The sequence below is a fragment of the Burkholderia sp. SRS-25 genome, from assembly GCF_004343765.1.
Classification (GTDB): domain Bacteria; phylum Pseudomonadota; class Gammaproteobacteria; order Burkholderiales; family Burkholderiaceae; genus Burkholderia; species Burkholderia contaminans.
This window is the reverse complement of the sequence record NZ_PTXM01000015.1, coordinates 1-56,225: the sequence shown is the minus strand read 5'-3', so window position 1 is coordinate 56,225 and position 56,225 is coordinate 1. Positions and strand designations below refer to the sequence as shown.

General features: G+C 68.7%; 51 protein-coding genes (1 of these 51 running past the window's edge). 25 read left to right on the top strand and 26 right to left on the bottom strand.

All coding sequences use genetic code 11. The features are described from left to right. Positions 1-1,010 carry the 3' portion of an ATP-binding protein gene (locus C5O79_RS20980; RefSeq protein WP_131931641.1) on the top strand. 556 nt of this gene lie to the left of the window's left edge, so 1,010 of the gene's 1,566 nt are visible here — the last part of the coding sequence; the start codon falls outside the window, past its left edge; the stop codon is at positions 1,008-1,010. A gap of 77 nt (positions 1,011-1,087) precedes the next feature. Here C5O79_RS20980 and C5O79_RS20975 read toward each other — a convergent pair whose 3' ends face one another. Continuing rightward, positions 1,088-1,474, bottom strand: a complete 387-nt coding sequence (locus C5O79_RS20975; RefSeq protein ID WP_011356091.1) for a tautomerase family protein — start codon at positions 1,472-1,474, stop codon at positions 1,088-1,090. Between C5O79_RS20975 and C5O79_RS20970 the strand changes: the two genes are divergently transcribed. Continuing rightward, on the top strand, positions 1,473-1,679 hold the full coding sequence (locus C5O79_RS20970) for a hypothetical protein (protein WP_131931639.1): 207 nt from the start codon (positions 1,473-1,475) through the stop codon (positions 1,677-1,679). The genes C5O79_RS20975 and C5O79_RS20970 overlap by 2 nt on opposite strands. Here the strand turns inward: C5O79_RS20970 and C5O79_RS20965 are convergent. Both C5O79_RS20965 and C5O79_RS20960 read right to left on the bottom strand, forming a co-directional pair. Beyond that, the gene (locus C5O79_RS20965) at positions 1,654-2,157 is read right to left on the bottom strand and encodes an aromatic-ring-hydroxylating dioxygenase subunit beta (RefSeq protein WP_122477319.1); all 504 of its coding nucleotides are present in this window, start codon (positions 2,155-2,157) and stop codon (positions 1,654-1,656) included. The two genes, C5O79_RS20970 and C5O79_RS20965, sit on opposite strands and share 26 nt — an antisense overlap. Beyond that, positions 2,154-3,437 (bottom strand): aromatic ring-hydroxylating dioxygenase subunit alpha, encoded by a 1,284-nt coding sequence (locus tag C5O79_RS20960; RefSeq protein WP_039364111.1) that lies wholly within the window; start codon positions 3,435-3,437, stop codon positions 2,154-2,156. Before C5O79_RS20960 ends, C5O79_RS20965 begins: the two co-directional genes overlap by 4 nt. 323 nt (positions 3,438-3,760) lie before the next feature. On the opposite strand from C5O79_RS20960, the gene C5O79_RS20955 reads away from it, so the two are divergent. The 6 genes from C5O79_RS20955 (at position 3,761) to C5O79_RS20930 (ending at position 9,613) form a co-directional block, all read left to right on the top strand. Further along, on the top strand, positions 3,761-5,095 hold the full coding sequence (locus C5O79_RS20955) for an MFS transporter (protein WP_046549316.1): 1,335 nt from the start codon (positions 3,761-3,763) through the stop codon (positions 5,093-5,095). Positions 5,096-5,144: 49 nt separating this feature from the next. Then, positions 5,145-6,338 carry an acyl-CoA dehydrogenase family protein gene (locus C5O79_RS20950; protein WP_046549317.1) on the top strand — a complete coding sequence of 398 codons (1,194 nt, stop codon included), beginning with the start codon at positions 5,145-5,147 and terminating at the stop codon, positions 6,336-6,338. Between the two features lie 38 nt (positions 6,339-6,376). Continuing rightward, on the top strand, positions 6,377-6,904 hold the full coding sequence (locus C5O79_RS20945; protein WP_131931637.1) for a flavin reductase: 528 nt from the start codon (positions 6,377-6,379) through the stop codon (positions 6,902-6,904). Between the two features lie 3 nt (positions 6,905-6,907). Continuing rightward, on the top strand, positions 6,908-7,618 hold the full coding sequence (locus tag C5O79_RS20940; RefSeq protein WP_046549319.1) for a hypothetical protein: 711 nt from the start codon (positions 6,908-6,910) through the stop codon (positions 7,616-7,618). A gap of 67 nt (positions 7,619-7,685) precedes the next feature. Further along, complete coding sequence (locus C5O79_RS20935) at positions 7,686-8,606, top strand: LysR family transcriptional regulator (protein ID WP_046549320.1); 921 nt, start codon at positions 7,686-7,688, stop codon at positions 8,604-8,606. Between the two features lie 86 nt (positions 8,607-8,692). After that, entirely contained in the window at positions 8,693-9,613 is a 921-nt protein-coding gene (locus C5O79_RS20930) for a LysR family transcriptional regulator (protein ID WP_046549561.1), read from the top strand. Between the two features lie 114 nt (positions 9,614-9,727). Here the strand turns inward: C5O79_RS20930 and C5O79_RS20925 are convergent, their stop codons facing one another. Both C5O79_RS20925 and C5O79_RS20920 read right to left on the bottom strand, forming a co-directional pair. Further along, positions 9,728-10,708, bottom strand: coding sequence for a PDR/VanB family oxidoreductase (locus C5O79_RS20925; RefSeq protein ID WP_124471732.1), 981 nt, complete (start codon positions 10,706-10,708; stop codon positions 9,728-9,730). A 169-nt stretch (positions 10,709-10,877) separates the two neighbouring features. Further along, positions 10,878-12,275: an MFS transporter gene (locus tag C5O79_RS20920; protein WP_047851770.1), complete on the bottom strand. Its 1,398-nt coding sequence runs from the start codon at positions 12,273-12,275 to the stop codon at positions 10,878-10,880. Positions 12,276-12,685: 410 nt separating this feature from the next. Here C5O79_RS20920 and C5O79_RS20915 point away from each other — a divergent pair, with 410 nt between their 5' ends. Next, on the top strand, positions 12,686-13,804 hold the full coding sequence (locus C5O79_RS20915) for a porin (RefSeq protein WP_122474985.1): 1,119 nt from the start codon (positions 12,686-12,688) through the stop codon (positions 13,802-13,804). Between the two features lie 86 nt (positions 13,805-13,890). Here the strand turns inward: C5O79_RS20915 and C5O79_RS20910 are convergent, their stop codons facing one another. Both C5O79_RS20910 and C5O79_RS20905 read right to left on the bottom strand, forming a co-directional pair. Then, complete coding sequence (locus tag C5O79_RS20910) at positions 13,891-14,925, bottom strand: LysR family transcriptional regulator (protein WP_122474987.1); 1,035 nt, start codon at positions 14,923-14,925, stop codon at positions 13,891-13,893. After that, entirely contained in the window at positions 14,922-15,896 is a 975-nt protein-coding gene (locus C5O79_RS20905) for an AraC family transcriptional regulator (protein WP_122474990.1), read from the bottom strand. The genes C5O79_RS20910 and C5O79_RS20905 overlap by 4 nt, the downstream gene beginning before the upstream one ends. 155 nt (positions 15,897-16,051) lie before the next feature. Between C5O79_RS20905 and C5O79_RS20900 the strand changes: the two genes are divergently transcribed. Together C5O79_RS20900 and C5O79_RS20895 are read left to right on the top strand one after the other, a co-directional pair. Next, positions 16,052-17,176 (top strand): NAD/NADP-dependent octopine/nopaline dehydrogenase family protein, encoded by a 1,125-nt coding sequence (locus tag C5O79_RS20900; RefSeq protein WP_122474992.1) that lies wholly within the window; start codon positions 16,052-16,054, stop codon positions 17,174-17,176. After that, complete coding sequence (locus tag C5O79_RS20895) at positions 17,173-18,180, top strand: 3-hydroxybutyryl-CoA dehydrogenase (protein WP_131931635.1); 1,008 nt, start codon at positions 17,173-17,175, stop codon at positions 18,178-18,180. The genes C5O79_RS20900 and C5O79_RS20895 overlap by 4 nt, the downstream gene beginning before the upstream one ends. A 125-nt stretch (positions 18,181-18,305) precedes the next feature. On the opposite strand, the gene C5O79_RS20890 is transcribed toward C5O79_RS20895, so the two are convergent. The 8 genes from C5O79_RS20890 to C5O79_RS20855 form a co-directional block, all read right to left on the bottom strand. Beyond that, positions 18,306-19,643: an MFS transporter gene (locus tag C5O79_RS20890; RefSeq protein ID WP_046549328.1), complete on the bottom strand. Its 1,338-nt coding sequence runs from the start codon at positions 19,641-19,643 to the stop codon at positions 18,306-18,308. A gap of 166 nt (positions 19,644-19,809) precedes the next feature. Next, entirely contained in the window at positions 19,810-20,856 is a 1,047-nt protein-coding gene (locus tag C5O79_RS20885) for an ABC transporter substrate-binding protein (protein ID WP_046549329.1), read from the bottom strand. Next, the gene (locus C5O79_RS20880) at positions 20,853-22,004 is read right to left on the bottom strand and encodes an FAD-binding oxidoreductase (RefSeq protein WP_122474996.1); all 1,152 of its coding nucleotides are present in this window, start codon (positions 22,002-22,004) and stop codon (positions 20,853-20,855) included. Before C5O79_RS20880 ends, C5O79_RS20885 begins: the two co-directional genes overlap by 4 nt. Continuing rightward, positions 21,997-23,430, bottom strand: a complete 1,434-nt coding sequence (locus tag C5O79_RS20875; protein ID WP_122474998.1) for an NAD(P)/FAD-dependent oxidoreductase — start codon at positions 23,428-23,430, stop codon at positions 21,997-21,999. The genes C5O79_RS20880 and C5O79_RS20875 overlap by 8 nt, the downstream gene beginning before the upstream one ends. Beyond that, positions 23,427-23,771 carry a (2Fe-2S)-binding protein gene (locus C5O79_RS20870; RefSeq protein ID WP_122475000.1) on the bottom strand — a complete coding sequence of 115 codons (345 nt, stop codon included), beginning with the start codon at positions 23,769-23,771 and terminating at the stop codon, positions 23,427-23,429. The genes C5O79_RS20875 and C5O79_RS20870 overlap by 4 nt, the downstream gene beginning before the upstream one ends. Before the next feature lie 2 nt (positions 23,772-23,773). Continuing rightward, positions 23,774-24,568 carry an ABC transporter permease gene (locus tag C5O79_RS20865; RefSeq protein WP_122475002.1) on the bottom strand — a complete coding sequence of 265 codons (795 nt, stop codon included), beginning with the start codon at positions 24,566-24,568 and terminating at the stop codon, positions 23,774-23,776. Continuing rightward, complete coding sequence (locus tag C5O79_RS20860; protein WP_046549334.1) at positions 24,565-25,542, bottom strand: ABC transporter permease; 978 nt, start codon at positions 25,540-25,542, stop codon at positions 24,565-24,567. Before C5O79_RS20860 ends, C5O79_RS20865 begins: the two co-directional genes overlap by 4 nt. After that, a complete protein-coding gene (locus tag C5O79_RS20855) occupies positions 25,543-26,625 on the bottom strand; it encodes an ABC transporter ATP-binding protein (RefSeq protein ID WP_046549335.1) in 1,083 nt (360 codons plus the stop codon). 294 nt (positions 26,626-26,919) lie between these two features. On the opposite strand from C5O79_RS20855, the gene C5O79_RS20845 reads away from it, so the two are divergent. The 6 genes from C5O79_RS20845 (at position 26,920) to C5O79_RS20820 (ending at position 33,044) form a co-directional block, all read left to right on the top strand. Further along, positions 26,920-27,807 carry an IclR family transcriptional regulator gene (locus C5O79_RS20845; RefSeq protein WP_047851761.1) on the top strand — a complete coding sequence of 296 codons (888 nt, stop codon included), beginning with the start codon at positions 26,920-26,922 and terminating at the stop codon, positions 27,805-27,807. Between the two features lie 334 nt (positions 27,808-28,141). After that, a complete protein-coding gene (locus C5O79_RS20840; RefSeq protein WP_165935645.1) occupies positions 28,142-29,230 on the top strand; it encodes a porin in 1,089 nt (362 codons plus the stop codon). Between the two features lie 39 nt (positions 29,231-29,269). Next, the gene (locus tag C5O79_RS20835; protein ID WP_124493573.1) at positions 29,270-29,491 is read left to right on the top strand and encodes a DUF3311 domain-containing protein; all 222 of its coding nucleotides are present in this window, start codon (positions 29,270-29,272) and stop codon (positions 29,489-29,491) included. Further along, on the top strand, positions 29,488-30,966 hold the full coding sequence (locus C5O79_RS20830) for a sodium:solute symporter (protein ID WP_071333071.1): 1,479 nt from the start codon (positions 29,488-29,490) through the stop codon (positions 30,964-30,966). Before C5O79_RS20835 ends, C5O79_RS20830 begins: the two co-directional genes overlap by 4 nt. A 56-nt stretch (positions 30,967-31,022) precedes the next feature. Continuing rightward, positions 31,023-32,495, top strand: coding sequence for an amidohydrolase family protein (locus tag C5O79_RS20825; RefSeq protein ID WP_131931633.1), 1,473 nt, complete (start codon positions 31,023-31,025; stop codon positions 32,493-32,495). Between the two features lie 84 nt (positions 32,496-32,579). Continuing rightward, positions 32,580-33,044 (top strand): Ivy family C-type lysozyme inhibitor, encoded by a 465-nt coding sequence (locus C5O79_RS20820; protein ID WP_131931631.1) that lies wholly within the window; start codon positions 32,580-32,582, stop codon positions 33,042-33,044. A gap of 145 nt (positions 33,045-33,189) precedes the next feature. Here the strand turns inward: C5O79_RS20820 and C5O79_RS20815 are convergent, their stop codons facing one another. Next, the gene (locus C5O79_RS20815; RefSeq protein ID WP_046549341.1) at positions 33,190-33,711 is read right to left on the bottom strand and encodes a GNAT family N-acetyltransferase; all 522 of its coding nucleotides are present in this window, start codon (positions 33,709-33,711) and stop codon (positions 33,190-33,192) included. A gap of 203 nt (positions 33,712-33,914) precedes the next feature. Between C5O79_RS20815 and C5O79_RS20810 the strand changes: the two genes are divergently transcribed. Further along, entirely contained in the window at positions 33,915-34,298 is a 384-nt protein-coding gene (locus tag C5O79_RS20810; RefSeq protein WP_039364182.1) for a hypothetical protein, read from the top strand. Between the two features lie 78 nt (positions 34,299-34,376). On the opposite strand, the gene C5O79_RS20805 is transcribed toward C5O79_RS20810, so the two are convergent. The 3 genes from C5O79_RS20805 to C5O79_RS20795 all read right to left on the bottom strand — a co-directional run bounded on the left by C5O79_RS20805 (position 34,377) and on the right by C5O79_RS20795 (position 37,584). Further along, positions 34,377-35,147, bottom strand: coding sequence for an ABC transporter substrate-binding protein (locus tag C5O79_RS20805; protein ID WP_131931629.1), 771 nt, complete (start codon positions 35,145-35,147; stop codon positions 34,377-34,379). Between the two features lie 143 nt (positions 35,148-35,290). Continuing rightward, positions 35,291-36,520 carry a cyanate transporter gene (locus tag C5O79_RS20800; RefSeq protein ID WP_124493577.1) on the bottom strand — a complete coding sequence of 410 codons (1,230 nt, stop codon included), beginning with the start codon at positions 36,518-36,520 and terminating at the stop codon, positions 35,291-35,293. 206 nt (positions 36,521-36,726) lie between these two features. Further along, the gene (locus C5O79_RS20795; protein WP_046549344.1) at positions 36,727-37,584 is read right to left on the bottom strand and encodes a helix-turn-helix transcriptional regulator; all 858 of its coding nucleotides are present in this window, start codon (positions 37,582-37,584) and stop codon (positions 36,727-36,729) included. A gap of 95 nt (positions 37,585-37,679) precedes the next feature. Here C5O79_RS20795 and C5O79_RS20790 point away from each other — a divergent pair, with 95 nt between their 5' ends. Then, positions 37,680-38,573: an SDR family oxidoreductase gene (locus C5O79_RS20790; RefSeq protein WP_131931627.1), complete on the top strand. Its 894-nt coding sequence runs from the start codon at positions 37,680-37,682 to the stop codon at positions 38,571-38,573. Positions 38,574-38,842: 269 nt separating this feature from the next. After that, entirely contained in the window at positions 38,843-41,833 is a 2,991-nt protein-coding gene (locus C5O79_RS20780; RefSeq protein ID WP_131931624.1) for a non-ribosomal peptide synthetase, read from the top strand. Between the two features lie 62 nt (positions 41,834-41,895). Here the strand turns inward: C5O79_RS20780 and C5O79_RS20775 are convergent, their stop codons facing one another. Then, entirely contained in the window at positions 41,896-43,275 is a 1,380-nt protein-coding gene (locus C5O79_RS20775; protein ID WP_131931622.1) for an FAD-containing oxidoreductase, read from the bottom strand. 189 nt (positions 43,276-43,464) lie between these two features. After that, complete coding sequence (locus C5O79_RS20770) at positions 43,465-44,043, bottom strand: hypothetical protein (protein ID WP_131931620.1); 579 nt, start codon at positions 44,041-44,043, stop codon at positions 43,465-43,467. A 272-nt stretch (positions 44,044-44,315) separates the two neighbouring features. On the opposite strand from C5O79_RS20770, the gene C5O79_RS20765 reads away from it, so the two are divergent. Continuing rightward, complete coding sequence (locus tag C5O79_RS20765) at positions 44,316-44,954, top strand: LysE family translocator (protein ID WP_046549348.1); 639 nt, start codon at positions 44,316-44,318, stop codon at positions 44,952-44,954. Between the two features lie 87 nt (positions 44,955-45,041). Here the strand turns inward: C5O79_RS20765 and C5O79_RS20760 are convergent, their stop codons facing one another. Next, on the bottom strand, positions 45,042-46,253 hold the full coding sequence (locus C5O79_RS20760; protein WP_131931618.1) for a hypothetical protein: 1,212 nt from the start codon (positions 46,251-46,253) through the stop codon (positions 45,042-45,044). Between the two features lie 390 nt (positions 46,254-46,643). Here C5O79_RS20760 and C5O79_RS20755 point away from each other — a divergent pair, with 390 nt between their 5' ends. The 4 genes from C5O79_RS20755 to C5O79_RS20740 are packed head-to-tail and all read left to right on the top strand — an operon-like array spanning position 46,644 to position 51,266. Further along, the gene (locus C5O79_RS20755; protein WP_047851749.1) at positions 46,644-47,429 is read left to right on the top strand and encodes a DUF3348 domain-containing protein; all 786 of its coding nucleotides are present in this window, start codon (positions 46,644-46,646) and stop codon (positions 47,427-47,429) included. A 10-nt stretch (positions 47,430-47,439) separates the two neighbouring features. After that, positions 47,440-50,007, top strand: coding sequence for a DUF802 domain-containing protein (locus C5O79_RS20750; RefSeq protein WP_131931616.1), 2,568 nt, complete (start codon positions 47,440-47,442; stop codon positions 50,005-50,007). Positions 50,008-50,010: 3 nt separating this feature from the next. Then, on the top strand, positions 50,011-50,655 hold the full coding sequence (locus C5O79_RS20745) for an OmpA family protein (RefSeq protein WP_131931614.1): 645 nt from the start codon (positions 50,011-50,013) through the stop codon (positions 50,653-50,655). Beyond that, entirely contained in the window at positions 50,652-51,266 is a 615-nt protein-coding gene (locus C5O79_RS20740) for a DUF2894 domain-containing protein (protein WP_131931612.1), read from the top strand. Before C5O79_RS20745 ends, C5O79_RS20740 begins: the two co-directional genes overlap by 4 nt. Before the next feature lie 32 nt (positions 51,267-51,298). On the opposite strand, the gene C5O79_RS20735 is transcribed toward C5O79_RS20740, so the two are convergent. From C5O79_RS20735 to C5O79_RS20720, 4 genes are all read right to left on the bottom strand, one after another. Next, positions 51,299-51,871 carry an NADPH-dependent FMN reductase gene (locus tag C5O79_RS20735; RefSeq protein WP_131931610.1) on the bottom strand — a complete coding sequence of 191 codons (573 nt, stop codon included), beginning with the start codon at positions 51,869-51,871 and terminating at the stop codon, positions 51,299-51,301. 58 nt (positions 51,872-51,929) lie between these two features. Next, positions 51,930-52,520 (bottom strand): histone acetyltransferase, encoded by a 591-nt coding sequence (locus C5O79_RS20730; RefSeq protein ID WP_124617759.1) that lies wholly within the window; start codon positions 52,518-52,520, stop codon positions 51,930-51,932. A 469-nt stretch (positions 52,521-52,989) separates the two neighbouring features. Continuing rightward, positions 52,990-54,273, bottom strand: a complete 1,284-nt coding sequence (locus tag C5O79_RS20725) for an isoprenylcysteine carboxylmethyltransferase family protein (protein ID WP_046549356.1) — start codon at positions 54,271-54,273, stop codon at positions 52,990-52,992. Positions 54,274-54,393: 120 nt separating this feature from the next. Beyond that, positions 54,394-56,225, bottom strand: a 1,832-nt coding sequence (locus C5O79_RS20720; RefSeq protein WP_131931608.1) for a collagen-like triple helix repeat-containing protein, incomplete at its 5' end; no start/stop codon positions are given.

The following is a 56,225-nucleotide window of genomic DNA, read 5'->3' as shown; positions in this document are numbered from 1 at the left end:
AATCGGGCCGCCGCGTGCTCGGCCTCGCACCCGACGAAGCGCTCGGCGAGGTGCTCGACTACTGCTCCGAGGCCGACCGCGACCGGCTCGTCGCACAACTGCGCGATGCGCCGTCCGCGTATCCGTCCGCGCCGCAGCGCTACCGGATCGTGCGGCGCGACGGCTCGCCGTGCTGGCTGCGCATCCTGTGCAGGCAGGTCGAGATCGAGGACGATCTCGACGGGCTGCTCGTGCAGTTCCGCGACGTGAGCGACGAAGTCGCGATCGAGGAGGCGCGCCGAGCGGAAGCGCGCATGCTCGAACACGCGGGCCGTTACAACGCGATGGGCGAGATGGCGAGCGTGATCGCGCACGAGCTGAGCCAGCCGCTCGCGGCCGTGCGCAATTTCATCGAGGGCGCAGTGCAGCGGCTGAACGGGCGCGGCGCGATCGACGACGCGATCTGGGGGCTGCGCAGCGCGGACCGGCAGGCCGAGCATGCGGCGCTGATCATCAAGAGCGTGCGCGAGTTCATCGTGAAGCGCGAGCCGGTCGTCGCGCTCGCCGACCTGCGCGACATCCTCGCGGACGTCGCGTATTTCATCGAACTGCGCGCGAAGGAGGCCGACGTGACGGTCACGATCGTGCAGGCCGGCGAGCCGCTGCCGATCCACTGCGAGCGTGTGCTGATCGGGCAGGTGATCCTGAATCTCGCGTTCAATGCGATCGAGGCGTTCGCCGGTTGCGAGCGTGTGCCGCGCACGCTGACGCTCGGCACCGCGAACGTCGGCGGAGATGCCGAACTGCGCGCGATCGACAACGGCCCGGGTATCGCGGCCGATGCGCACGACCGGCTGTTCGACGGTTTCTCGTCGTCGAAGGCCGGCGGGAACGGAATCGGGCTGTCGCTGTGCAAGAGCATCGTCACGCGTCACGGCGGCCGGATCGCTGCGAGCCGGGCCGATGGCGGCGGGCTCGACTGCCGCGTGACGCTGCCGCTCGCCGGGATGAAGGCGAATGCAAGCGCATAGTCGCGGGGGCGTGCGCGATGCCGCCGCCACCCGGCGATCGTCGCGCATGAGCGGGCAGGCCCGCACGCCGCGCATGGTCAGCGCCCCAGCGCCCGCGCGGTCTGGCCGCCGATGCCGAAGTCGGTGTTCGGAATGTCCTTGATCATCACGCGGGTGGCTTGCAGCGGTGCGTCGAGCACGCTGGCGCTCGTCTCCGACAGCGCGGCGATCAGCGCGCGTTTCTGTTCATCGGTGCGGCCGGCGATCAGGATCGCGACGATCACCGGCAGCGACGGCGGCGCGCCGTCCGCGGCGCTGCGCCCGCCCAGGCCGATGTGCGTCGCGGGCAATTCGGTCAGCAGCACGCGCACCGATTCGATTGGCGCACCGATCGAATCGACGGTCGCGCCGGTCAGCCGTGCAATCAGTTCGGCCTTGCGGGCGTCGTCATGGCCGGCCGGCAGGAAAACTTCGAGTGTGGGCATGGTCGTCGGGAAAGGTGAAGGTGACCGACTCACCGTTGCGTTGGCGGCGGTGAACCGTTCGGTGCTTGCAGGTGAAGGTGACCGGCTCACCGTTGCGTTGGCGGTGATGAACCGGTGGTCGCTTGCAGGTGAAGGTGACCGGCTCACCGTCGCGCTGGCGATGGTGAACCGGTGGCCATTTACAGCAGGAAGCCGATCGCGCTGAGCGCTTCGGTCGAATCGATCAGGCGCACGACCTTCTCGGTGATCCGCATCTCGCCTTCGGCGTCGACGTGCAGCTTGTGCGTGACATCGGCCGCGAACAGTGTCGCGACGCCGCGCTTGTATGCGACGACGACCTGCGCCGATTTCAGCTCGACGGTGCCGGCGCTGCCGCTTTCCAGCGTGAAGCGCGACACGGTGCGCACGGTGCGCGCCGCGTCGGCCGCCGACGCCGAATACCCGGACACCATCCGCTGCACGCGCTTCTCGCGCATGTCCTGGTCGTCGAACACGTAGTTCAGCGTCGCGGCGAAGTCGGTCGTGTCGGGATCGATCGGCACCACGTAATGGCCGGCGGGATCCCACAGGTCGAGCCACGCGCGATAGTCGCGGCGGTCGAGCATCTCGGCTTCGCGCCACACGAATTCGACCGCGCGGGCGAAGGTCTGCTCGGAAAAGAGGGCGTTGCGGTCGTCCATTATTGTTGCTCCATCATCTTGCGCCATTGCTGGTAGGCCTCGCGCATGCCGGTCTCGTCGGTCGCATGGGCGGTCTTTTCGCCGTTCGCGGCGGTCGTCTCGCGGTTCAGCCCGCGATTCACGAGGATCGGCACGTCGGGGCCTGCGTGCGCGCCGCGCTGTACGCGCTCCCATGCTTCCGCGTCGTCGGGGCTGCCGAAACCGAACGGGCCCTGGAAGTGCTCGTGAATGCGCAGCCGCTCGCGGTTCGCTTCGTCGGGGCCGCCGTCCATCGCGAGCGCAACATGGCGGATCTCGGTTTCGTTCGCGGAGATCGGCCGCAGCACGCGGAAGAACGCCATCGACAGCGCGAGATTCGGGAACAGGTTCAGGTTGAAGCCGACGCCCATCAGCGAGCGCACGATGCGGCGCACTTGTTCCGGCGAGTGGCGCTCGGCGAGCTTCGCCGCGAGCGGTGCGAAGCGCTCGGGCAGCGGCGCACCGTCGTCTTCGTCGAGGTCGATCAGTTCCGGCATCAGCACCGCGAGGCTGTGGCCGTTGCCGAGCCCTCGGCAGAATGCGTCCTCGCTCGTCATGAAGCTCGTGATCGCGGCGGCCGTCTCGTCGTCGATCGACTTCATCCATGACTTGTGCACGACCGGGAAGTGATAGAGGTCGGTCGTGTTCTCGAGCTGGATCTTCCAGTTGCCCTTGAACTTGAACTTGTGCTCGCCGTTCGCCTTGATCGGGTAGCCGGCGCCCTGTTTCATGAACAGGTCGATCCACGGCTTCGCACCGCCGAGGAAATCCTCGAGCGGTTCGATGTCGTCGTTGAAGCTCGCGAAGATCAGCCCCTGGTACACGCCGACGCGCAGCTTCACGAGCGGCAGGTCGCCTTTCTCGCATACGCCTTCGTAGCCGTCGCCGTACGGCAGCGCGCGCAGCGTGCCGTCGAGTGCGTACGACCAGCTGTGATACGGGCACGTGAAGCCCTTCGCATTGCCCTTGTGCGATTCGCACACGGTCGCGCCGCGATGGCGGCAGCGGTTCTGCAGCACGTTGATCTCGCCGGTCTTGTCGCGCACGACGATCACCGGCTGCCGGCCGATCGTCGTCGTGATGAAGTCGCCCGGGTTCGGCAGCTCGCTTTCGTGCGCGACCCAGATCCAGGTGCGGTAGAAGATGCGGTCGAGCTCGGCTTCGAACAGCGCGGGATCGTGGTACATCGCGGGCGCGATGCGGTCGGGTTGCGCGAGGCCGTGCAACGCGCTGGTGTCGATCGTCTGGTAGGAAATGTCGCTCATCGTCGTGTGGGGAAAGAGTCGCGAGGAAGTGCAAGGCCCGGCCGGGCGGACCTCGAGCAGATAGCGGGACCAGTTTCGCCGCCACGTTTTCATCCGTCAAATTGATCTAAAAAAGGCAATCAAATAAACAGGATGGATAATTAGACCGGCGACTCGCGGGGCGTCGTGCCCATGCATGTGATTCATGGGCGCCATTTTTGGCGGGAATTTGACCGGGCCCGGCTGCGCTCTTATCGTTGGTTTCACGCAGCGCAAGCATGCGATCCGGGACCTGCCGCCGGATGCTAGACGAGCAGGACAACTGAACTTATTCCAGGCTCCCCATGAACTCACCAGCGCCCCTGTCGGCGGTTACGTTGCCCGTCTCCCGCAGCACGAGTTCGGTCCGCCGCGCGGTCACCACGGCCGTGCTCGGGCAGGCACTCGAATGGTACGACTTCTTCCTGTACGGGACGGCCGCCGCTCTGCTGTTCGGCAAGCTGTTCTTCCCGGTCGGCAGCGATCCGCTGACCGGCACGATCGCGGCGTTCGGCGGCTTCACGGTCGGCTTCATCGCGCGGCCGATCGGCGGCCTGCTCTGCGGGCACATCGGCGATCGCTACGGCCGCAAGACCGTGATGATGCTGACCATGTTGACGATGGGCGCGGCGACGGTCGGGATGGGGCTGTTGCCGACCTATCGCGAGATCGGGATCGCCGCGCCGGTCGCGCTCGTGCTGCTGCGCGTGCTGCAGGGGCTGGCCGCGGGCGGCGAATGGAGCGGCAGCATCCTGCTGATCCACGAGAACGCGCCGGCCGACCGGCGCGGTGCGCTCGCCGCGTGGAGCCCGTGCGGCGCGGCGTTCGGCTTCGTGCTGTCGACCGCCGCGTTCCTGCTCGTGCAGCAGCTGCCGGCGGCCGACATCGAGCGCTGGGGCTGGCGCATCCCGTTCCTCGCGAGCATCGTGCTGGTCGGGTTCGGCCTGTGGATGCGCCGTTCGATCGGCGAAAGCGCGGCATTCGCCGAAGCGCGCTCGACGCAGAAGGCCAGCGCGACGCCGCTCGTCGACGTGTTGCGCGAATGCCCGCGCGCGGTGCTGACCGTGTTCGGCCTGCGTTTCGGCGAAGGCGCGGTGTCGTACCTGTTCTTCGCGTTCTCGCTGGCATACGGCAAGTTCATCGGCCTCGACGCATCGTGGCTGCTGAGCGGGCTCGTGATCTCGATGCTGCTGATGATTCCGGTGACGCTGCTCGCGGGCCACCTGACCGACCGGATCGGCCGCAAGCCCGTCTACCTGCTCGGCGCCGTCGCCGTCGTGCTGATCGCGTATCCGTACTTCACGCTGCTGCAGTCGGGCCGGTTCTCGCACGTGATCGTCGCGCTGATCCTGGCCAACAGCGTCGCGATCGGCATCCTCGAAGGCGCGCAGCCGGCTTTCATCAGCGAACTGCTGCCCGTGCACCTGCGCTTCTCGGGGCTCGGCATCGGCCGCGAGATCGCGTCGGTGCTCGGCGGCGGGCTGTCGCCGGTGATCGCGACCGCGCTGCTGGCGCACTACCGCAGCGCGACGCCGATCGTGATCTATCTCGTGATCCTCGGCGCGATCACGGTCGTCGCGACCTGCATCGCGCCGGAAACCTACCCGAAGGCGATGCGCGATGCGGCCCGTTCGCGCTGATCTTCGCACTGCCTTTCCTCCAGACCCTTCGCCCTTTCAGGACTTCACCATGCAAGCCCAATCCGCCATCCGCGCCGTCGTGCCCGACGCGCCCGTTCCACCGACGCCGGCCGACCGGTCGCTGTTGCCGCTCGATACGGTGATCGCCGAAGTCGAACGCAGGCGCGACGAGTTCGACCGGCTGTCGCACGTGCCGCGCGACGTGATCGCGATGATGAAGCGTGCGGGCATTTTCCGCGCCGGCACGCCGGCCCGCTTCGGCGGCGACGCGCTGCCGCCGCACGCGTTTCTCGCGATGCTCGAACGGATCGCGATCGCCGACGGGTCGGCCGCGTGGGTGGCGGCGTTCGGCTCGGCCAATACCTATCTCGCCGCGCTGCCGCTCGAGACGCAACGCACGATCTATGCGGACGGCCCCGACCAGGTGTTCGCGGGCGGCCTCTACCCGTTGCAGCCGGCGCAGCGCGTGCCGGGCGGCTACCGCGTGACGGGGCGCTGGCGGTTCGCGAGCGGCTGCAAGGGCGCGGACTGGATCGGCGTCGGCATCGGCGGTGCGCCGGCCGACGGCGGCGCGCCGGGCAAGCCGTTCACGGCCGTGTTTCGTGCCGGCGACGTCGAGATCGTCGAGAACTGGCGCGTGGTCGGCATGCAAGGGACCGGCAGTCACGACCTCGCGCTGAACGACCGGTTCGTCGACGAAGCGTGGACGTTCGTGCGCGGCGGCGAACCGACCGTCGACGAGCCGCTGTACCGCTATCCGGCGGTTGCGTACCAGGCGCAGGTGCATGCGGCCGTGAACGTCGGCATCGCGCGCGCCGCGCTCGACCTGCTCACCGCGATGTCGGGTGCGACGAAGACGACGACCGGCGCGCCGCGCCTCGCCGATCGGCCGTACTACCGCGAAGGCCTGGCGAAGGCCGAGGCCGACTGGCGCAGCGCGCGGGCGTTTTTCTACGAGACGGCGGAAGCGGCGTGGGCGTCGCTGGCCGCCGGCCGGCCGGTGTCGCCGCAGCAGGCCAACCTGCTGCGGCTGAGTGCGACGCATGCCGCGCAGGTGTGCGCGAAGGTCGTGATGCAGGCGTACCAGCTCGCGGGCACGGCGGCGATCTATCGCGAGAACCGCCTGCAGCAACTGGTGCGTGATTCGATCGTGGTCACGCAGCACGCGTTTCTCGGCGAGGCAACCTACGACGGGTCTGGCGCCGTGTTTGCCGGTATCGCACCCGTGACGCCGTATCCGTGACCGGCGGCCACGCCGATTCTTCGCAGCAGGAGCTTTCCATGAACGATGCAACGATCGACCACGACATCCGGCAGGATTTTCGCGAGGCGATGTCGCGCCTGCCGGCCGGCGTCAACGTCATTACGACCGACGGCGTGCACGGCCGCTGGGGCATTACGGCGAGCGCGGTCTGTTCCGTGACCGATACGCCGCCGACGATGCTGGTGTGCATCAACCGCGGCAGCCGCGCGCACGACATCATGTGCGGCAACGGGCAGGTCGCGATCAACCTGTTGCCGCATGCGTGCCAGGAGGTTGCGCGGACGTTCGCCGGCATGACGCCGGCACCGGGCGATACCCGCTTCGACGACACGCGCTGGCTGGACGGCAGGAGCGGCGTGCCGGTCCTGGCCGATGCGAACGTCAGCCTCGAAGGGCGCATCATCGACAGCAAGACGGTCGGCTCGCATTCGGTGATGTTCGTCGAGGTCGACCACATCGCGCTGCATGCGGCCGCCGACGGGCTCATCTATTTCGGTCGCGCATTCCATCGGCTCGCGCATCCGCTGGCCGTGCAGGCGGGGTGACGGATGGAGGTCTGCCTGTTCCTGATCGTCGGCCACGGCGACGGCGATCACACCGATGCCGATGCTTTTCCGCGCGCTGCCGGCGACGCATGGTCGGCGCTGCGCGCGGTGCGCGGGCTGACGCGGCTGGTCGTGCATCGGCCTGTCGCGCTGGCCGCCGATCGCGCCGACCCCGTGGCGCGGCCGCCGTCGCCGGGATGCGTGCTGCAATGCTATTTCGCCGAGCTCGACGCGCTTGAAGCGATGCTGGCGCCGGCGGGCGCCGCCCATGCCTGCGTCGCGCGCTGGCAGGCGGCGGGCCGGCGCGTCGTCCAGCAGGTGATGGCCGTGCGCCGGATTGCGTTGGCCGGCCCGGCTGCGGCCGCGCGAAGCTGCACCTACCTCGTCAGCTACGACGGCGAAGCCGCAGACCCGAACGCATGGCTGGCGCATTACCTCGATCATCATCCGCCGCTGATGGCGCAATTGCCTGGCATTCGCGCGATCGAGATCTATACGCGCGTCGATTATCGGACCGCGTTGCCGGTGCCGCGTGCGGACGCGATGCAGCGCAACAAGGTCGTGTTCGACGATGCCGATGCGCTGGCGTGTGCGCTGGCCTCGCCGGTTCGCCTGCAGATGCGCGAGGATTTCGATGCGCTGCCGCCGTTCACGGGCGCCACGCCGCATTTCCCGATGGCCAGTGAAAGTTTTGAGATAACATCGGCCGAGTAGTCTGCGCCGCGTCGCGCGACCGCTTGTCCGTCGTGCCGACGCGCCTTCGCCGCGACCTGCGAGCGCCATGACCAAATCCCATCCGGTCGTCACCGACCTCAACCTGCTGCGGGTGTTTCTCGCGATCTCGGAGCTGCGCAGCCTGACCGCGGCCGGCGAGCGGCTCGGGCTCACGCAGCCGGCCGTCAGTCACGCACTGCGACGCCTGCGCAACCTGTTCGACGATCCGCTGTTCGTGCGCACGCCGTCCGGCATGGCGCCGACCGACGCGGCGCGCCAACTGCACGGCCCGTTGACGCGCGCGTTCGGCATCATCGATCTCGCGGTGCAGCAGGTCGCGCATTTCGATCCGGCCACCGCGAGCCGCACCTTCCGGATCTCGATGTCGGACATGTCGGAGTTCTATTTCCTGCCGCCGCTGCTGGCGCGGCTCGCGGAAATCGCGCCGGGCATTCGCGTCGACATCGCGAGTGCGGCAGTCGATGCGGTCGGCGCCGCGATGCGCGGCGGCGAGATCGATCTGGCGCTCGGCTACGTGCCGGATCCGGGCCCCGGTTGCGTGAGCGAAACGCTGTTCTCGGACGAGCACGTCTGCATGGTGCGGGCCGGCCATCCGCTGCGCAAGCGCGCGCCGACGCAGGACGACCTGGCCGCGCTGCGCTACATCTACGCGAGCAGCAATGCGACCGGCCACCGGATGGTCGAGAAGTGGCTCGACGAGTTGCACGTCGAGCGCACCGTCGTGCTGCGGTTGCCGCACTTCATCGTCGCGCCCGAGATCGTGCAGCACACCGATCTGGCGATCCTGTTCCCGCGCAGCGTCGCCGAGCGTTTCAACCGCGGCCGCGCGTTCCGGATCTTTCCGCTGCCGTTCGTGCTGCCGCCGATCGAGATCCAGATGCACACGCACGTGCAGTTTTCGGCGGACCCGGGCATCGCGTGGCTGCGCGGCGTGATCCACGGCATGTTCCATCGTCCGGACGCCTGACGGCGATTCCGCACGCATTGATAAATATCCGCTCCACTGATTTAGAATGCGTTCACGCATCAATTTGACGAATAGTGGAGGCGGTCATGACATCGGTCGATCATCTCGATCTGAACCTGTTGCGCGTATTCCAGGCGATCGTCGAGGAACGCAGCCTGACGAAGGCCGGCGAGCGGCTCGCGCTGTCGCAGCCGGCCGTCAGCTATTCGCTCGGCCGGCTGCGCACGCTGTTCGACGATCCGCTGTTCGTGCGCACGCGCTCGGGCATGCAGCCGACGCCGGTCGCGCTCGAGCTCGCGGGCATCGTCGGCAAGGCGCTCGACATGGTGCGCGTGGCGCTGCGTTACGCGGAGCGCTTCGATCCGGCCACCAGCACACGCACGTTCCGGTTGTCGTTGTCGGATGCGGGCGAGATGGCGTACCTGCCGGCGATTTGCCAGGCGCTGCGCGAGCGCGCGCCGCGCGTGACGCTGAGCGTGCAGCCGCTGCCGGTGGAGGAGATCGAGGAAGCGCTGCGCGCGAGCCGGCTGGATTTCGCGATCGGCAACCTGCCCGAGCTGATGCCGTGCACGCGTCACCAGACGCTGTTCGAGGAAACCTACGTATGCATGACGGGCCGCCGGCGCGGGGTGCCGAGTGGTGCCGCGCTGAGCCTCGACCAGTTCGTGCGCGCCGCGCACGTCAACGTGAAATCGGTCGAGCACAGCCACCACGCGCTCGACGATGCGCTCCGAGCGCAGGGCGTGGGCCGCAACATCGCGCTCGAAGTGCCGCACTTCGTCGCGCTGCCGAGCGTGCTGTCGGTCACGGATCTCTATGCGACGCTGCCGAAGCGGCTCGCGCAGATCCTGAACCGCGACAATGCGTTCCGCCTGTATGCGCTGCCCGTCACGCTGCCGCCCGCGCCGGTGACGATGCACTGGCACGAGCATTTCCATGAAGACGAAGGCAACGCGTGGATGCGCGCGTTGCTGGCCGAGCTTGTCGCGCGTTTCGATGACGCGTGACCCATGACGCGGAAGGCAACGCATGGATGTGCGCGTTGCTGGTCGCGTTTGTCGAGAGATTCGACGGCGCGAGACGTCCTGAACGGGCGTTGCTCGTGCCGCGCGCGTCAGTGATCAGAGATCCAGAACGAGCACCGCCGAGCGCGCACGCGACACGCAGCAGCAGATCACCGTGTTGCTCGCGCGCTCGGCCTTGCTGAGACAGTGATCGCGATGATCGGGCTCGCCGTCGATCACGGGCACCATGCAGGTGCCGCATACGCCTTCGCCGCATGATGTATCGACCTCGATGCCGATGCGCGCGAGCGCGTCGACGATCGACGTGTCGGGCGCGACGCGTACCGATTGCCCGCTGCGCTGCAGGCGCACTTCGAAGCCGTCGGCCAGGCCGGTACTGGTACCGGCATCGGCGGCGGCCGGCTCCGCCGCGAAGCGTTCGAGATGAATCGAATCTTCAGGCAAGCGCGCCGCGGCCGCCGCGACGACCGCATCCATGAACGGCCCCGGGCCGCACGTATAGACGTGTGCGTGCGCGTCGACCGATTCGACGCAGCGGCCCAGCTCGGCCGCGAGTGCGTCGGGCTCGATGCCATAGTGGAACGTCACGTGCGACGCGAATGGCTCGGCCGCGAGTTCGTCGACGAAGGCCGCATGTTCGCGGCTGCGCGCGAAGTAGTGCAGCCGATAGCGCGCGCCGCGCTTGTGCAGCGCATACGCCATCGACAGCAGCGGCGTGATGCCGATGCCGGCCGCGATCAGCACGTGCTCGCTCGCGCTATCCGTCAGACGAAACAGGTTGCGCGGCGCGCCGATCGACAGCTCGGCGCCGATCTGCACGTCGTCGTGCAGCGAACGCGAGCCGCCGCGCGACTGCGCCTCCTTCTTCACCGCGAACAGGTAGCTGCCGCGCTCGTCGGGGTTGCCGCACAGCGAGTATTGCCGCGTGACGCCGGACGGCGCGGTCACGTCGATATGGGCGCCGGGTTCGTACGCGTCGAACGGCTGGCCGTCGACGCGCGAAACCCGGAAACAGCGGATGTCCTGCGCCGCGTCGATCAGCGCGTCGATCCGGACTTGGTGGCGGTTCGCTTGCATGGGTAAATCCGTGGGGGTAGGAGGAAAGCGGCGCGGCAAATACCGCGCCGTCATGCGATCGAGAATAGGGACGGGCATCGCATAAATCAAATCGATTAAAAAGCGATGCCTGAATCAGTGGGGTGGATGATGGTCGGGCGGCGCGATTGCGCCTGATTGCGCCCGATGTTCAGCGTGCGGCGATCGCGTTGCCCGCGTCGGCCGCGTGCGGCGCGGCGGCCGACGCATGGCCGCGTTCGCGATCGAGGCTGCGGCGATAGTGCCGGCACCCGGCGGCGAGCAGCAGCGCGGCGAGCGTGGCCGCCGCGACGTTGACGATCGACATCGAATGACCGACCGCCGCCGGCGCGCCGAACACGCGGTCGGTGAACAGCGCGACGACGGTCGTGCCGATCCCGAGCGCGATCAGGTTCGACACGAGCAGGAACAGCGCGGAGATCTGCGCGCGCATCTGGTTCGGCGCGAGCGTCTGCATCGCGGCGGTGGACGTCGGCATCGGGAACGACGCGAAGAACATCGCGACGACGAGCATCGCGAGCGACGCATGCAGCGAATCGAGCTGCGTGAACAGCGTCGCGGGGATCACCATGCACGCGGCGCCGATCGCGCCGGCGCGCATCGGCGCATCGCTGCGGCCGCGCTTGAGCAGCCAGTCGTTGAGCCAGCCGCCGCAGAACACGCCGGCCGTGTTCGCGACCAGCAGCACGATGCCGAGCGTGTAGCCGGCTTCGACGGCCGTCATTCCGAAGCGGCGGATATAGAACGCGGGCGTCCAGCTCAGCAGGCAGTACAGCGTCATCGCGTAGAACGAGAAGCCGAGGTAGTGACACGAGAAGGTTGCGCGATGCGTGCCGACGAAGCGCAGCGAATCGCGCATCGACACGCGCCGCACGGCGCCCGAGCGGTCCTGCGCGAGCCCCTTGCGTTGCGGGTCGCGCACGGTCGCGGCGAACAGCAGTGCAACGAGGATCCCCGGCAGGCCGACGATCAGGAACGTGACCTGCCACGCATGCACCTGCCCGACCACCGGCAGCGTGAACGCGCTCGCGTGCTTGAGCAGTGCGATCACGTAGCCGCCGATCAGGAATGCGACACCGCCGCCGATGAACGAGCCGAGCGAATACACGGCGATCGCGCGCCCCAGCTTCTCCTTCGGGAAGTAGTCGGCGAGCATCGAATACGCGCCGGGCGACAGCGCGGCTTCGCCCACGCCGACGCCCATTCGCGCGATGAACATCTGCACGAAATGCTGGCTGAGCCCGCACGCGGCGGTCGCGACGCTCCACAGCGCGATGCCGAGCGAGATGATCCGCGGCCGCGCGTAACGGTCGGCGAGATAGGCGACGGGCAGCCCCATCACCGCATAGAACAGCGAGAACGCGAAACCGTTCAGCAGGCTGAACTGCGTGTCGGACAGGTGCAGGTCGCGCTTGATCGGCTCGATCATCAGCACGAGGACCTGGCGGTCGACGAACGAAAAGACGTACGCGAGCATGCAGATGACGACGACATACCATTCGTACGTATAGCGCTTGCCGTCGGCAGCGCGGGCCGTGGATGCGGACATGCGGATTCTCCAGGAGCGGGCGGTGGAAACGCGCGGCAGCGGCCTGGCGGGCCGGGCGCCGTCGCGGCGCGAAAGCGTGCGGGGGCACGTGTCGGAGACGCAGCGTAGTCGGCCAAATTCGGCCGCCATAGCCGGAGTGACAGCCGCGCCACACGGGCATTTACCGACCCGGATAAAGAAAACACCAGGGTCTCGCGCGCCGGCCGCCGCGCAGCGCGCCTGCGGCGGGGCGCACGTGCATCATGCGGCGCATCTATAAGCGTTATAGAGCGCATTGCGTCGACGTCCGAAATTGTCGTTCCTAGACTCGGCCCGTTTTTGATCGGCAGCGTTGGCCCTTCGCGGCGAACGCGCTTCATGCCACGCGGCGCGACGCCGACCGGCGCCGCAAACTCTACGGGACGACGACGATGAACCAACCGAACGGGCGGGCCGACCGGCTTGCCGTACCGCTTGCCGCGCTGCTTGCCTGCGCGGCGCTGCCCGCATTCGCGCAATCGAGCGTGACGCTCTACGGCCGCATCGACACCGCGATCGAATACGCGAACGCCGGGCCGAACCACGTGACGCGCATGGGCAGCGGCAACCTGTGGGCGTCGCAGTGGGGGCTGAAGGGTGTCGAGGATCTCGGCGGCGGCTACGCGACGATCTTCAAGCTGGAAGACGGCTTCAATGCGGGAAGCGGCGCACTGTCGAACGGCAGCGCACTGTTCGGCCGCGAGGCGTGGGTCGGCATCACGGGGCCGTTCGGTGGCGTGCAGTTCGGCGAGCTTTACACGATCCTGCACACCACGCTCGTCACGTACAGCCTGCCGGGCCTCGGCGCGGGGCTCGCGTGGGGCAACGCGACGAACAACTTCGTCGGGCCCGCGTTCCTGCGCGTGCGCAACTCGATGCGCTACACGTCGCCGCGCGTGGCGGGCTTCATGCTGCGGGCGATGGCCGCACGCGGCACCAACGGCGCGGCCGGCCAGCCGACGACGCTCGGCGATACGTACGGTGCGGGGCTCAACTACGTGCAAGGCGGCCTGTCGGTCGACGTCGACTATATGCAGCAGAAGTTCAGCCCGGTGGCTGCGTCCGCGCTCGGCGACACGAGCCCGGCCGCGAACGGCAACTACACGCTGGGCGCGATTTCGTACGATTTCCGCGTCGTGAAGGTCGCCGCGCTGTACATGCGCCATCGCGGCGGCCCCGACGTCGCGACCGCGATCGACAGCCAGAGCGCGTATCCGCACAGCGACATCATGGAATTGAGCGCGACGGTGCCGATCGGGCGTGCTTCTCTGCTGCTGAGTGTCGGCCATTACCGCAAGGTCGCGGACAGCGACGGCAACGCCGATTCGTACGGCATCCGCTTCGACTATCCGCTGTCGAAGCGCACCGTGCTGTACACGGGCGCCGCGATGGTGCGCAACGGCGCGCACGCACGCTTCGTCGTGAACGGCGCGGCCGGTGGCGGCGTCGCGGTCGCGAAGCCGGGCGCGACCGCGAGTTCGATCGTCGCGGGCATCCTCACGTCGTTCTGAACGCTTCGGACGATTCGGCCGATTCGGCCGCTTTGGTCGGTTTGGCCGCCTCGCGCCCGCGTGCGCACTCGTACCCGCTTGTGCCGCTACGCACAGGCGGGCGGTTGCGGCGCGAGCCATGCGTCGAACGGCGCCAGCTCGCCGATGTTGAACAGTTCGAGCAGCAGCGCGCGCAGCCAGCGATGGCCGGGGTCGGCGTCGAAGCGTCGGTGCCAGTACGCGTTGACGGCCCATTCGCCCGCACCGGCGATCTCGTACAGCGCGCACGGCTGCCGCGCCGCGAACGTGATCGCGATCGTTTCCGGCAGGATCAGCGCGTAGTCGCCGTCCTGCAACAGCGCGGGCACCACCAGGAAATCAGGGAGCGCCGCGCGCACGCGCGGCATCAGCCCGTGCCGCTCCAGCAGCTGCATCGATTGCGGATGCGACGCGACCGCGACGAAGCGCAGCGTATCGGGCGCGTCGCCATCGAGCACGTAATCGTCGGGCAGCGCGACGCGCTGCGCGGTGCGGCGCGGCATCAGCAGCACGCAGCGCTCGTGCAGCAGCGCGGTGCGCTGGAAGTGGCTCGACGCGTCGGCGAAATGCCCGAGCGCGAAGTCGATCCGCCCCGATTCGAGCGCGACGTTGAGCTGGCATTCGTCGACGTGCAGCGTCTCGATCACCGCACCCGGCGCGCGGCGGTCGAATGCGGCGAGCAGCGTCGGCAGGAACGCGCTCGCCGCGAAATCGCTCATGTGCAGGCGGAACACGCGCTGCGTGCTGTCGGGCGTGAAGCGCGAGCCTTCGTCGAGCACGTCCTGCAGGATCGCGAGCGCCTTGTCGACCGATAGCGCGAGCCGCTGCGCGCGCGGCGTCGGCTCGACGCCGGTGCCGGTGCGCACGAACAGCGCGTCGCGGAACATCAGCCTCAGCCGGCCGAGCGCGTAGCTGACGGACGGCTGCGTGACGCCGAGCCGCAGCGCCGCGCGGCCGACGTGCCGCTCCTCGTACACGGCACGAAACGTCTTCAGCAAGTTGAGATCGAGATCCTGCACGCGCAGTTCGGACGGGTCGGTGTCGTGCGGTGCGGATTCGTTGCGGGCCGGGGCCGCCGGGCGGCCGGGTGCGGAGTGCGTCATCGGGGTTGCCTCGCGGTGACGGAAGGCGCGTGGCCATATCGCCGCGCATACGCCTTCGCGAAATGGCCGAAGCCATGGATACCGTGTGCGATCAGCACGTCGGTCACGCTGCGCGCGTCGCCGCGTTGCAGCGCCGCGTGCACGGCGGCGAGCCTGCGATCGCGCACATACGCGGCCGGCGTGGTGTGCAGGAATGCGCGGAACGCGTGCTGCAGCGTGCGCGGCGCGACGCCCGCGACGGCCGCCAGCGCGGCGAGCGCGAGCGGTTCGCCGAGGTGTGCGTCGACGTGATCGCACGCGCGCCGCACGTGTGCCGGCAGCGGCGGCGTGCCGCGCGTGAGCGCATCGCTGTACGAATGCGGCAGGTGCGTGAGCAGCAGCGACATCAGCCACGTGGTGAGATCGGCGCCGAAGGTCGTCGCGGCGGTGCCGATGCCCGGCTGCGCGCCGAGCCGGCACAGGTACTCGAAGGTCGGCAGCAGCAGCGCGGCGCCCGCGCCGGCGCCACCGGTTGCAAGGTCGAACTGCAGCGGCCGCGTGAGCGTGGCTTGCAGCATGTCCTGCAACTTGCGTTCGAGCGCGCCGCGTTCGAGCCGCAGCACGAGATTGCGGCAATCCGGGCTCGTGCTCAGGCGGCTCGCGAGCGCGGGCGACGACACGGTCAGCTCGCCGGGGCCGGCGCGCGCGACGACGCTGCCGGCCTGCAGGTCGCATGCACCGGCGAGCGTCAGTCTGAACAGGAAGTGCTCGGCGTCGTCGCCGAAATCGATGCGCGTTTCGCGGCCGTAGCAGAGTTCGAGCAGTGCGCCGTGATGCAGCGGCACTTCATACAGCTCCGCATGAAACGGATCGAGGCCGCGCGCGGCCATCCGGTGAGGCCCAAGGCGGTGCGCGACCGCGCGTTCGACTTCATCGGGAGCGTGCAGCGTGCCGAGCCGGTTCGGCGCATGGCGGGACAGGGCGATATCCATTCACGAACCTCATAGCGGATGCGGATGCGGGCGCGCGGCGGCACGCGCATTGCCGCGATTGCGTTGCGCGAACGGGCGCGCCGTTGCGCGTTTTGAAGCGACGCGGTGAACGCCGCCGCGTAGTCTCGGAAACACTCAATCACCGGGAGAAGACGATGAAGGTATGTGTTCTGGGCGGCGGCCACGGCTGCCATGCGGCGGCGATCGACCTGCTCGAGAAGGGCCATGACGTGACGTGGTGGCGGCGCGACCGCGAGCCGCATGCGCGGTTGCGCGAGCTGGGCGTGCTGAACGTGACCGACTATCGCGGCAAGCGCGCGGTGCCGCTCGGCGATGCGCCGGGTGCGATCCGCCTGACCGGCGACCTCGCGGCCGCGCTGCGCGGCGCGCAGCTCGTCGTGGTGCCGCTTCCTGCCACGTCGCACGACGCGCTCGCCGCGCAGGTTGCGCCGTTGCTGGAGGACGGCCAGGTCGTGTTCCTGCCGCCCGGCACGTTCGGCAGCTTCGTGTTCGCGCAGGCGGCGGCCGGGGCGGGCAACCGTTCGCGCGTCGCATTCGCCGAGACGGGCACGCTGCCGTACCTCGTCCGCAAGCACGGCGACAACGACGTCGTGATCAGCGCGTATGCAACGCGCTTGCCGACCGGCGTGTTGCCGGCGAATGCGGCCGGCTGGGCGTTCGACGTGCTGCGCGCGGGCTATCCGTCGGTCGAGCCGGTCGAGGATGCGTTGTCCGGCGCGTTGATGAACGCGGGGCCCGTGATCCATCCGCCGCTGATCCTGATGAACGCCGGGCCGCTCGAACACTTCGACGCATGGGACATCCACAACGAAGGCACGCAGCCGTCGATCCGCCGCGTGACGAATGCGCTCGACGCCGAACGCATCGCGGTGCGCGAAGCGCTCGGCTACCGCGCGCCGCATTTCCCGCTCGCGGATCATTACGCGACCGAAGGCGACGAATGGATGTACGGGCGCGGCGCGCACGGCAAGCTGACCGATAGCGGCGACTGGCGCGAGAAGATCGATCTGCGGAACCATCGCTACATGCTCGAGGACACCCGGCTCGGGCTGTCGTTCATCGTGTCGTGCGGGCGCTGGGCCGGCGTGCCGACGCCGGTTGCGCAGGGGCTGCTGAGCATCGCGAGTGCGGTTGCGGAGCGCGACCTGTATGCGGAAGGGCGCACGCTGGAGCGGCTCGGCATCGCGGCGCTGTCGAAGGCCGCGATGCGTGCGCTGCTCGACGCGGGCATGACGGGCGTCGCGGGAGTTTCAGCATGAACGCCGTCGAAGTGACGCGCGTGCACGTGCTCGGCGCGGGACGCATGGGGCAGGGGATCGCGCTCGTGTTCGCGTTCGCGGGGCTCGACGTGACGCTGATCGACTTCAAGCGGCGCGATGCGGCTGGCCAACGCGCCTTCGACGATCGCGCGCGCGACGAGATCGCGAGGCCGTTGCACGCGCAGGTCGCGCTCGGTCGCATCGATGCCGCGCAGGCCGATGCGGTCGTCGCGCGCATCGCGATCGTCGCCCGGGACGGCGCTGCCGAAGCCGTGCGTGATGCGGAGGTCGTGTTCGAGGCGCTGCCCGAGGTGCTCGACGCAAAGGCGGATGCATTTCGCTGGCTCGGCGAGCATGTCGATGCGCGGGCAACGATTGCGTCGACCACGTCGACGTTCGTCGTCACCGAATTGCAGCGCCATGTCGTTCACCCCGAACGGATGCTGAACGCGCACTGGCTGAACCCCGCATTGCTGATGCCGCTCGTCGAGATCAGCCGCAGCGACGCAACCGACCCGTCGGTGGTCGATGCGCTCGCCGCGCTGCTCGAGCGTGTCGGCAAGAGGCCGGTGATCTGCGGGCCGGCGCCCGGCTACATCGTGCCGCGCATCCAGGCGCTCGCGATGAACGAGGCCGCGCGGATGGTCGAAGAGGGTGTTGCAAGCGCGGAGGATATCGACACGGCCATCCGCACGGGTTTCGGCCCGCGCTTCGCGGTGCTCGGGCTGCTCGAATTCATTGACTGGGGCGGCTGCGACATCCTGTACTACGCGTCGAAGTACCTGGCCGGCGAGATCGGCCCGCGCTTCGCGCCGGCCGCGAGCGTCGTGCGCAACATGGAAACCGGGCGCGACGGTGTGCGCACGGGGGCCGGCTTCCACGACTATGCGAACGTGGACGTGCCCGCGTACATGCGGCAGCGGCTCGGCGAATTCGCGCGGCTGCTCGATCACCTGGGATTGGCGCCGGTGTTCGACGGCGGGCGGCGCGACCCGCGCGCGTAGCGCGGACGACTCGGCCGCGCGCGCTCGCGGTGCCACGATAGCGCGCACGTGGCACCGTGAGCGGGTGAGCGGCTCACTCACCGGAAACGGCGACGGCACGGATGCGGCCGACGCGTGCAGCACGCTCACGCCGTATCGCCGCGCGTGCCGGCGTCGGGCGCGACGTGCGTCTCGCGCATCACGCACAGCGTCGCGACGGTCACGAGGCCGAGCGCGACAAGGAACAGCGATACCGGCCACGACGCCTGATATCGCGCGAGCAGCGCGGTCGCGATCAGCGGCGACATCCCGCCCGCGAAGATCGATGCGACTTCATGCCCGAGCGCGACGCCCGAATAACGCACCTCGGTGCTGAACAGTTCGCCGACGAGCGCGGGCAGCGTGCCGATCATCGCGCCGTGGCTCACGGCGGTGCCGACCGTGAGCGCGAGCCACACGAGCGGCGTCGCGCGGGTGTCGAGCAGCCAGAAGAACGGGAACGCGCACGCGACGAGGCTCAGCGCGCCGATCAGGTACACGGGTTTGCGGCCGATCCGGTCGGACAGCCGGCCCCACGCGAGCATCGCGCCCATCTCGACGATCATCGCGATCATCACGCCGGTCAGCATCACGCCGTTCGGGATGCCGACGTATTTGCCGTAGACGAGCGAGAACGCAAGGAAGATGTACGCGCCGCCGTTCTCGGCCACGCGCAGCCCCATCGCGAGCAGGATTTCCTTCGGATGGCGGCGGATGCACTCGACGATCGGCAGGTGGGTATGCGCGCCGCGCTTGCCGGCCTGCTCGAAGTCACGGCTTTCCGGCAGATGGCGGCGGATGTAGATGCCGATCGCGAAGATCACGATGCTCGCGAGGAACGGCAGCCGCCAGCCCCAGGTGCGGAACGCATCGGCCGGCAGCGCCTGCGCGGCGAGAAACGCGGCTGACGACAGCACGAAGCCGCCGCCCACGCCGAGCTGGCTCCACGCGGCGTAGTAGCCGCGCTGTTCCGGCGGTGCGTTCTCGCTGATCATCAGCACGCCGCCGCCCCATTCGCCGCCCGACGCGATGCCTTGCAGCAGCCGCAGCACGACGAGCGCGGCCGGTGCCCACAAGCCGACCTGCGCATAGGTCGGCAGCAGGCCGATCGCGAAGGTCGATGCGCCCATGATCAGCAGCGTCCAGACGAGCGACGCCTTGCGCCCGTAGCGATCGCCGACGTGGCCGAATACGATCCCGCCGAGCGGCCGTGCGACGAAGCCTAGCGCGAAGGCCGCGAACGCGGCGAGGCTGCCGGCGAGCGGCGATGCGCCGGGCGGAAAGAACACGTGGCCGAATACCAGTGCGGCGGCCGTGCCGTACACGAAGAAGTCGTACCACTCCATCGCGTTGCCGGCGACGGAGGCGATGACGATCCGGCGCAGCTGCCGGTCGGCGAGCGGCCGGGCGGCGCTCGGGGATTGCACGGTGTCGGTCGGATACATGGCGGACTCTGAAGGGGGAGGCAGGCGCGTGCCGTCTGTGCAGCACTGCGGGCTAGTGTTGTCGGCACCGCGCCCCCGGTCAAATCCGCAGAAAAAGGGGAGGGTCATCACTCCCGCTGATGATGGTCATGCGGCGCGCGGCCGTGCCCGCGCGCCCGGCATGCCGTTACCGCTCGATCTGCCGGTTCCAGCGCGTATCCCACTGCGCGCGGCGCGCATTGATCGCCGTCCAGTCGACGACCGTCACCTTGCGCACCAGGTCGTCGACGTTGCCGAGGCTTTGCTGCATCGCGGCGGGCATCTTCGCGACGCGGTTGGTCGGGATCTGCTTGCCGGCCTCGGCGGCTTTCGTCTGCGCGGGTGCGGACAGCAGGAACTGCGCGAGCTTTTGCGCCAGTTGCGGATCGGGATTGTTCGCGACCACGCACAGGTCGACGAGCAGCAGCACGGGGCCTTCCTTCGGGTTCGCGTACGCGACCGGGATGCCCTTGTCCTGCAGGTCGCCGACGCCGGTCGGCGTGAGCGGGAACAGGCCGGCCTCGCCGGTCTGCACCATCTCCGAGATCTTCGCCGAGTTCGGGATGTACTCGACGACGTTCGGCCCGACCGTGCTCGCCCACTTGCTGAAGCCGGGCTCGACGTTCTGCTCGCTGCCGCCGAGCAGCCGGTTGATCGCGAGGAAGCCGTGCAGCCCGAACGTGCTGCTCGATGCCGACTGGAACACGACCTTGCCCTTGTACTTCGGATCCGCGAAATCCATCCACGACGTCGGCGGCGCCCAGCCCTTCTCCGCGAACAGCTTCCTGTTGTACGCGATGCCGGTCATCCCGAGCTGCACGCCCGCGCCGACGTCGTCCTTCATCCGCGCGAACGGGTACAGCTCCTTCAGCACCGGCGAATCGTCGAGCTTCTGGCACACGCCGAGGCTGACCGCGCGCGCCATCACGCCGTCGTCGAGGAACGCGACGTGGATCTGCGGCTTGTTGCGGTTCGCGAGCAGCTTCGCGAGCACGTCCGACGACGTGCCGGGCACGATGACGACCTTCACGTTGTTCGCCTTCTCGAAGTCGGGCAGTACCTGGCTCGTATAGGCCTTCTCCATCGGGCCGCCGTTCATGCCGACGTAGATCGTCTTCGTTTGCGCGAACGCGGGCGCGCTCGCGCCGGCGACGCAGAGGGCGGCGGCGGCCGCAATCGTTCCGAGCAGTTTCACTTGTGGGTCTCCTCTTGAGGGAAAGGGATGGTCGGCGTGGCTTGCGGGGCGAATCGACCGATCGAGAACGCGTCGAGCGGCGTGGCGGTTTCGCCGGTCGTGACGAGATCGGCGAGTACGTCGCCGACGCCCGGCGCGAGCAGGAACCCGCCGCCGGAAAAACCGAATGCATGCAGCAGGCGCGGCGTCGTGCGGCTCGCGCCGATGATCGGGTTGTGGTCGGGCGTGCAGCCTTCGACGCCGCTCCACGTGCGAATCAGCAGCGCGTCGCGCAGCGCGGGCAGCAGTGCGCACGCGTCGCGCATCGCCGCACGTGTCGTATCGACCGACGGCTGGCCGAACTCGCCGTCGCCGCGGCCGCGCCCGCCGCCGATCACGCAGTTGCCGCGCGCGACTTGCCGCGCGTACACGCCGCCGCCGTATACGCCGAGGTTGTGCGTGATGAACGGCGGCAGCGGTTCGGTCACCCACATATTCGGGTAGATCGGCTCCATCGGCACGGCTTCGCCGAAGCGCTCGGCGATCGTGTTTGCCCACGCGCCGGCCGAATTGATCAGCCATGTTGCGCTGCACGCGCGGCCGCCTGCTTGAAAGTGGAAGCGCGTGCCGTCGTGGTGAACGTCGTCGACCGGCGTGTGCTCGAACACGTCGGCGCCCGCCGCGAGGGCCGCGCGCGCGAACGCGGGCGACACGAGGCGCGGGTTCGCATGGCCGTCGGTCGCGCACAGCGAACCGCCGAGCGCCGCGCGGCCGAGCCACGGATAGCGGCGGCGGAACGCGTCGCCGCGCATCACCTGCAGCGGCAGGCCGTGCTCGCCGGCGAGCGTCGCGTATGCGTCGAGCGCGTCGAGATCGGCGTCGCTGCGCGCGAGCCGCAAGTGGCCCGACACGACGAATTCGCCGTCGATGCCGATCAGCTCGGGCAGGCGATCCCAGATGCGCCGCGCACGCAGCGCGAGCGGCAGTTGCTCGGCCGGGCGGCCCTGGCAGCGCACGCCACCGTAGTTCACGCCGCTCGCCTGCGCGCCGCAGTCGCGCCGCTCGAACAGCCCGACGCGCAGGCCGCGCCGTGTCAGCGCCAGCGCGGCCGATGCGCCGACGAGGCCACCGCCGACGATCGCGACGTCGTAATGCCGGTGCTCACTCATCGCGCGCCTCGTCGGGAATCGCCGCGACGTCGTCGCCCGCGAGCGCGGCCGAGATCGGGAACGGCTTCACGGGTGGTTGCACGCGCAACCGGCCGATATCGGCAAGCGGGCGGCCGGTTTCGGCGGCCAGGACGAGCGCGGCCGCATCGCCGCACATGCGGCCCTGGCAGCGGCCCATCCCCACGCGTGTCAATGCCTTCAGGCGGTTCAGTTCGGTCGCTGCGCCGTCACGGATGCAACGGCGCAGCGTGCCCGCATCGATCTCCTCGCAGCGGCACACGATCGTGTCGTCGGCGCAGCGCGCGGCCTGCTCGACGGGCAGCGCGAACGCGGCTTCCAGGCCCGTGCGGAACGCGCCGATGCGCGCGAGCGTGCGTTCGAGCGTCGCCGCATCGGGCTTGCCGGACGGGGACGGCGGCGCGATGCCGGCATCGTCGAGCATGGCGAGCGCCGCGCGCCGGCCCGACGCTTCGGCCGCGTCGGCGCCCGCGATGCCCGCGCCGTCGCCCGCGACGTAAATCCCGCGCACCGACGTGCGGCCGGCCGCGTCGCGCTCGGGCAGCCATGCCCGGTTGACCGGGTCGAAGCCGAACCGGCAACCGGCAAGATCGGCGAGCTGCGTTTCCGCACGCAGGCCGAAGCCGAGGCCGAGCGCATCGCAGTCGAGCACGCGCGGCGGTGCATCGGCGCCGGCTGCGCGCCAGGCGAGCCCCGTCACATGGTGCTCGCCGAGCACGCGCTCGAGCGTGACGCCCGTTTCGATCGCGACACCCCGCGCGCGCAGCCAGCCGATGTAATAGAGCCCCTTCGCGAAGATCGACGGCATGCGCAGCAGTGCGGGCGCGGCGGCAGCCTGGCGGCGCAGCGGGCTCGTGTCGAGCACGGCCGCGACCTGCGCGCCGGCCTTCGCATACTGGTATGCGACGAGATACAGCAGCGGCCCCGTGCCCGCGAACACGATGCGCCGGCCGATCGCGCAGCCCTGCGCCTTCAGCGCGACTTGCGCGCCGCCGAGCGTATAGACGCCTGCGAGGGTCCAGCCCGGCACCGGCAGCATGCGGTCGGTTGCGCCGCTTGCGACGATCAGGTGCGAATACGGCACGGTGACTTCGCGGCCGCCCTGCAGCGTATCGACGCGGCCCACACCGCATGCCCACGCGAGCGTGTCCGGCCGGTAGTCGACGTGCGGCAGCAGCGCTTCCATGGTCCGGTGCACGGCGTCGGCCTTGGCGGCTTCGAACCCGTACAGCGCTCGCTTGCTGCGCACGAAAGCGCCGCTCGCCGACGGTTGCCGGTAGATCTGCCCGCCCCAGCGCGCGTTCTCGTCGATCACGACGGGGCGCAGCCCCGCGTCGACCAGCGCCTCGGCCGCGCGTACCCCGGCCGGGCCCGCGCCGACGATCACCGGTTGCAGTGCGTCGTTCATCGCGTGTCTCCGGCGGCAACGGGCCGCGTGGCAGTGACGATCCGCATGCCGTCGGCGATCGGCGTTGAGCATGCGCGCACGCGTGCGCCTGCCTCGGTGCGCACCCAGCAGTCCTGGCACGCGCCGATCAGGCAGAAGCCTGCGCGCGGCAGGCCGCTGAATTCGCTGGTACGCACGCGGCGCTGCGCGACGAGGATCGCGGTGAGCACGGTGTCGCCGGCAAGCGCCTGCGCGGGGCGGCCGTCGAGCGTGAACGCGACGGCGGCACGCTCGCGCTCGGCGACGCGCACGAACTGCGCGCCGTCGTCGACGGGTTCGGTTGAACGGGAAACGGAAGTCATCGTCAGTGTTGGCCGATCAGGATGCGGTTCAGGCCGTACACGCGATCGAGCAGCAGCATCGCGCCGGCGGTGATGAAGATGACGAGCGCCGACACCGACGCCATCATCGGATCGATCGACTCGGTCGCGTACATGTACATGCGCACCGGCAGCGTGACCGTCTGCGGCGACGTGACGAAGATCGACATCGTCAGTTCATCGAAGCTGTTGATGAACGCGAGCAGCCAGCCGCCGGTGATGCCGGGCACGATCATCGGCAGCGTGATGCGGCGGAAGGTCGTCCACGGGTCCGCGCCGAGCGAGCACGCGGCCTGCTCGATGCTGCGGTCGAGGCCCGCGACGGACGCGAGCACGAGACGCATCACGAACGGTGTGATGACGATCATGTGCGCGAGCACGAGCCACGCGAACGAGCCGGTCGCGCCGATCAGCGCGAAGAAGCGCAGCAATGCGATCCCGAGCACGAGGCCGGGGATCACCAGCGGCGACAGCAGCAGCCCGTTCAGGAACGCGCGGCCCGGAAACGTCGCGCGGCCGATCGCGAGGCCCGCCGGCAGCGCGATCGCGAGCGACAGCGTCGCCGACGCGAAGGCGAGCTTCAGGCTGTTGAAGAACGCGGTGACGAAGTCGGGGTAGTCGAGGATCGCGCGGAACCAGCGCAGCGACAGCCCGTGGGTCGGCAGCGTCAGCGTTTCGTCCGGGGTGAACGCGACCAGTACGACGATCGCGAGCGGCGCGAGCACGAACGCGATCACGAGCGTGTGGAACGCGAGGGCGAAGGGGCCGTTCTTTCTCATCGGGATGCGCCTCCGAGGCTGCGCGCGTAGCGGCGTTCGAGCACGCGGTAGTAGGTGAGCATCACGACGAGGTTCGCGACCAGCAGCAGCACCGCGATCGTCGCGCCGAGCGGCCAGTTCAGCGAGCCGAGGAATTCGTCGTACACGGCCGTGGCCGCGACCTTCAGCCGGCGTCCGCCGAGCAGGCCGGGAATCGCGAACGCGCTCGCCGACAGCCCGAACACCATCAGGCTGCCCGACAGCACGCCCGGCATCAGCTGCGGCAGCACGATGCGGCGCAGCGTCGTGAACGGCGACGCGCCGAGCGACAGCGCCGCGTGCTCGGTCTGCGGATCGAGCCGTTGCAGCGCGGTCCACACGGGAATCACCATGAACGGCAGCATCACGTGCACCAGCGCGATCACGATCGCGAAGGTCGTGTATTCGAGCTTGTACGGCCCGAGGCCGACGAGCCCGAGCGCCTGGTTCACGAGCCCGCTCGTGTTCAGCAGCATGCTCCAGCCGAACGCACGCACGACGACCGACACGAGCAGCGGCGCGAGGATCGCGAGCAGGAACAGCGAGCGCCACGGGTCGCGCATTTTCGACAGCACGTACGCTTCCGGCGTGCCGATCGCGACGCAGATCGCGGTGGTCAGCGCGGCGATCCCGAACGTGCGCAGGAAGATCGTGTGGAAGTACGACGAGCCGAGCACTTCCGCGTAGTTGCCGAATTGGAACGCGGCGATCGCGCCCGTCGCCGGGTCGAAGCGGTAGAACGTCAGCACGAGCGTCATCGCGAGCGGCACGAGCACGAGTGCGGCGAACAGCGCGAATGCGGGGGCGCACATCAGCCACAGCGGCGCATGCGCGCGCCAGGTCGCGCGCGGTGCGCGTCCGGCGGCGGTGCGTGTCGGCGTGGCCGCCGGCGCGTCGGGCTGCGCGAGGCTGGCCGGCACGCCGTCGGTGGTCAGCGGGCGGGAGGGCGGTCGCATTCAGGCCTCCCGGCGCATCACGCGCACCGCGTCGCTGTGCCAGTCGATGCCGACCGGCGCGCCTTCCGCGAGCGGTTCCGCGCCTTCGTTCTGGCAGCACACGAGCACTTCGCCGAGCGCGCTGTCGACGCGGTACAGCCACTGGCTGCCGAGAAAGAAGCGGCTCGTGACGGTCGCGGCGAAGCGGCCGGCGTCGGGGGTGCACAGCCGCAGTTTTTCCGGACGAATGCAGACCGACACCGCGTCGCCGATGCGCACGTCGCGCTCGCGCGGCGGCAGGTGCGCGGTATGGCCCGTCTCGGTGAGGTCGTGCCCGAGGTCGATGCGGATCGCGTCGCCGTCGTGCGCGACGATCGTGCCGGGCAGCAGGTTCGCCTTGCCGATGAACTGCGACACGAAGTGGTTCTCCGGGCGTTCGTACGCGCGGTACGGCGTGTCGGTCTGCGTGATGCGGCCGGCTTCCATCACGACCACGCGGTCGCTGATCGACAGCGCTTCCGACTGATCGTGCGTGACCATGATCGTCGTCGTGCCGATCTTGCGCTGGATCGCGCGCAGCTCGAACTGCATGTCCTCGCGCAGCTTCGCGTCGAGGTTCGACATCGGTTCGTCGAGCAGCAACACGGGCGGTTCGATCACGACCGCGCGCGCGATCGCGACGCGCTGCCGCTGGCCGCCCGACAGCTCGCGCGGAAAGCGGTGCGCGAGGGCATCGAGGCGCACGAGCGCAAGCGCGGCGCGGATGCGCTCCGTGCGCTCGGCCTTGTCGACGCCGCGCATGTCGAGGCCGAAGCCGACGTTTTCCGCGACGCTCATGTGCGGAAACAGCGCATAGCTCTGGAACACGATGCCGAGCCCGCGCCGGTTCGGCTTCAGGTGCGTGATGTCCTGCCCGTCGAGCGCGATGCGCCCGCGCGTGACGTCGACGAAGCCAGCGATCATCTGCAGCGTGGTGGTCTTGCCGCAGCCCGACGGCCCGAGCAGCGACACGAATTCGCCTTGTTCGACCGACAGGTTGACGTCGGCGACGGCGGTGAGGTCGCCGAAGGTTTTCGTCAGGTCCGTAAGCGTGAGAAACGACATGGGAAGCTCCGGGTTCGCACACCGCGTGGCCGGTGTACCGATGACGCGGACTCTAGCCAGCCATATTTCGGAGCGTCAATTTCGAATTCTGTTGAACGGGATGAATTTCGAAAAAATTCCGGTCAACGGAACGGATGGTCGAATCCCGTGAAAATCGTTCCGCTGGATGACGAGCGGTCGAGCCGCGAAACGCACGCGTCAATCCCGTGTACACCCGGATGCCCGCGGATTTTCGGCCGGACGACAATGGCGGCTCGCATATTCCGTTCAATGAAATCATCGAGGAGAGCCGGCATGCAGGAACCCCATTCGCCCGGAACGTCGCCGGCCGCACGCGCGGCGCACCCGGACGAGGACGCTGCCGATCCGGCCGGTGCGCCGGGCACCGGCATGCTGCAGCGAGCGTTCGCGATCCTGCGCGCGCTGGCCGGCATGCAGCAGGACGGCGTGCGCGTCACGCATCTCGCGAAGGCCGTCGGCCTCACGCAGGGCACCGCGCACCGGATCCTGCAATCGTTGATCGCCGAAGGGATGGTCGAGCAGGACGAGCAGTCGAAGCTGTACCGGTTGAGCGTCGACTTCTTCGCGCTCGCCGCGCAGGCCGGCAACCCGAGCAGCATGCGCACGCTGTGCCGCCCCGCATTGCTGCGGCTGTGCGCGAGTCTCGGCGAGACGATCTTCCTGCTCGTGAAGAGCGGCTTCGACGCGGTGTGTCTCGACCTGTGCGAAGGGCCGTTCCCGATCCGCTCGTTCACCGGTGACATCGGCGGGCGCATCGCGCTCGGCGTCGGGCAGGGCAGTCTCGCGATCCTCGCGTTCCTGCCCGAAGCGGAGCGCGAGGAAGTGATCCGCTTCAACGTGCCGCGCATTCGCGGCTATGGCGTGCTCGACGAGGTGTACCTGCGCACCGAGATCGAACGCGTGCGGCAGCTCGGCTACGCGGGCCGGAACAGCGGCGTGCTCGACGGGATGGCCGGCGTCGCGGTGCCGATTCTCGATCGCACCGGGTATCCGGTCGGCGCGCTGAGCGTCGGCACGCTTGCGTCGCGCCTCGGCGACGACCGCATGCCGATGGTCGTCGAACTGCTGCGGCGCCAGGCCGATGCGATCGGGCCGCGCACGAACCCGTTCGACGCCGCGTTGCGGCGGCCGATGCACGGGCTATCCGGGAAAACCGCATAGGCGCATCACGCGTCGCCGTTTCGTCAGCTTGCTTACGCGAGCCATTCACGTCTGAGCAAAGCGCGCCGCGTCCAGCGGACTTGCGCGCTTTCGTTTCTCTTGCAGCGGCGCACCGTCCCCGCTCATCTCCCCGTCATTCGAATTTCAACTGCCGCCCAGTTGAACATTTCATTTCTTGATGTGATTGCGGCTGGATACCATCCAGCGACTGTCTATACAACCCGATCGGCGCGTGTGGGCAGGATCAAAAAAACACAACACATCGATGAACAGGTTTGGAGAGGAGAAGACGGAGATGGTGCGAATGAAGGGTGGGAAGACGGGCGCCGCGTGCATGAGCGCGGCCATCGCGATGGTGTTCGCCGGCGCCGCGCACGCGCAGTCGACGGTGACGCTGTACGGGATCGTCGACGCGGGCATGACCTACACGAACAACGCGAAGGGCCATGCATTGTGGCAATTCACGGGCGGCAACGAATCGGGCCCCCGCTGGGGCTTGATCGGCACCGAGGATCTCGGCGGCGGGCTGAAGGCGAACTTCCGCCTCGAGAACGGCTTCAACGTCGCGAACGGCGCGCTCGGACAGGGCGGCCGGATGTTCGGGCGTTCGGCGTGGGTCGGCCTGAGCGGCGCGAACTGGGGCGCGGTGACGCTCGGCCGCCAGTACAACTCGACGCAGGACATCCTCGGCTCGCTGCAGATGAGCAGCTTCCTCGCGCAGTACTCGACGCACCCGTTCGACAACGACGACATCAACAACACGTTCCGCACCAACAACGCGGTGAAGTACGTGTCGCCGACGATCGCGGGCCTGCAGGCGAACCTCGTGTACGGCTTCTCGAACTCGACCGGCTTCGCAAACGACAACAGCTGGAGCGCGGGCGTCACCTACGTGAACGGGCCGCTCAACGCGGGCGCCGCGTATGCACGCGTGAACCATCCGGCGGTCAGCACGAGCGGCGCAGTTGCTTCGGATAACTACTATCCGGCGTCCGCATCGGTGTTCGGTGCGAGCCTCGGCAACGCGATCCGCCAGCAGATCTGGGGCGCGGGCGGCAGCTACGCGATCGGGCCGGCGACGCTCGGCCTGCTGTACACGGGCTCGAACTTCGGGCAGGCGACGGGCGGCGCGCTGCGCTTCAACAACTACGAAGGCAGCCTGCGCTACCTGATCACGCCGGCGCTGATGGCCGCGGCCGGCTACACCTATACGCAGGTTGCGCGCGCCAGCGACAGCGGCCACTACCACCAGGTATCGGCCGGCGCGCAGTACCTGCTGTCCAAGCGCACCGACGTGTACGTGAACGGCTTCTACCAGAAGGCGTCGTCGGGTGTCGGCCGTGCGTGGATCGACGGGACCGACGGCCCGTCGTCGACGACGTCGCAGGTGGCGGTGGTGGTCGGCATCCGCCAGAAGTTCTGATGTCCTGACGCGTTCGCGTGTCTTCCGGAGGAGACGGAAATGAAACTCAAACTGTTGCTGGCGGCGTTGCCGTTCGTCGGGATGTACACCGGCGGTTCGATCGCCGAGGTGCGGCCGCTGCTGTTCGGCCTGCCGTTCCTGCTCGTGTGGAACCTGATCTGGATGGCGGCGACCGCCGCGATCCTCGCGATCCTGTTCCATCTCGATGAACGCGCCGAGCGCGACGCGGCCCGCGCCGGCCGCACGGGAGACGCGCGATGAACGCATCGATCCTCATCATCGCGGCGTTCGCCGTGTTCGCGCTCGCGATCGGCGTGATGGCGCGCCGCGGCCGCAAGCTCACGCTCGAGCAGTGGGCGGTCGGCGGGCGCGGCTTCGGCTCGCTGCTCACGTTCCTGCTGATGGCCGGCGAAGCGTTCTCGACGTTCTCGTTCCTCGGCGCGAGCGGCTGGACCTACAGCAAGGGCGTGCCCGCGTTCTACATCCTGTCGTACGGCTGCCTCGCGTTCGTGATCGGCTACTGGATGCTGCCGGCGATCTGGCGTTACGCGAAGGCGCGCGGGCTCGTGTCGTTCGCCGACTACTTTGCGGCGAAGTACGACAGCCGTGCGATCGGCGTGCTGGTGTCGGTCGTCGCGGTGTTCGCGATGGTGTCGCTGCTGATGATCCAGTTGCGCGGGCTCGGCGTGATCGTGTCGGAGATGTCGTACGGGCTGATTCCGCAAGCGGCCGCGATCTGGATCGCCGCGACGCTGATGGCCGTGTACATGGTCGTGTCGGGCATCCACGGCTCGGCGAGCATTGCGATCTTCAAGGACGTGCTGATCCTCGCGATCGCGATCTTCCTCGGCCTGTACCTGCCGATGCATTACTACGGCGGCCTCGGCGCGATGTTCGCGAAGATCGACGCCGCGCATCCCGAACTGCTGCGCATGCCCGAGCATGGCTTCAACCTGAGCTGGTACAACTCGACGATCCTGCTCACGTCGCTCGGCTACTACCTGTACCCGCACGGTTTCACCGCGATCTACGTCGCGAAGGACGAGCGCGCGCTGCGCCGCAACGTGATCCTGATGCCGCTGTACCAGGTGCTGATCGCGTTCCTGTTCCTCGTCGGCTTCGCGGCCGTGATGACCGTGCACGGGCTCGAAGGCGCGCAGGCCGATCTCGCGCTGCTGCGCCTCGTGAAGCAGACGTTCCCCGCATGGTTCGTCGGCATCGTCGGCGGCACGGGCCTGCTGACCGCGCTGGTGCCGGGTTCGCTGATCATGCTGAACGCATCGACGACGATCGCGCGCAACATCTACCGCGAAGGTTTCGCGCCGAACGCGACCGACCGCGAGGTGACGCGCGTCGCGCGGATCGCGCTGCCGATCTTCACGCTGGTGGTCGTCTACTTCGTGCTGCGCGGCGGCGCGACGTTCGTCACGCTCGCGATCTTCTCGTCGAGCCTGCTCACGCAGCTCGTGCCGATGCTCGCGTCGAGCTTCCTGAAGCGGCCGTTCGGTACGCGTGAAGGTGCGTTCGCGGGCATCGCAGCCGGTGCGATCGTGATCGCGATGACGAACTACTATGGCGTGACGCTCGCGTCGCTGTTCCCGGGCGCGTCGAACACGCTGACGTCGATCAACCCCGGGCTCGTCGCGCTCGCGGTGAATGCGGTGGTGTTCATCGTGATCAGCGCGGGGCAGCGCAGGCTGAAGGCGCGTATCGCGGCGCCGGCGGGATCCGTGTGACGGCGTGGCGGCCGGAAGGCATTGAAATCAATCGAACGACGACAGGACACCGTGCGATGACTACCGAAGACAACCGGGCGGACAACCGCGAAGCGATCGACACGCTGATCGCGAACGGCTGCGTGATCACGATGGACCCGCAGCGCCGCGTGATCGAGCACGGCGCGGTTGCCGTGAGCGGCGATCGTATCGTCGCCGTGGGCGGCACCGATGAACTGCAGGCCCGCTACCGCGCCGCACGCACGATCGACGCGCGCCGCAGGGCCGTGCTGCCGGGCCTGATCGATGCCCATGCGCATGCGGGCCACGCGATGCTGCGCACGATCGGCGGCGCGGACGGCGATGCATGGTCGGCCGCGGCCGAGACGATCTACACGCGTGCGTCCGACGAGGCATTCTGGGAAACCGAATCGCACCTTGCCGCGCTCGAGCGGCTGAAGGCCGGGGTGACGACGGGCGTGTCGCTGCTCGGCGGCGGCAACTCGATCATGCGCGTCGACGATCCGGTCTATGCACGGCGCCATTGCGATGCGGTCGTGCGCACCGGCACGCGCTCGATCGTCGCGGTCGGCCCGTCCCGGCCGCCCGCGCCGCGTGCTTATACGCGCCACACGCCGGACGGCAGCGACACGCGCGACATCGACTTCGACACGATGTACGCAGTGTCCAAAAGCATCATCGACGAATGCCACGGCGATGCCGATGGCCGGATCCGCATCGCGCTCACGCTGCCCGTGTACGGGCCCGAGCACGACCCCGAACTCGCGCGGTACGAACACGACTTCCGCGACCAGGCCGCCCGTTACGGCGCACTGGCGCGCGAGCGCGGGCTGACGTTCACGCAGGACGGCCACCGCGCGGGCACGCTCGCGTTCGCGCATCGCGAGCTCGGCTTGCTCGGCCCGACGTCGTTCATGTCGCACAGCATCGACCTGACCGACGACGACATCGCGGCATGCGTCGAGACGGGCACCGCGATCGTTCATAACCCGAGCGCGATCATGTCGATCATCGGTCGCTGCCCGGTGCCCGAGCTGATCGATGCGGGCGTGACGGTGGCGATCGCGTCGGACGGCGCGGCGCCCGATCGCGGCTACGACATGTTCCGCCATATGTGGCAGTGCATGCATTACCACCGCCGGCATTTCCGCGACCCGGACGTGCTGCCGCACGGCAAGGTGCTGGAGATGGTGACGATCGACGCGGCGAAGGCGCTGTCGGTCGATCACGAAGTCGGCTCGCTCGAAGCCGGCAAGCTCGCCGACATCATCCTCGTCGACCTGTTCCGGCCGCACATGATGCCGATGAACATGCCGGTGTATCGCGTGACGTGCTTCGCGAACGCGGCCGACGTGTGCATGACGATGGTCGGCGGCAGGGTGCTGATGGAGGATCGGCGCGTGTTGTCGGTCGACGAGCAGGCGGTTCTCGAGCGGGTGAACGAAGTCGCGGAAATCACGATCGAGCGCAGCGGGTTGCGTCATTTGCTCGACGAGCCGAAGACGCTGTGGGGGCGCAGCCGCTATTGACTGACATAATTTGACACGACGGGCAGAACTCTTGTCGGTGTCGCGGCGACTAAGGAATCGCCACATTGACAGGAGCAGAGATAAATGAACGCCAGGATTCCCCTCGCCGCTGCCGCGCTGATCCTCGCCCAGGCCGCATGGGCCGCGGGCCCCACGCCGACGAAAACCTGGACGATGAGCGCGATCCCCGGCGATCGCGCGGCGAGCGACGCGTTCGTCGCGATGAAGAAAGGGCACACGGTGCCGGCATGGGTGACGAACGGCACCGAATCTCCGGGAACCACCGTCGTGTTCGGCGGGCACGACGTCTACGTGATGACCGCCTGCAAGCCGCACAGGTGCGGGTCGGAGCGCATCGCGGTGCTGTACGACCCGCAGAAGAAGGTCATGTACGGTGTGCTGTCCGTCGCCGGTCCGAAGGAGGGCGCCGAGAAGCTGACGTGGCTCAATATCGGCGGCGGTAACGAATCGATCGACGGGCGGACGATTCTGTATGCGGCACTGACGGGCAGCCTCGAGAACCACCCGGACGCGTTCAATTACAAGTGACGCCGGTCGATTGACGGCCTTTCAGGCATCGATCGCCATCGCTGCACGAACGGGCCGGCCGAAGTGAAGCAGGGGCGTCGCGCGATCATGCGCGGCGCCCTTTTTCTTTTGCCGGCGCGGCTCGGTCGGCATGCAACTGCGAAGTTCAACGACGGTAGATGAACTCCAGGTCAGTCGCTTCGCCGACCTTGAAATCGTACGTGCCGACCTTCCTGAAACCGGCCTTCTCGTAAAAGGCGATGGCCTTCGCGTTGCCGGACCACACGCCGAGCCACACCGGGCCGGGGCGTTCCGTGGCCAGATAGTCCAGTGCGGAGTCGAACAACGCGCGCCCGGCGCCGGTCCCTTGAGTACCGCGCCGAAGGTAGATCTGATGGATCTCCCCCGACCCGTCGGCAACCTCCGGGTGCGGGAGCTTGCACGGCCCCGCGTGCGCATACCCCACCAGCCGGCCGTCGTCGCTTTCGGCGACCCACGTGCGGCACTGGGGATCGTTGAGCTGGCCCGTGACCGTTTCCACCGAGTAGGCCTGGGTTTCATACGCAGCCAGATCGTGCGGCGGGTAGTCGATATTGAATCCGTCTTGCAGAAAGGTTTCGCGAAACGTGTCGCGCTTCAGTTCGGCGAGCGGGATGGCATCGGAGGGCGTAGCAACGCGGATCAACATGGAGGATGGCTGGATTCGTGGGTCGGGCCGACAGTTTATCCCGGCTGACGAGAGGCTTGCGAGCGCCTGTTCGACCTGCGTGCGAGCCGTACCAGGGGCGTGTGCGCCCGAACCTGATCGACCGCAAGGCGATCGTGCCGATGCCGGTGGTTGACCGCCGACGGACATGCTAGGATTTCCGACAAACAACTTCGGAGACTGCCATGCCGTTCATCTGCGAAAACGTTGCATGCCGCGCCGTGCTGGCTCGCGGGCAGGTCAGGCCCCATCAGGAGGACTCCGGGTGGTGCTTCTACTGCCCGGACTGCAATACCCGGAACGAGTTGATGTATGTCGACGTGGCCGGCGGCGCCGTCGAGCTGGTTCAGCCGGAGCGGGCGAGCCCGCCGCACAAGGTGGTTGCAACGGCCCGACCGTTGCAGGATGGCAAATACGCCGCGCAGTTGAGCGTTCAGCGGGCGCTCGCGGTGAAGGGAACGTACGCGGCCGAAGAACACTGGGATGAACTCGGTGTGTTCGGCGACGCGCAGGAAGCCGTCGCGCACGCGAAGTCGTTCGCAACCGACCTGCTGCAGCGAGCGGCGTAGTCGGAATCATTCGGTCAACGAAGAAGCGGTGTCGCGCATGCATGCGTGACACCGCTTTGCGTTGTCCGTTCGTTCCCGTCAGTTGTAGATGTCGAACGAGAAATACTTCTTCGCGATCCGCTGGTACGTCCCGTCCTGGATCAGGCTCGCAAGCGCCTGGTTGATCTGCGTGCGCAGCGCGTCGTCGTCCTTGCGCACGCCGATCGCCGAACCGACGCCGAGCGTCTTCGGGTCATGCAGCGGCGGCCCCGCGAATTCGAAGTTCGCGCCCTTCGCGGTCTTCAGGAAACCGAGGTCGGCCTGCACCGACGATTGCAGCGACGCATCGAGCCGCCCCGACAGCAGGTCCTGGTAGACGAGATCCTGCGTCTGGTACGTGCGGACGATCACGCCCTTCGGCTCCCAGTACGTGCGCGCATAGGTTTCCTGCGTCGAACCTTGCTCGACGCCGACGCTTTTGCCCTGCAGCGACTCGGGCGTCGGCTGCAGGTTCGAGCCGCGCCGCGCGACGAGCCGGGGCGGCACGTTGTTGATCTTGTCCGTGAACGCGATCTGCGCGAGGCGCTTCTCGGTCACGCTCATCGACGACAGCACGCCGTCGAACTTGCGCGCCTTCAGCGCGGGGATCATCCCGTCGAACGCGTTCTCGACCCACACGCAGCGCACCTTCATCCGTTCGCAGATCGCGTTGCCGAGATCGATGTCGAAGCCGACGAGCTTGCCGTCGGGCGCGAGCGATTCGAACGGCGCATAGCTGGGGTCGACGCCGAGGCGCAGCACCGCCGGGTCTTTCGCCGCGGCGGCGCCGGCCGTCAGCGCGAGCGCGACGGCCAGGACGAGTTTGTTCATGTCTGTCTCCAATACCGATTGATCGTGTTTGTTTTGAAGCGAACCAGCGGCCGTCGGGCGTGACTGCCCGCGCCCGGCCATGCGCGGGCGGCGGGACGTCGCGCCGGAAGCGGCCGGCGAAACGTCCGGATTCGAAGGGGGCTTTAGCGGGCGGCGCCGATGATGCGCGCCATGCCGTGCCGGTAGCCGGCGGGCGCGAACGCGGCGTTCAGTGCGGCCATCGCGACGATCACGCCGAGATGGATCCACCACGCGATCGCGAAGCCGCCGCCCGCGTCGCGCAGCCAGCCGATCAGCCAGGGGCTCGCCGCGACGGTCAGGAAGCCGATGCCCTGCACGAACGCGGCGAGCGCGCCGGCGAGCCGGGCATCGGGCAGGTGGTCGAGCGTGACGATCAGGCTCATCGAGAAGAAGCCGCCGAGACCGAGGCCGACGCTCGCGACCCAGAGCCACGGCGCGACCGCGGGCAGCGTCGCGAACCCGATGAAGCCGGCCGCCTGCAGCGCGAGCGTGAGCCACAGCACGGCGCGGCGGTCGGGCGAGCGTTTTGCGAGCATCGGCATCGCGAGCGCGCCGATCGCCTGGAACAGTGCCATCCACGCGAGCAGGTTGCCGCTCGCTTGCGGACTCATGCCGATGCTGTGGTAGAACGCGGGCAACCACGCGACGAGGCTGGCGTAGCCGCTGTTGCTGAGCCCGAAGAACAGCGCGAGCTGCCACGCGCGCGGAATGCGGGCGAACGCGGTGAGCGGAACCGATACGGCCGTCGCCCGCACGGCGTCGCGCGGCGCCTTCGCCCGCCACAGCGCGAGCGTGACGAGCGCCGGTACGGCCCACACGGCGAGCGCGAGATGCCAGCCGCCATGCGCGGCGAGCCACGGGCTCGCGACCGCGCCGAACGCGCCGCCGCCGACCAGCGCGGCCGAATAGAGGCCCATCGCGAGCGGCAGCCGGTCGACGAACCAGCGTTTCGCGAGGCCGGGTACGAGCGCCTGGATCACGGCGACGCCTGCGCCCGCGACGATCGCGGTGCCGATCAGGCCGGTGCTGCCGCCGGTCCACAGGCGCGCGGTGCAGCCCGCCGCGATCAGCGCCAGCGCGACGGTCAGCGCGCGCTGCTCGCCCAAGCGTCGCGCGAGCCCGACACCGACCCCGGCGACCACACCCATCAGCAAGAACGGCAGCGTGGTCAGCAGCGCGGCCGCGCGAAACCCGAGGCCCGTGTCGGCGCGCACGACGTCGAGCACGGGGCCGAACGCGGTCAGGAACGGGCGCAGGTTGAGGCCGGCCAGCACCAGCAGCGCGAGCGCGCCATAGGACACGGAAGCCGCATGCGGGCGGTGGACGGCTTGCGCGGTGCCGGGGTCGGACATCGGGATGCTCCAGGGAGGGGCCGGTGGCCCTGAGATGCGATGCCGAAAGGGTAAGCGCGCGCTGCGCCAGGTGAAAATTAAATATTCGACTGGGAATCAGTGCGGAATGCGATGGGGCGGAGCGGGGCGACGGGGACGGATGGGGGCCGCCGGCGGTGGCGGGCGATACGGCGTGACGGGGCCGTCGTCAGATGAAACACGCACCGTCACGCGACGGGCATCTGCTCGGCGAGCGCTTGCGCGCGCGCGGCCACCAGCGTCCGGACGAGCGCGCGATCGGCCGCCGTTTCCGGCGTAAAGATCACGAGCGTCTGGTCGGGCCGGCCGCTCACTGCGAACGCCGAGTATTCGAGCGCGATGCGCCCGACGGCAGGATGGTGGATCTCCTTGGTTCCTTCTTCGTGCGAGCGGACATCGTGGTCGCGCCACAGCGCGTCGAACTCCGCGCTCGCCGCGCGCATCTCGTCGACGAATGCCTGAACGGCCTGCGTCGCACCGCCGCGCGCGACGTCGGCGCGAAACGCGCCCACCGCGAACCGCGCGACGCGTTCCCAGTTCGCCTGCACGCGGCGCACGTGCGGATCGACGAAGATGAGCCGCAGGATGTTGCGCCGCTCCGGCGGCAGCGTCGTGTAGTCGGTCAGCGTCGCGGCCGCCGCGTCGTTCCACGCGACGACGTCCCACGTCGCCGAGCGCACGATCGCGGGGCTCGCGTCGAGCGAATCGAGCACGTGCTGCACGCGCGGCGACACATGGTCTGCTGCGTGATAGCGCACTTCCGGCAGGTGGCCGACGCCGATCAGGAACAGGTGCTCGCGCTCGGCGTCGTTCAGCAGCAGCGCGCGGGCGAGCCGGTCGAGCACGTCGGCCGACGGCGCACCGCCGCGCCCCTGCTCGAGCCACGTGTACCACGCGGTGCTCACGTGCGCACGCTGGGCGACTTCCTCGCGCCGCAGGCCCGGCGTGCGGCGGCGCGTGGCCGGCAGGCCGAGCGCGGCCGGGTCGAGTTTTTCGCGGCGGGCCCGAAGGTATGCGCCGAGCAGGTTGTCAGGGGCGTCAGCCATAGCCTGTTAGTTCGTTTACCGGTAAACCGTCACGACTTCACCGTGCGCGGCGATCGACAGATAGTAAGCCTCCCTGCCATCCGGAGGTGTTGAACATGCGTGTCTTTGTTACTGGAGCGTCGGGCTTCGTCGGCTCTGCCGTCGTGGCCGAACTCGTTGCCGCCGGGCACTCGGTGCTCGGTCTCGCGCGGTCCGATGCGGCCGCGTCGTCGGTTGCGGCGGCCGGCGCCGATGTCCATCGCGGGTCGCTCGAGGATCTCGACAGCCTCACGCGCGGCGTCGAAGCCGCCGACGCGGTGATCCATACGGGATTCAATCACGACTTCTCGCGCTTCGCGCAGAACTGCGAGCTCGATCGCCGCGCGATCGAGACGATCGGTGCGGTGCTCGCCGGCTCGGCGCGGCCGCTGGTCGTCACGTCCGGCCTCGCACTCGTCGCGCCGGGGCGCGCGGCGACGGAGGACGATCCGCACGTGCCGGTGACGTCGACCTACCCGCGGGCGTCCGAAGCGACCGCGGTCGCGCTGGAGGCGCGCGGCGTGCATGCGTCGGTCGTGCGTCTGCCGCCGTCCGTGCATGGCGACGGCGATCACGCTTTCGTGCCGCGCCTGATCGCGTTCGCGCGGGAGAAGGGCGTGTCGGCCTACATCGGCGAAGGCGACAACCGCTGGCCGGCCGTGCACCGGCTCGACGCGGCGCGTGTGTACCGGCTCGCGATCGAGCGCGGTGCGGCCGGCGCGCGCTATCACGCGGTCGACGATACGGGTGTGCGGTTCAGGGACATCGCGGAGGTGATCGGCCGGCGGCTGAACGTGCCGGTCGTCGCGAAGACGGCGGCGGAAGCGGGCGAACACTTCGGCTGGTTCGCGATGTTCGCGGGAATGGATGCGCCCGCAACGAGCGAGCGCACGCGTGCATCGCTCGACTGGGCGCCGACGCAGCCGGGGCTGCTGGCCGATATCGACCGGCCGAGTTATTTCGAAGGCTGAGCGGGGCGGCGGGCGTGCCGTCGTATCCAGACAAGCGGCACGCCCGCGTTGCACCGTTCAGACCGTGACGACGATCTTCCCGACCTGCGCGCCGGTTTCCATGTACCGATGCGTTTGCGCGCTGTCGTCGAATGCTCCGCCAGTCGCATCAAACATCTTCATCGTTTCGCTTTTCGTTTCAGCCGCCATCCGTCTCGTGCGCAGAATTGCTTTTTATTCATTCAAATCTATATTGGGATCTGTTCGTTTCGATGCGAGGAATCAAAACGATGACGACTCAATCGAATGTGCTCGAGAAGTTTCAGATGTGCGCGGCCGTACGAGGAGACACGTCGGCCGTGGTGTCGGAGCAAGCGTGCCTGAGTTACCGCGAGCTGGATCGTCGGAGCGACGCGGTTGCCGGTGCATTGCGAGGCCGGGGCATCGGGCGCGGCAGCCTGGTGCCGATCGAGGCGGCGCGTAACGTCGACTTCATCGTCGGTATCCTCGGCATTCTGAAGGCCGGTGCGACGTATGTCCCGATCGACGAACGTTATCCCGACGCCCGCAAGGACCTCATCCTGCAGCAATGCGATGCGTCGCTGGTGTTGACGGCCCGCGCGACGCAGCGGGATGCGGCCGTTCCGTTCATCAGTGTGGCGGACCTGTCGGTGCGGCGGCCCGACCGGGACAACGCGCATGCGACGCGACCCGCCGATGCGCCGGAGGGTGCGATCTACGTGATCTTCACGTCCGGCTCCACCGGCGCGCCGAAAGGCGTCATTGTCGAGCATGCCGCCGTGGCCACACTCGTCGGCTGGCACAACGCGCGTTTTTCGATGAATGCCGAAAGCCGCGCGACGCTGATGGCGGGCCTCGGCTTCGATGTATCGCAGTGGGAAATCTGGTCGGCCCTCTGCGCGGGGGCGACGCTGTTCCTGCCGGACGACGAAACGCGTTTCGACGCCGATGCGCTCGTCGGCTTCTTCACCCGTCACCGGATCACGCATGCGTACGTGCCCACCGTGATGGTGGCCGACGTGGTGGGTGTCGGCCAGCCGGCGGACCTGAAGCTCGAGTATCTGTTCACGGCCGGCGAAAAGCTCGATCCGGTCGATACCGATCGAGTCAGTTACACGGTGGTCGATTACTACGGGCCGACCGAAGCGACGATCTTCGCGACGTATCACGTCGTTCCGAGCGCGACGCTTGGCCGTCCGGCATCGATCGGACACCCGGTCGGCAATACCGAGATCCTGATCCTGAACGATGCGCGGGAAGCGGTGGGGGAGAACGACGTCGGCGAGATCTGCATCGGCGGGCCAGGCCTGGCTCGCGGCTACCTGAACAACCCTGCGTTGACTCGCGAGAAATTCCGTCCGCATCCGCAACGGCCGGATCGGATCATCTATCGCACGGGCGATCTCGGGCGCCGTCTGAACGACGGCTCGATCCAGTTTCTCGGCCGTCTGGACGATCAGGTCAAGATTCGCGGCAACCTGGTCGAGCTGGGCGAAATCCAGGCGGTGCTCGCCAGAGCGGACGTGGTACGCAAGGCGCTGGTGCTGGCGTTGCCCCGCATCGCCGGAACCGGCAAGGAACTGGTTGCGTTCGTCGTGCCGGCTGATCCCGCCGTGCCGCCCGAGCGGGTCGTCGACGCGCTGAAGGCAAGCGTGCGGCAATACCTGCCGGATTACATGTGGCCCGTCGGTCACGTGCTGCTCGACGACATCCCCGTGACGGCGAACGGCAAGACCGACCGGGCCGCGCTGCAGCAGCGTTACCACGACGAACTGCGCAACCGGACCGAGCAGGAGTCGTATACCGCCGTCGAGCGGATCGTGATGGATGCTTTCGTCGCGCTGACCGGCCATGCGTCGTTTCGCAAGACCGACAGTTTCTTCGACATCGGCGGCAATTCGCTGCTGACGGCGAAGCTTGCCAGGGCGCTGTCGGATGCCGCGGGCACGAAGATGCTGATCCGTGACGTCTACGAGCACTTGTCGGTGGAAGGGCTCGCAGGCGAGATCGAGCGGCGTGTCGCGGCGGCGCTCGAGATCGACCGCGAGCCCGTTTATGCGCTCTCGAACGATATCCGCGTGCCGGCGCAGGCGGATTTCAGTGGCGCCTTCGACGTCGCGCTGCTGGCGCGCCCGCGCACGATTCTGCTGACGGGCGCCACGGGGTTCGTCGGCGTTCATTTGCTGGCCGAACTGCTCGCGACGACGTCGGCGATCGTGCATTGCCTTGTGCGTGCGGAAGATGCCGCCGCGGGACGTGCGCGGATCGACGAAAAGCTGCGCGCCTACGACGTGAACCTCGGGCCGGACGAGCGATCCCGCATCCGAGTGTGGGCGGGTGATATCACGCAGGCGCGCTTCGGGCTGGACGAGCGGCGCTACGCGGCGCTGGCGGACGAAATCGACATCGTTTACCACTCGGCTGGCGCGGTCAATTTCATCCAGCCGTATTCGTTCATGAAGAAGATCAACGTGGACGGCCTGACCCAGATCCTCGCTTTCGCCGGGTACAGGCGCACCAAGGCGCTGATCCTGCTGTCGACGATCTCGGTGTACAGCTGGGGGCATCGCTTCACCGGCAAGGCCATGATGACCGAAGCGGACGACATCGATCAGAACCTGCCGGCGGTGCTCGAGGACATCGGCTATACGCGCAGCAAATGGGTGATGGAAAAAATGGCCGACCTGGCGGCGCAGCACGGCCTGCCGCTGATGACGTTCCGTCTCGGCTACGCGACGTTTCACGGCGAGACCGGCGTCAGCGCCGATTATCAATGGTGGGGGCGGCTCGTGAAGACGTGCATGGCGCTCGGCACCGTGCCCGACCTCGAGGACCTGCGCGAAGGGCTCACGAGCGTGGACTACATGACGAAAGCGCTTGCGTGGATTTCGCGCAATCCGGCGGCGCTGGGGCGGAAATTCAATCTGATCAATTCACCCGAGGCCAACCTGACGCTTCGGGAGTTCTTCTCGAGGCTGGAACGCTACTTCGGCTTGCGGTTCCGGGTCGTGCCGTTCCGCGAATGGCGCGATGCGTGGAAGACCGATATCGACGCACCGCTCTATCCGCTATTGAGCCTGTTCGACGACAACATTCGCGACGGGATGTCCACGGCCGAGCTGTATCAGAACAATTACGTGTGGGACTGCCGCAACGTGATCGAATTTCTCGAAGGCAGCGGCATCGCGCAGCCGGCATTTTCCCGCGAGCAACTGGCGCGGTACATGGAGCGGTCGATCGGCCATCGGGTTGCGGGGTGAGCGCGACAACCGCATACCGCTCGCCTCCCGGGCGACGTCGATGCACCGCCGCCCGCCGCCCGTCATTCGACCGGATGCAGATCCTGCAGAAGCGTCGGCACGAGCTCCGACACGGTCGGGTGGATGTGCATCGCGCGGCTGATCGTCGTGTACGGCGCTCCTGCAGCCATCACGTCGAGCATGCCGTGCACGACTTCGTCGCCCGTCACGCCGAGGATCGACGCGCCGAGGATCGCGTGGCTGTCCGCGTCGACGATCACCTTCATGAAACCCAGGCTCTCGCCTTTTTCCACCGCACGGCCGACGCGCGTCATCGGGCGCGTGCCGACGAGCAGCCGGCGGCCGGTCTGCTTCGCTTCCGCGAGCGTCATGCCGACGCGGCCGAGCGGCGGATCGACGTACAGCGCGTACGCTGCGATGCGATCGGACACCTTGCGCGGATCGTTGTCGAGCAGGTTGGCCGCGACGATCTCGTAGTCGTTGTACGCGGTGTGCGTGAACGCGCCGCGCCCGTTGCAGTCGCCGAGCGCCCAGATGCCGGGCACGTTCGTGCGCAACTGTTCGTCGACCTCGATGTAGCCGCGCGCGTCGGTCGCGACGCCCGCGCGGTCGAGCCCGAGATCGTCGGTGTTCGGCACGCGTCCGACCGCGAGCAGCAGGTGCGAGCCCGCGACTTCGCGGCCGCCGCCCGTGCAGTCGAGGCCGACCGCAATGCCGCTGCCGTCGCGCCGCGCGCTCAGGCAGGTCGCGTCGAGCTGCACGTCGATCCCTTCGTTTTCGAGGATCTCGCGCACCGCCTGCGACACGTCTTCGTCCTCGCGCCGGATCAGGCGCGAGCCCTTCTCGACGATCGTGACCTTCGACCCGAAACGGCGATACATCTGGCCGAACTCGAGCCCGATGTAGCTGCCGCCGACGATCACGAGATGCTCGGGCAGGAAGTCGACGTCCATCATCGTCGAGTTGGTCAGGTACGGCACCGTGTCGAGGCCGGGCATGGCCGGCACCTGCGCGCGCCCGCCGACGTTGATGAAGATGCGCTCGGCTTCGAGCAGTGTGTCGCCCACGCGCACGGTGGTCGCGCCTTCGAAGCGCGCATGACCCTGGATGACGGTCGCGTTTTCCAGCCCGCGCACCCATTGCTCGACACCCTGGTTCGAGCGCCCGGAGATCTGGTCCTTGCGTGCCTTCACGGCTTTCATGTCGACGGTGACTGCGCCGCCCACCGACACGCCGTATTCACCGGCGCGGCGCGCGAGGTGCGCGGCGTAGGCGCTTGCGATCAGCGTCTTGGTCGGGATGCAGCCGGTGTTCACGCAGGTGCCGCCGAAGCGGCCGCGCTCGATGATCGCGACCTTCATCCCGGCGGCGGACAGCCGCGCGGCGAGTGGCGGGCCGGCCTGACCGGTGCCGATGACGATCGCGTCGAAGTGTTGCGTCATGACGTCCTCCAGTGCGGGTGCAGCGAGGGAGCGTAGGCGGGCGAGCCGCGTCCGAGGCCGGTGCAGGGTCGCCCGACGGCGAGCGCCTATGGTAGTCCTGTTGGCGTGCGCTCGCGAGCGGTGGCGGGGCGGGATGCGATGGCGTCTGACCGAAGCCGCATCCGCTGCCGCGCGACGCAACAGGTCGCGTCAGTCCTTGCGTTGCCACTGACTGAACGACACCGGCCGGTGCGCGTCGGCGCGCGTGACGGTGACGTGGTCGGGCTGGTCGTCGAGCGGAAACGATTCGGTGACGATCCGGTTCGAAAACAGCCATCCGTGCGTGCGCGGGTCGTAGCGGAACGTCACGTAGTCGCTCCAGTGCTGCCCGCACGCGACGAAGTTCTGCACGGTGAAATAGCGGCCTTTTATCGCGAAGCCGTTGTCGGCGGCATCTTCGGGATCGAACGGATCGCACTGGCCGCCTTCGTTCGCGCGCAGCACGACCTGGTCGTTGCGCGCGACGAGCCGGAATGCGTGATCCGGTTGTTCCTCGAAGATCAGCAGCGGACGCGGCGACGGCTGCTCGCGCGTATCGACCGCCCGGTGCACGACGACGAGGAAGCTGCGCCGCCCGTTGTCGAGATCCGGCCCGGCATGCGCGAGCAGCGGCTGGTAGCCGGGCGGCAACTGCGCGGCGACCGATTTCGGCAGGTCGCCTGCGCGGGCGTTGAACGAAAACGCGGCGATCAGCGGGAGGAACACGATGGGCAGGCGGGAAACGCGCATCACGGGGTGTCCGGTCGAATGGAGGAAGGAGGTGCCGATGGCGAGGATGTTACAAGTCCCGCCCGGGAAACTCGGTGCCCGGCACCGGATTGAACGCGACGGGCGGCGCGAATCTCGATCATGGGCAGGGCGCGACCGACGGGAAAGAGGGCCAGCATAGCAGCGACAAGCCGCTTTCGGCCATGCGCGAAGCGTGCCAGAATCAACGGCCCGACCGTCGGAAACGACACGCAGGCGCTGGCGATTCGGCGTCACTCACCAAGGAGACTTCGATGACTGCATCGGCTGCCGTACTCGCCATCCTGGCCGCGCTGTTTCTCGGCGCGATGATTCCGGGCCCGAGCTTCGTGCTGGTTGCCCGCAATTCGATCGGGCTGTCGCGCCGCGACGGGCTGGCCACCGCGCTCGGCATGGGCATCGGCGGCATCGTGTTCGGCGGCGTCGCGCTGGCCGGGCTCTACACGCTGCTGCAGGCCGTCGAATGGTTGTACGTGGGCCTCAAGGTGGCGGGCGGTGCATACCTGATCTACATGGCGTCGAAGATCTGGCGCGGCGCCGACCGGCCGATCGCGATGGACGATCCGCAGGCGATGGCCGCCGGCAGCGCGCGCAAGTCGTTCTGGACGGGCCTCACGACCCAGCTCAGCAACCCGAAGACGGCGATCTGGTACGGCAGCATCTTCGCGGCGCTGCTCCCGCAGCATCCGCCGCTGTGGTGCTATCTGGCGCTGCCGCCGCTCGTGTTCGGCGTCGAGTTCGGCTGGTACACGATCGTCGCGCTGTGCTTTTCCACGCGCCGGCCGCGCGAGCTCTATCTGCGCGCGAAGAAGTGGGTCGACCGCATCGCCGCCGGCGCGATCACGCTGCTCGGGCTGCGACTGATCCTGAACGCCCCGAAAGCGGGCATCTGACCGCTTCCATTCCCCATCCGCATCGCACGGCGGCCGGCCACTCCCGTGGCCGGCTGCCGGCGCACACCGCGCGAACGCGTATCGGCATCAGGCTTCGCTGAACCGCGCCAGCAGCGCCGCGAACCGCGTGTCGTCCGGAAATGCCTTCACTTCATAGCGCACCGGGCGATGCCCGGTGGCCGTCATCAGGTCGCCGCACGTGTGCAGCAGCTCGGCCAGCGGCACGTACGCGGACTGCCCCGTCGAGCCGCGATGGAGCGCGACGATATCCGTCTCGGGCAGCAGGGAAGGCACGCCGTCGCTCCACACGCCGACGCTGAACAGGCTGCCGTCCTGGCGCTTGTACACCGAGTAGGTCGCCACGAAGATGTCGATGCCGTCGCGCTCATGCACGTCGTTGAGCAGCATCCGCTGATCCTGGTAGTCGCCCGCGAGCTCGCCGATGCGCAGCGCGTGCAGCTTCGCTTCGAGCCCTGCCGGCACGAATTGCTGCCAGGCGGCGCCGTCCCAGCGCAGCATCAGCGGCGGCAGCGGGCGCGGCTGCGCCTGCGCCTGTTCGGCGAGGTCGACCATGGCGGCGAGCCCGGCTGGATTGCGGTCGCCGGTGAGCAGCAGCACCGCGCGGTTCGGCGCCATCACGACCGGCGCGCCGGCGATCGGCTGGCGGTGGAGCAGGTCGGTCAGCAGCAGCCGCGCCGCGTCGTAGGAGTCGTCGAATTGCGACAGGAACACGCCGTTCGGCAGCGCGGCCCACGGCTTCGACGATTCGGCCCGCAGGTTGTCGATCGCGATGTCGCAGGCTTCGTCGAACGAGACGCCCCATTGGTCGAGCGTCGCGGTCGGCAGGCGCGCGATGTTGAACTCGCCGTCGTATGCGATGCCGATTTCGATGTTCTCGCACAGCGGCCGGAACGCCAGCGCCGTGATGCCGGCCTGCCCGGCCAGTTGCAGCGCGGCCACGCCGCGCTCGGTCGCGCTGCGGATCACGGGCCGCAGCTTCGCGCGCGCGACGGCGAAATCCGTCGGGATCTCGTGCTGCATCATCGCGTTCGCCTGCCGTTTCAGCACGGTGTCCCGCTCGGACGGCTTCGCGGCCGCGTAGTCGCGGAACAGGTTGTGCAGGTTGATGATGTTCGACGGCGCATCCGACTGGACGAGGCAGCCTTTCTCGTCCTCGTGCCGCCAGGTGCGGGTGTCGCCCGATGCGCGCAGCGTGGCGATCAGGCGTTCCGCGAAAGCCTGCGGGGTCGGCGGTTTGCCGAAACGGTCGCGCAGGCGCGTGACGAGATTGGCAAGCATCGTGGGCGGTCGGGCCGGGCCCGTCTGTTGTCGTTGTGGGTCGGTGGCGCCCGCTCTCAGGGGCGCCGCCCGCGGCCGGCACGCGTGGCTCGGCGGGTGTTGCGATGGTAGCGCAACGCGGTGGGTATAGTCGGACGATATTCGCGACCGGTGGGTGATGTGGCGGGGGCGGGAGCAGGGACAGGATCTGGAGCCAGGGCCAAGGCGTGGGCAAGGCAAGGCAAGGGCGCGGCAGGACCGTCTCCGCCGCAGCCCCCGTTCGCCCGCCAAGCCTTGCGCGGCGGGCGTTCGCGTGTGTCGCATGCGGCGCCGAACGGCACCGCTTCCCCGATTCTGGCGGCCCACGTCCCGGCGACGTGTAAACTGCTGCCTTTTTTGACGGTTTGCAGCATGGTGCAAGCACCTCCGCGCCCGGCACTGAGCGGCCCGGCGCTCGTCCGGCTGCTCGCGCGCCTGGCCGATGCCGACGTCGCGGAATCCCGACAGACACTGTCCGACCGGCTGAGCCAGTGGCTCGGCTGGACCGACGCGATCACGCTATCGTCCGCGCTGAACGCGAGCCCGCCCGGCGTCGCGGCCGGCGTGCGCGGCTACGACGCGGAGCGTGACTGCGCGCGCGTGCGCCACGAGCTCGCGCAGGCGATCACGGCCGCCAACCGGCCCCGTGCGCGGCGCCGGCCCGGCGATCCGCCGCCGCCGGCCGCCGACACGGCCGATTTCGCGGACTTCCGCCAGCGTTATCTGTCCCTGCAGCAGGACATGGAAACGGCGATCGGCCAGTTGCGCGGCCGCCTGCGGGTCGCGGTCGCCGCCCGCTCGTCCGGGATGGCGCGGCTCGCGACGCTCGACGCGATCATGGAGCGCGTGCTCGGCGCGCGCGAGCGCAGCCTGCTGTCGCCCATCCCCGCGCTGCTCGGTACGCGTTTCGGGCGGCTGCGCGACGCGGAGCGGCAGGCGCTGGCCGATGCCGAATCCGCTGCTGCAGCCGCAGCCGCAGCCACGGCCGATCCGCCCGATGACGGTGCGATGGTGGCCGATGGCACGGCCGTCGCGGCGATCGTGCCCGGCGCATGGCTCGATACGTTTCGCGACGAGATGCAAAGCATCCTGCTTGCCGAACTCGAAGTCCGGTTTCAAACGGTAGACGGGCTGCTCGCGGCCCTTCGCACCAGCTAATCAACACGCTATGTCCAGAATTCGCCTTGATCTCGTTGTCTTCGTCGCCGGTTTGCTCGCTGTGGGCTGGATCGGCGTCGGCTATGTCGCGTCGAACCCGCTGGCAGCGGCCGTCACGCTGCTGATCGCCGCGTGCTACGTCGCCGGCGCATGGGAGCTGCTGCGCTACCGGCAGGCCACCGCCACGCTGTCGCGCGCGGTCGCCGGCCTGACCGAGCCGCCCGCGAAGCTCGACACGTGGCTCGATATGCTGCACCCGGGCCTGCGCGGCGCCGTGCGCGCGCGGGTCGAAGGCGCGCGCGTCGCGCTGCCGGGCCCGTCGCTCACGCCTTACCTCGTCGGCCTGCTCGTGCTGCTCGGCATGCTCGGCACGCTGCTCGGGATGGTCGTCACGCTGAAGGGCACCGGCGCTGCGCTCGAAAGCGCGACCGATCTCGATGCGATCCGCGCATCGCTGATCGCGCCGGTGAAGGGCCTCGGGTTTGCATTCGGCACGTCGATCGCCGGTGTCGCGACGTCCGCGATGCTCGGGCTGCTGTCCGCGCTCGTGCGCCGCGAGCGGATCGACGCGGCCCAGCAGCTCGACGCGAAGATCGCGACGACGCTGCGCGTGCATTCGTCCGCGCACCAGCGCGACGAATCGTTCCGGCTGCTGCAGCGCCAGGCCGACGTCATGCCGGCACTGGTCGACCGGCTGCAGACGATGATGACGACGCTCGAAGCGCGCAGCGTCGCGCTGCACGATCGCCAGATCGAAAGCCAGCAGGCGTTTTTCGACCGGACCGAGCGCGCCTATGCGGGCCTCGCGTCGAATGTCGGCGACGCGCTGAAGGAAAGCGCCGCCGAAAGCGCGCGCGTGGCCGGTGCCGCGCTGCAGCCGGTCGTCGCCGCGACGATGACCGGGCTCGCGCAGGAGATGGCTGCGCTGCGCGACACCGTGACGGGCGCCGTGCAGCGTCAGCTCGACGGGCTGACGGACGGCTTCGAGAAGACCACCGGCAACGTGACGGCCGTCTGGAACCGCGCGCTCGACGAACAGCGCCGCGCGGGCGATGCCGTCGCGCAGCAGCTGCAGACGACGCTCGGCCAGTTCACCGACACGTTCTCGCAGCGTTCGACGGACCTGCTCGACGGCGTGGCGACGCGCCTCGAATCGACTGAAAGCCGACTGTCGGACGCATGGCGCGACGCGCTGTCGCGCCAGGAGCAGGTCGGCGAGACGCTGGCCGGCCAGCATGCGCGCGCGCTGGGCGAGGCCGCCGCGGCGTTCGAACGCCATTCCGGCGCGACGCTTGCCGCGATGCGCGAGTCGCACGCGGGGCTGCAGGCCGACCTGGCGGCGCGCGACGAACAGCGCGTCGCCGCGTGGAACGATTCGCTGGCCGCGATGGCCGCAAAGCTCGGCGACGAATGGCAGCGCGCCGGCGTGCACAGCGCAGCCCGTCAGCAGGAAATCTGCGACGCACTGGCGCAAACGACGCGCGATCTCACGGTGCAGGCTGCGACGTTCGAACAACGTTCGGACGCGTTGCTGTCGACGATCCGCGATTCGCATACGGGCCTGCAGACGCAACTGGCTGCGCGCGACGAAGAACGCCTCGCTGCGTGGAACGACTCGCTGGCCGCGATGGCCACGAAGCTCAACGACGAATGGCAGCGCGCAGGTGTACATAGTGCGGGCCGTCAGCAGGAAATCTGCGACGCACTGGCACAAACGACGCGCGACCTGAGCGCACAGGCTTCGACGTTCGAACAACGCTCGAACGAACTGCTGTCGACGATTCGCGATTCGCATGCCGGCCTGCAGACGCAACTGGCCGCCCGCGACGAAGAACGCCTCGCTGCATGGAACGAGTCGCTCACCGCGATGGCCGCCGCGCTGCGCGACGAATGGGCGCAGACGAGCGCGCAGGCCGCGACGCGCCAGCAGGACATCTGCGACACGCTGGCCCGCACCGCGAACGACATCACCGCGCAGGCACAGGTGCACGCGAGCGACACGATCAACGAGATCGCGCGCCTCGTGCAGGCTGCATCGGAGGCGCCGAAGGCCGCGGCCGACGTCGTCGCCGAGCTGCGCCAGCGCCTGTCCGACAGCCTGGTGCACGACACCGCGATGCTCGAGGAGCGCAGCCGCCTGCTCGCGACGCTCGAAACGCTGCTCGGCGCGGTCAACCACGCGTCGACCGAACAGCGCACCGCGATCGACGCGCTCGTCAGCACGTCGGCCGACTTGCTCGATCGCGTCGGCGCGCGCTTCAACGACACCGTCGATGCCGAAACACGCAAGCTCGACTCGGTGGCCGCGCAAGTCACGGCGGGCGCCGTCGAGGTCGCGAGCCTCGGCGACGCGTTCGGGATGGCCGTGCAGGTGTTCGGCGAGTCGAACGACAAGCTGCTGACCCATCTGCAACGCATCGAGGCCGCGCTCGAGAAGTCGCTCGCGCGCAGCGACGAGCAGCTCGAGTACTACGTCGCGCAGGCGCGCGAGGTGATCGACCTGAGCATGATGTCGCAGAAGCAGATCGTCGAAGACCTGCAGCAGCTCGCCGGCCGGCGGGCGAGCGTCGGAGCGTAACGCATGCACGACGAAATCGACGGCGGCGCAACCTCCGCGCCGGTGTGGCCCGCGTTCGCCGACCTGATGTCGGTGCTGCTCGGCGCGTTCGTGCTGATCCTCGTCGGCGTGATCGGCATGCAGCTTCAGCTCACGTCGAAGCTCGAGGAAGCCGTGCGCGCGCGCCAGCAGGAAGCGCAGCAGCGCAAGTCCCTCGAGCAGGCGCTCGCCGGGCCGCTTGCAGCCGGCCGCGTGACGCTCGTGAACGGGCGCATCGGCATCAGCGGCAACGTGCTGTTCGCGCTGAACTCCGACCAGTTGCAGCCCGCGGGCCGCGACCTGCTGAAGACGCTGGCCGCGCCGTTGGGCACCTACCTGAAGACGCGTGACGAGATCCTGATGATCAGCGGCTTCGCCGACGACCAGCAGGTGCACGCGGGCAACCGCCTGTTCGCGGACAACTGGGAACTGTCGGCCAAGCGAGCGTTGACGGTCACGCGTGCGCTGATCGACGCCGGCGTGCCGGCGTCGTCGGTGTTCGCGGCGGCGTTCGGCTCCGAGCAGCCGGTCAGCTCGAACGCGGACGATGAAGGCCGCGCGAAGAACCGTCGCGTGGAGATCGCGCCGGTGCCGCGCAAGTCGGCGTCGAACGGAGGGAAGGCGAAGTGACCGGCGACGCGACGCACGTTCGCGCGACGCTCGACGCATGGCGCGAGCAGGGCGCCGACCGGCTCGATCCGGTGCGCTTTCACCGGATCGACGCGCTCGAACGGCGCGCGGCCGCGCTCGAAGGCGATGTGCGTGCGTTGCTCGACGCGCGGCTGGCGACGCTGATCGAAGGTTTTGCGGAAGTGGTGGCGCGCGCCGGTGAAACGGCAACCGCGAGCAGCGCGGCAGGTGCGCCCGCGCGCGGCGCGCTGGCGGCACTCGTCGAGCGGCTCGCGCGCGATGCGCAGGCCGACCGGCGCGGGCTCGATCCCGAGCTGGTCGACTACTTCCGTACGATGTGGTCGAAGGTCCGCACCGAACAGCAATACCGCCAGTCGCTCGACCAGGTGCCGCGCAACGCGGGGCCGCTCAATTCGAACAGTCTCGTGCACCGGTCGCTCGCGACGATGCGCGAGTTGTCGCCCGCTTATCTGCAGCAGTTCCTGTCGTATGTCGACGCGCTCGCGTGGCTCGAGGATCTCGCCGGCGGCGGCGCGCAGCCCGAGAAGGAAGCGCCGCGGGCGAAGGTGGCCAAACCGGCGAAGAAGGCGACGCGCGCCAAGGCGCGGTAACGCTGCGCGCGTTCACGAACGAACGCGGGTGGCTACCGGCGCGGTTCCGCTTCCTGGATCGCCGCGCGCAGCGCATGCAACGCATCGGCCAGCGCCGACGCGAACGGCGGATGCGCGGCGATGCCCGTCGCGTCGAGTTGACTGCCGAGGATCGGCAGCGTGATCGACGCGCGCTCGACGATGTTCGCCGACATCACCGACAGCGTTTCCCGCAGCGCCGCGTCCGCATGCGTTGCGCGCGGCGACGCGTTCAGCACCGCGACCGGCTTGTACACGACGGCTTCGCACCCCACGATCCAGTCCAGCGCGTTCTTCATCACGCCCGTTACGCCGTGCGCGTATTCCGGGCTCGCGATCAGCAGGCCGTCGGCGGCATTCACGCGGTCGATCAGGTCGCGCACAGCGGTGGGCGACGGATATTCGGTATCGGGATTGAACAGCGGGAATTCACCGAGACGATCGAAGCGCGCGATGCGCATGCCGCGCGGCGCGACGAGCGCGGCCGCATCGAGCAGCGCGGCGTTGTACGACTGGGCGCGAAGGCTGCCGCACAGCGCGACGATGTCGATGTGGCGGTCGGTGTGGTGGCGGGGATCGGTGGTCATCGATGTGCGTGTCGGTTGGCGCGTTGCGTAGCGGCGGGCGTCGCGCGGGTCGCACGGATTATCGCACCGGTGCTCGGGCGGCACCGGCCATCCCCGCCGCGCGCGCGAATTCCCCGATCTCCCATCCATGACCGAGCATCAGCCGCCGCGTATGCAGCGCGCCATGCACGTCGTCGTCGACGGTTTCGCCGAGATAACGCAGCGCACGCCCGTCGATATCGACGAAGCCGTGCCGGTAATCCTGCGCGAGCGCCGTCCACAACTGCGCGGCGCCGACCGACTGGCGCGCGCCGCTGATCAGGCACAGGCCTGCGTCGAGCCCCCAGCGATACAGCGTCGTCGCAAGCCCCTTGCGTTGCGCGGACCCGCGCAGCCGCGTATGCGGCGCGCGCAGATAGCGGTCGGCGCGGCGGGGGATTTCGGGCAGGCGGTTGAACACCGTATAGCCTGTGAGCTGGCGCGCGGCCGGGTCCTCGACGTAAAGGAAGTATTCACCGTCCGCCTCGCGGTGACGGACGATCAAGCCGGAGCGGCCGAGCGCGACCGCCGGCAGGCCGTGCAGGCGATGGCCTGGCTGGTAGAGACGCGCGTAGAGCGTGTCGAGTTCATCGTCGATGTCGTGCTGGGAATGCTGTACGTCGATACGCATGGCAAAGGTCGCCCGTCCCGGGCGGTCCGAGAAAGTGGTTCATCGCAAAAGGGGAAAGGAATGGCTGCGGCCCCCGGGCTCGGCGAAGCGAGCCGGGGCCGCGAATCAGCTGGGGATGTGCTGGAAACCGGCGGCGATCGCGGCGAGGCCCGCGATGCAGAGTGCGAACAGGATCAGGACTTTGTGGATCACGTCTCTCTCCTCAAGAATGCGCGGCGCCGAAGGGCGGCATCGCGGAGACGGTGAGCGGCGGGCACGGCCCGCGCGGCCGTCGTGCGGGACGACGGTCGAAGGTCCGGGCGACGTATCGCTCGCGGACGGGCAGCACCATACGCGACGTGATTCGGGCGGGCAATCGGACAGGAGATGAAAAGCGACGAAAGGCGGAGAATCGCGTCGTTTCGCGACAATTGGCCGCATGAGGGCGAGCCACTACCCGGGGCAACCGGCCCCGCCTTTTGCCACCGTATCAGGCCGGCGCGCGCTGCCCGAATGCCTGCCTGATCCGCGCGAACAGCCCGTGCTGCTCGATCCATTCGGCATACGCGCGATAGTCGGGATCGCGCATCAGGTGGCGCTCTTCCGTCTTCGCCCGCGTGTAGTAGATCAGGTTGATCGCGACGAGCCCCGCGCAGTGCATGAGCCCGACCTGCCAGCCGAGCGGCTCGACGAACGGCACCGACACCATCCAGTACGACAGGTTCTTCGTGATGTACGCAGGATGCTTCGTGAAGCGGTACGGGCCCGACGTGATGATCCCGCGGTTGGTGAGGTTCGAGAAACGCAGCCCGAACGAGATCGTGCACAGCGCGTAGGTCAACAGCAGCAGGATGATCACCGAGCCCCAGATCACGCGCAGCGTCGGGGCCGACATCAGCCAGTTGTCCCAGAACATCGAGCCTTCGTAGCGGATGTAGTTGTTCGAGAACAGCGACCAGAACGGCTGGTAGCACATCAGCGCGGCCACCCAGCCGAGCGTCGTCGGCTCGACGGTGCGCACGTGGCTGTCGAGGATGCGGAACGTGCACAGGTAGCCGACGGTGCCGAACATCAGGTCCATCGTGAACGACAGGTCGTACATGAACACGAAGGTCGCGATCGTCATCGGCGCATGCATCGCGTTCGCGAGCGACGCGGTCAGGTGATCGGCGTCCTTCGACAGGTAGACGGTCATCAGCGGCAGGAAGAACGCCTTCACGCCCCAGCCGGCCAGCATCTCGCGCACCGGCTTCCAGCTTGCGGGCTGCTCGCGGCGGAACAGGAAGCGGCCCCACAGCAGGTACGCGTCGTCGGTCTCGCGCTGGTGGCGGTCCATCCACGCGAAGTAGAACGGCGCGGCGACGATCACGTACGGCGCGAGCGAGCGCAGCAGCGACCAGAACGGCAGGTAGAACCGGCCATGGTATTCGGGCAGCAGCCAGTAGATCACGCCGATGCCCGCATAGATCGACGTCAGCGCGCCGAGCCGCGTCGCGACGCGCGCGATGCCGAGCGGCCGGACGGCTTGCCGCGACAGGCCCGCGCTCGGGCGCAGGTAGACGCGCGAGATGAAGATCTCATGCAGCGCGATCGTGCCGATGATCGCGAGGCTCGCGATGACCGCGCGCGTGGCTGCGTCGAGGGTCGGCTGGTCGCGCGTGATCCACAGCGCGAAGAGCCCTGCGGTGATGCCGAGCAGGCCGGCGCGCAGCGGCGTGGCGGAACGGGGTGGGCGGTCCTGGACCGCGGCGATGCCGTCAAGCGTGGAATTCATGATCGGATCCTCGTACGAATGAGGGCCGGCGCCCCCGCTTGGCGGGTGACGCCGGCCGTCGGCCGGGCTTTGTATGGATGCGCGCCCGGCCATTGGCCTGTGGTTCTGTTAGGTAAAGCGTTACTTCTTGTTGCCGCCGCCCAGCAGTCCGCCCAGGAGGTTCGTCACCGGTGACAGCAGGTTGCCGGCGCCGCCCGCGGCACCACCGCTCGAGCCGCCGGTCAGGCCGCCCACCACGGAGCCGCCACCCGCCGGCGTCGTGACCGAGCCGGCCGCACCGCCGGGGCTGGCCGTGCCGGTGGCGCCCGCGGCGCCTGCCGGCGTCGTCAGCGCACCCGTCACCGTGCCGACCGGGCCGCTCGACAGCAGGCCGCCGAGCGTGCCCGTCACGTTGCCGCCCGGCGTCGTGACCGTGCCGGTGAGGCTGGCGCCGAGCGGCGTCAGCGAGTTGACGAGGTTGGTGACCGGCGCAAGCAGGCCGCCGATACCCGCGCCACCGGTGCCGCTGGTGCCGCCCGTGCCACTCGTTCCGCCGGTACCGCTCGTGCCGCCCGAACCGAGGCCGCCGAGCGCACCCGTCAGCGAGCCGAGCAGGCCCGTGACCGGACCGAGCGGGCCGCCGCTGCTCGTGCCGCTGGTGCCGCCCGAACCGCTCGAGCTGCCGCCGCCCAGGCCGCCCGTCAGCGTGCCGAGCAGGCCCGTGATCGGGGCGAGCGGGTTGCTGCCGCCCGTGCCGCTGCTGGAGCTGCCGGCGTTGTTGTCGTGGACGAGGCCGCCGGTGGACGTCACCGAGTTGCCGAGCTGCGCCACGACACCGCCGAGCGCGCCGCCGACCGGGTTGTCGGTCGCGCCGCCGACCTTCGTGCCGGCGCCGGCGAGGCCGTTGCCGAGCGCGCTCAGCAGGCCGTTGAGCGGCGTGCCGAGCAGCGTGACGCCGCCGAGCGTCTGCGTGGCGCCCGGCGTCGTGACCCCGCCGGTCAGCGTGTTCGTGATCGGGTTGATCACCTTGCCGACCTGCGTCTCGAGCTGCTGGACCGGCGAGCTGTTCAGCGCCGTGTTGAGGCCCGACGCGGTCGAGTTGACGGCGCTGCCGACGGTGTTGACGAGATCGCCGACGAGCGTCGTGACCGGCGACAGCGGCGACAGCGGGCCGGAGCCGAGGCTCGTCACCGCGTTGCCGAGGTTGTTGACCGTGCCGCCGGCGCCGGTCAGCAGGCCGGTGGTCGACGTCAGCGTCGGTCCGAGCGGGTTGGCCGACACGCCGATCGAGCCGAGGCCGGCGGCGACGCCGTTGCCGAGCGCCTGCACGCCGTTGCCGAGGCTCGTGACCGCGTTGCCGACGCTGGTGGCCGTCGTCGGGTTCGTGCCGGGGATCTGCACGCCGCCGATCTGCGCGCCGCCGGTTGCGACCGTCGTGCCGAGTGCCGTCACGAGGTTGCCGGATTTCTGAAGGACATTGCCGAGGGGGGTGACGCCGGTGCCGGAGGTGCCGGAAGTGCCCGACGTGCCCGACGTGCCCGAAGTGCCGGAAGTGCCGGAAGTGCCGGAAGTGCCCGAAGTGCCCGAAGTGCCGGAAGTGCCCGAAGTACCCGAAGTACCCGAAGTACCCGAAGTACCCGAAGTACCCGAAGTACCCGAAGTACCCGAAGTACCCGAAGTACCCGAAGTACCCGAAGTGCCGGAAGTACCCGAAGTGCCGGAAGTGCCCGAGGTGCCGGAAGTGCCCGAGGTGCCGGAGGTACCCGACGTGCCTGAGGTACCCGAAGTGCCGGAAGTACCCGAAGTGCCGGAAGTGCCCGAGGTGCCGGAGGTACCCGACGTGCCTGAGGTACCCGAGGTGCCGGAAGTACCCGAGGTGCCGGAAGTACCCGAGGTGCCGGAGGTACCCGAGGTGCCGGAAGTACCCGAGCGACCGATATGAGGGGGGGGGGCTGGGTGGGCGGGGGGGGGGG

Bases quoted from the DNA above. Each gene is read 5' to 3' on its own strand.
- C5O79_RS20845 (WP_047851761.1), top strand. From the start codon at position 26,920: ATGCAGGAACCCCATTCGCCCGGAACGTCGCCGGCCGCACGCGCGGCG.
- C5O79_RS20775 (WP_131931622.1), bottom strand. From the start codon at position 43,275: ATGACGCAACACTTCGACGCGATCGTCATCGGCACCGGTCAGGCCGGC.
- C5O79_RS20815 (WP_046549341.1), bottom strand. From the start codon at position 33,711: ATGTTGATCCGCGTTGCTACGCCCTCCGATGCCATCCCGCTCGCCGAA.
- C5O79_RS20760 (WP_131931618.1), bottom strand. From the start codon at position 46,253: ATGCTTGCCAATCTCGTCACGCGCCTGCGCGACCGTTTCGGCAAACCG.
- C5O79_RS20800 (WP_124493577.1), bottom strand. From the start codon at position 36,520: ATGTCCGACCCCGGCACCGCGCAAGCCGTCCACCGCCCGCATGCGGCT.
- C5O79_RS20915 (WP_122474985.1), top strand. From the start codon at position 12,686: ATGAACCAACCGAACGGGCGGGCCGACCGGCTTGCCGTACCGCTTGCC.
- C5O79_RS20900 (WP_122474992.1), top strand. From the start codon at position 16,052: ATGAAGGTATGTGTTCTGGGCGGCGGCCACGGCTGCCATGCGGCGGCG.
- C5O79_RS20755 (WP_047851749.1), top strand. From the start codon at position 46,644: ATGGTGCAAGCACCTCCGCGCCCGGCACTGAGCGGCCCGGCGCTCGTC.
- C5O79_RS20735 (WP_131931610.1), bottom strand. From the start codon at position 51,871: ATGACCACCGATCCCCGCCACCACACCGACCGCCACATCGACATCGTC.
- C5O79_RS20830 (WP_071333071.1), top strand. From the start codon at position 29,488: ATGAACGCATCGATCCTCATCATCGCGGCGTTCGCCGTGTTCGCGCTC.
- C5O79_RS20820 (WP_131931631.1), top strand. From the start codon at position 32,580: ATGAACGCCAGGATTCCCCTCGCCGCTGCCGCGCTGATCCTCGCCCAG.
- C5O79_RS20935 (WP_046549320.1), top strand. From the start codon at position 7,686: ATGACCAAATCCCATCCGGTCGTCACCGACCTCAACCTGCTGCGGGTG.
- C5O79_RS20960 (WP_039364111.1), bottom strand. From the start codon at position 3,437: ATGAGCGACATTTCCTACCAGACGATCGACACCAGCGCGTTGCACGGC.
- C5O79_RS20920 (WP_047851770.1), bottom strand. From the start codon at position 12,275: ATGTCCGCATCCACGGCCCGCGCTGCCGACGGCAAGCGCTATACGTAC.
- C5O79_RS20945 (WP_131931637.1), top strand. From the start codon at position 6,377: ATGAACGATGCAACGATCGACCACGACATCCGGCAGGATTTTCGCGAG.
- C5O79_RS20745 (WP_131931614.1), top strand. From the start codon at position 50,011: ATGCACGACGAAATCGACGGCGGCGCAACCTCCGCGCCGGTGTGGCCC.
- C5O79_RS20795 (WP_046549344.1), bottom strand. From the start codon at position 37,584: ATGGCTGACGCCCCTGACAACCTGCTCGGCGCATACCTTCGGGCCCGC.
- C5O79_RS20955 (WP_046549316.1), top strand. From the start codon at position 3,761: ATGAACTCACCAGCGCCCCTGTCGGCGGTTACGTTGCCCGTCTCCCGC.
- C5O79_RS20975 (WP_011356091.1), bottom strand. From the start codon at position 1,474: ATGCCCACACTCGAAGTTTTCCTGCCGGCCGGCCATGACGACGCCCGC.
- C5O79_RS20905 (WP_122474990.1), bottom strand. From the start codon at position 15,896: ATGGATATCGCCCTGTCCCGCCATGCGCCGAACCGGCTCGGCACGCTG.
- C5O79_RS20860 (WP_046549334.1), bottom strand. From the start codon at position 25,542: ATGCGACCGCCCTCCCGCCCGCTGACCACCGACGGCGTGCCGGCCAGC.
- C5O79_RS20810 (WP_039364182.1), top strand. From the start codon at position 33,915: ATGCCGTTCATCTGCGAAAACGTTGCATGCCGCGCCGTGCTGGCTCGC.
- C5O79_RS20765 (WP_046549348.1), top strand. From the start codon at position 44,316: ATGACTGCATCGGCTGCCGTACTCGCCATCCTGGCCGCGCTGTTTCTC.
- C5O79_RS20855 (WP_046549335.1), bottom strand. From the start codon at position 26,625: ATGTCGTTTCTCACGCTTACGGACCTGACGAAAACCTTCGGCGACCTC.
- C5O79_RS20925 (WP_124471732.1), bottom strand. From the start codon at position 10,708: ATGCAAGCGAACCGCCACCAAGTCCGGATCGACGCGCTGATCGACGCG.
- C5O79_RS20750 (WP_131931616.1), top strand. From the start codon at position 47,440: ATGTCCAGAATTCGCCTTGATCTCGTTGTCTTCGTCGCCGGTTTGCTC.
- C5O79_RS20770 (WP_131931620.1), bottom strand. From the start codon at position 44,043: ATGCGCGTTTCCCGCCTGCCCATCGTGTTCCTCCCGCTGATCGCCGCG.
- C5O79_RS20840 (WP_165935645.1), top strand. From the start codon at position 28,142: ATGAGCGCGGCCATCGCGATGGTGTTCGCCGGCGCCGCGCACGCGCAG.
- C5O79_RS20835 (WP_124493573.1), top strand. From the start codon at position 29,270: ATGAAACTCAAACTGTTGCTGGCGGCGTTGCCGTTCGTCGGGATGTAC.
- C5O79_RS20875 (WP_122474998.1), bottom strand. From the start codon at position 23,430: ATGAACGACGCACTGCAACCGGTGATCGTCGGCGCGGGCCCGGCCGGG.
- C5O79_RS20725 (WP_046549356.1), bottom strand. From the start codon at position 54,273: ATGAATTCCACGCTTGACGGCATCGCCGCGGTCCAGGACCGCCCACCC.
- C5O79_RS20940 (WP_046549319.1), top strand. From the start codon at position 6,908: ATGGAGGTCTGCCTGTTCCTGATCGTCGGCCACGGCGACGGCGATCAC.
- C5O79_RS20865 (WP_122475002.1), bottom strand. From the start codon at position 24,568: ATGAGAAAGAACGGCCCCTTCGCCCTCGCGTTCCACACGCTCGTGATC.
- C5O79_RS20930 (WP_046549561.1), top strand. From the start codon at position 8,693: ATGACATCGGTCGATCATCTCGATCTGAACCTGTTGCGCGTATTCCAG.
- C5O79_RS20870 (WP_122475000.1), bottom strand. From the start codon at position 23,771: ATGACTTCCGTTTCCCGTTCAACCGAACCCGTCGACGACGGCGCGCAG.
- C5O79_RS20730 (WP_124617759.1), bottom strand. From the start codon at position 52,520: ATGCGTATCGACGTACAGCATTCCCAGCACGACATCGACGATGAACTC.
- C5O79_RS20950 (WP_046549317.1), top strand. From the start codon at position 5,145: ATGCAAGCCCAATCCGCCATCCGCGCCGTCGTGCCCGACGCGCCCGTT.
- C5O79_RS20805 (WP_131931629.1), bottom strand. From the start codon at position 35,147: ATGAACAAACTCGTCCTGGCCGTCGCGCTCGCGCTGACGGCCGGCGCC.
- C5O79_RS20825 (WP_131931633.1), top strand. From the start codon at position 31,023: ATGACTACCGAAGACAACCGGGCGGACAACCGCGAAGCGATCGACACG.
- C5O79_RS20890 (WP_046549328.1), bottom strand. From the start codon at position 19,643: ATGTATCCGACCGACACCGTGCAATCCCCGAGCGCCGCCCGGCCGCTC.
- C5O79_RS20895 (WP_131931635.1), top strand. From the start codon at position 17,173: ATGAACGCCGTCGAAGTGACGCGCGTGCACGTGCTCGGCGCGGGACGC.
- C5O79_RS20880 (WP_122474996.1), bottom strand. From the start codon at position 22,004: ATGAGTGAGCACCGGCATTACGACGTCGCGATCGTCGGCGGTGGCCTC.
- C5O79_RS20910 (WP_122474987.1), bottom strand. From the start codon at position 14,925: ATGACGCACTCCGCACCCGGCCGCCCGGCGGCCCCGGCCCGCAACGAA.
- C5O79_RS20970 (WP_131931639.1), top strand. From the start codon at position 1,473: ATGGTCGTCGGGAAAGGTGAAGGTGACCGACTCACCGTTGCGTTGGCG.
- C5O79_RS20790 (WP_131931627.1), top strand. From the start codon at position 37,680: ATGCGTGTCTTTGTTACTGGAGCGTCGGGCTTCGTCGGCTCTGCCGTC.
- C5O79_RS20780 (WP_131931624.1), top strand. From the start codon at position 38,843: ATGACGACTCAATCGAATGTGCTCGAGAAGTTTCAGATGTGCGCGGCC.